This window comes from Bacillus sp. COPE52 (genome assembly GCF_003355115.1).
In the GTDB taxonomy this organism is placed as follows: domain Bacteria; phylum Bacillota; class Bacilli; order Bacillales; family Bacillaceae_G; genus Bacillus_A; species Bacillus_A toyonensis.
In genome coordinates this window covers 1,387,816-1,445,486 of the sequence record NZ_CP031292.1, presented here as the reverse complement: position 1 = coordinate 1,445,486, position 57,671 = coordinate 1,387,816, and the positions used below count along the sequence as shown (strand labels likewise).

Annotated in this window: 68 protein-coding genes, 1 pseudogene, 3 riboswitches and 2 other annotated features (2 of these 74 only partly in view); of the genes and pseudogenes, 14 read left to right on the top strand and 55 right to left on the bottom strand. The window is 36.0% G+C overall.

What is annotated here, in order from left to right; genetic code table 11:
• The 9 genes from DPQ31_RS07315 to gltP all read right to left on the bottom strand — a co-directional run.
• Positions 1–71, bottom strand: partial view of a DUF3922 domain-containing protein gene (locus DPQ31_RS07315; RefSeq protein WP_131202359.1) — the 5' portion only. The gene continues 268 nt to the left of window position 1, outside the view; 71 of the gene's 339 nt are visible here — the first part of the coding sequence; its start codon is at positions 69–71; its stop codon lies beyond the left edge, outside the window.
• Between the two features lie 228 nt (positions 72–299).
• Complete coding sequence (locus tag DPQ31_RS07310; RefSeq protein WP_000598709.1) at positions 300–932, bottom strand: response regulator; 633 nt, start codon at positions 930–932, stop codon at positions 300–302.
• Complete coding sequence (locus DPQ31_RS07305) at positions 929–1,984, bottom strand: sensor histidine kinase (protein ID WP_000744314.1); 1,056 nt, start codon at positions 1,982–1,984, stop codon at positions 929–931. The genes DPQ31_RS07310 and DPQ31_RS07305 overlap by 4 nt, the downstream gene beginning before the upstream one ends.
• Entirely contained in the window at positions 1,984–2,724 is a 741-nt protein-coding gene (liaF, locus tag DPQ31_RS07300; RefSeq protein ID WP_000745642.1) for a cell wall-active antibiotics response protein LiaF, read from the bottom strand. Before liaF ends, DPQ31_RS07305 begins: the two co-directional genes overlap by 1 nt.
• A gap of 106 nt (positions 2,725–2,830) precedes the next feature.
• Positions 2,831–3,493 carry a PspA/IM30 family protein gene (locus DPQ31_RS07295; RefSeq protein WP_098710930.1) on the bottom strand — a complete coding sequence of 221 codons (663 nt, stop codon included), beginning with the start codon at positions 3,491–3,493 and terminating at the stop codon, positions 2,831–2,833.
• A gap of 58 nt (positions 3,494–3,551) precedes the next feature.
• Positions 3,552–3,908 (bottom strand): lmo0954 family membrane protein, encoded by a 357-nt coding sequence (locus DPQ31_RS07290; RefSeq protein WP_000808637.1) that lies wholly within the window; start codon positions 3,906–3,908, stop codon positions 3,552–3,554.
• 231 nt (positions 3,909–4,139) lie between these two features.
• Positions 4,140–5,456 (bottom strand): Na+/H+ antiporter NhaC family protein, encoded by a 1,317-nt coding sequence (locus DPQ31_RS07285; RefSeq protein WP_000665472.1) that lies wholly within the window; start codon positions 5,454–5,456, stop codon positions 4,140–4,142.
• A gap of 95 nt (positions 5,457–5,551) precedes the next feature.
• Positions 5,552–5,657, bottom strand: a riboswitch (SAM riboswitch).
• Between the two features lie 120 nt (positions 5,658–5,777).
• Positions 5,778–6,296 carry a ribonuclease FAU-1 family protein gene (locus DPQ31_RS07280; RefSeq protein ID WP_000824636.1) on the bottom strand — a complete coding sequence of 173 codons (519 nt, stop codon included), beginning with the start codon at positions 6,294–6,296 and terminating at the stop codon, positions 5,778–5,780.
• 70 nt (positions 6,297–6,366) lie between these two features.
• Positions 6,367–7,641: a glutamate/aspartate:proton symporter GltP gene (gene gltP / locus DPQ31_RS07275; RefSeq protein WP_000821124.1), complete on the bottom strand. Its 1,275-nt coding sequence runs from the start codon at positions 7,639–7,641 to the stop codon at positions 6,367–6,369.
• A gap of 492 nt (positions 7,642–8,133) precedes the next feature.
• Between gltP and DPQ31_RS07270 the strand changes: the two genes are divergently transcribed.
• Together DPQ31_RS07270 and DPQ31_RS07265 are read left to right on the top strand one after the other, a co-directional pair.
• Entirely contained in the window at positions 8,134–9,402 is a 1,269-nt protein-coding gene (locus DPQ31_RS07270) for a murein hydrolase activator EnvC family protein (protein WP_208731726.1), read from the top strand.
• 100 nt (positions 9,403–9,502) lie between these two features.
• Positions 9,503–9,664 (top strand): hypothetical protein, encoded by a 162-nt coding sequence (locus tag DPQ31_RS07265; RefSeq protein ID WP_000380942.1) that lies wholly within the window; start codon positions 9,503–9,505, stop codon positions 9,662–9,664.
• 30 nt (positions 9,665–9,694) lie between these two features.
• Here the strand turns inward: DPQ31_RS07265 and DPQ31_RS07260 are convergent, their stop codons facing one another.
• The 12 genes from DPQ31_RS07260 to DPQ31_RS07205 all read right to left on the bottom strand — a co-directional run bounded on the left by DPQ31_RS07260 (position 9,695) and on the right by DPQ31_RS07205 (position 20,849).
• Positions 9,695–11,050, bottom strand: coding sequence for a sodium-dependent transporter (locus DPQ31_RS07260; RefSeq protein ID WP_000665454.1), 1,356 nt, complete (start codon positions 11,048–11,050; stop codon positions 9,695–9,697).
• A gap of 111 nt (positions 11,051–11,161) precedes the next feature.
• Positions 11,162–11,410 (bottom strand) — a binding site (T-box leader).
• A gap of 61 nt (positions 11,411–11,471) precedes the next feature.
• The gene (locus DPQ31_RS07255) at positions 11,472–12,089 is read right to left on the bottom strand and encodes an NAD(P)-binding protein (RefSeq protein WP_000283323.1); all 618 of its coding nucleotides are present in this window, start codon (positions 12,087–12,089) and stop codon (positions 11,472–11,474) included.
• A complete protein-coding gene (locus DPQ31_RS07250) occupies positions 12,064–12,816 on the bottom strand; it encodes a sirohydrochlorin chelatase (protein ID WP_097959616.1) in 753 nt (250 codons plus the stop codon). Before DPQ31_RS07250 ends, DPQ31_RS07255 begins: the two co-directional genes overlap by 26 nt.
• Before the next feature lies 1 nt (position 12,817).
• Complete coding sequence (gene cobA, locus DPQ31_RS07245) at positions 12,818–13,594, bottom strand: uroporphyrinogen-III C-methyltransferase (protein WP_097959615.1); 777 nt, start codon at positions 13,592–13,594, stop codon at positions 12,818–12,820.
• 86 nt (positions 13,595–13,680) lie between these two features.
• Positions 13,681–13,881 (bottom strand): DUF3906 family protein, encoded by a 201-nt coding sequence (locus DPQ31_RS07240; RefSeq protein WP_000366906.1) that lies wholly within the window; start codon positions 13,879–13,881, stop codon positions 13,681–13,683.
• A 10-nt stretch (positions 13,882–13,891) separates the two neighbouring features.
• A complete protein-coding gene (locus DPQ31_RS07235) occupies positions 13,892–15,514 on the bottom strand; it encodes a nitrite/sulfite reductase (protein WP_208731725.1) in 1,623 nt (540 codons plus the stop codon).
• A gap of 92 nt (positions 15,515–15,606) precedes the next feature.
• Positions 15,607–16,218: an adenylyl-sulfate kinase gene (gene cysC / locus DPQ31_RS07230; RefSeq protein ID WP_000380522.1), complete on the bottom strand. Its 612-nt coding sequence runs from the start codon at positions 16,216–16,218 to the stop codon at positions 15,607–15,609.
• 12 nt (positions 16,219–16,230) lie between these two features.
• Positions 16,231–17,367, bottom strand: coding sequence for a sulfate adenylyltransferase (sat, locus tag DPQ31_RS07225; protein WP_098138225.1), 1,137 nt, complete (start codon positions 17,365–17,367; stop codon positions 16,231–16,233).
• Positions 17,368–17,405: 38 nt separating this feature from the next.
• Positions 17,406–18,110, bottom strand: a complete 705-nt coding sequence (locus DPQ31_RS07220) for a phosphoadenylyl-sulfate reductase (protein WP_000959007.1) — start codon at positions 18,108–18,110, stop codon at positions 17,406–17,408.
• An 86-nt stretch (positions 18,111–18,196) separates the two neighbouring features.
• On the bottom strand, positions 18,197–18,340 hold the full coding sequence (locus DPQ31_RS07215) for a YezD family protein (RefSeq protein ID WP_000116159.1): 144 nt from the start codon (positions 18,338–18,340) through the stop codon (positions 18,197–18,199).
• A gap of 73 nt (positions 18,341–18,413) precedes the next feature.
• A riboswitch (SAM riboswitch) is annotated at positions 18,414–18,522 on the bottom strand.
• Between the two features lie 163 nt (positions 18,523–18,685).
• Positions 18,686–20,002 (bottom strand): diaminopimelate decarboxylase, encoded by a 1,317-nt coding sequence (gene lysA, locus DPQ31_RS07210; protein ID WP_000280670.1) that lies wholly within the window; start codon positions 20,000–20,002, stop codon positions 18,686–18,688.
• Positions 20,003–20,182: 180 nt separating this feature from the next.
• Positions 20,183–20,364, bottom strand: a riboswitch (Lysine riboswitch).
• 89 nt (positions 20,365–20,453) lie between these two features.
• Positions 20,454–20,849, bottom strand: coding sequence for a DUF3888 domain-containing protein (locus tag DPQ31_RS07205; RefSeq protein ID WP_208731724.1), 396 nt, complete (start codon positions 20,847–20,849; stop codon positions 20,454–20,456).
• Positions 20,850–21,111: 262 nt separating this feature from the next.
• On the opposite strand from DPQ31_RS07205, the gene DPQ31_RS07200 reads away from it, so the two are divergent.
• Positions 21,112–22,998, top strand: a complete 1,887-nt coding sequence (locus tag DPQ31_RS07200; RefSeq protein ID WP_208731723.1) for an LTA synthase family protein — start codon at positions 21,112–21,114, stop codon at positions 22,996–22,998.
• Between the two features lie 181 nt (positions 22,999–23,179).
• The gene (gene pssA / locus DPQ31_RS07195; RefSeq protein ID WP_000285424.1) at positions 23,180–23,881 is read left to right on the top strand and encodes a CDP-diacylglycerol--serine O-phosphatidyltransferase; all 702 of its coding nucleotides are present in this window, start codon (positions 23,180–23,182) and stop codon (positions 23,879–23,881) included.
• 98 nt (positions 23,882–23,979) lie between these two features.
• Here pssA and DPQ31_RS07190 read toward each other — a convergent pair whose 3' ends face one another.
• The 21 genes and pseudogenes from DPQ31_RS07190 to DPQ31_RS29655 all read right to left on the bottom strand — a co-directional run bounded on the left by DPQ31_RS07190 (position 23,980) and on the right by DPQ31_RS29655 (position 42,568).
• On the bottom strand, positions 23,980–24,951 hold the full coding sequence (locus tag DPQ31_RS07190; protein ID WP_208731722.1) for a 2-hydroxyacid dehydrogenase family protein: 972 nt from the start codon (positions 24,949–24,951) through the stop codon (positions 23,980–23,982).
• 144 nt (positions 24,952–25,095) lie between these two features.
• Positions 25,096–25,263, bottom strand: a complete 168-nt coding sequence (locus DPQ31_RS07185) for a YozQ family protein (protein ID WP_001118878.1) — start codon at positions 25,261–25,263, stop codon at positions 25,096–25,098.
• A gap of 67 nt (positions 25,264–25,330) precedes the next feature.
• The gene (locus tag DPQ31_RS07180) at positions 25,331–26,350 is read right to left on the bottom strand and encodes a histidinol phosphate phosphatase domain-containing protein (RefSeq protein ID WP_000861850.1); all 1,020 of its coding nucleotides are present in this window, start codon (positions 26,348–26,350) and stop codon (positions 25,331–25,333) included.
• Positions 26,351–26,362: 12 nt separating this feature from the next.
• Positions 26,363–26,686 carry a phosphoribosyl-ATP diphosphatase gene (gene hisE / locus DPQ31_RS07175; RefSeq protein ID WP_000390406.1) on the bottom strand — a complete coding sequence of 108 codons (324 nt, stop codon included), beginning with the start codon at positions 26,684–26,686 and terminating at the stop codon, positions 26,363–26,365.
• Between the two features lie 10 nt (positions 26,687–26,696).
• The gene (gene hisI / locus DPQ31_RS07170; protein WP_000803971.1) at positions 26,697–27,002 is read right to left on the bottom strand and encodes a phosphoribosyl-AMP cyclohydrolase; all 306 of its coding nucleotides are present in this window, start codon (positions 27,000–27,002) and stop codon (positions 26,697–26,699) included.
• On the bottom strand, positions 26,999–27,757 hold the full coding sequence (gene hisF, locus DPQ31_RS07165; RefSeq protein ID WP_208731721.1) for an imidazole glycerol phosphate synthase subunit HisF: 759 nt from the start codon (positions 27,755–27,757) through the stop codon (positions 26,999–27,001). Before hisF ends, hisI begins: the two co-directional genes overlap by 4 nt.
• Positions 27,751–28,470, bottom strand: a complete 720-nt coding sequence (gene hisA / locus DPQ31_RS07160; RefSeq protein WP_000402303.1) for a 1-(5-phosphoribosyl)-5-[(5-phosphoribosylamino)methylideneamino]imidazole-4-carboxamide isomerase — start codon at positions 28,468–28,470, stop codon at positions 27,751–27,753. The genes hisF and hisA overlap by 7 nt, the downstream gene beginning before the upstream one ends.
• Positions 28,443–29,072, bottom strand: a complete 630-nt coding sequence (hisH, locus tag DPQ31_RS07155) for an imidazole glycerol phosphate synthase subunit HisH (RefSeq protein ID WP_000560641.1) — start codon at positions 29,070–29,072, stop codon at positions 28,443–28,445. The genes hisA and hisH overlap by 28 nt, the downstream gene beginning before the upstream one ends.
• On the bottom strand, positions 29,073–29,657 hold the full coding sequence (hisB, locus tag DPQ31_RS07150) for an imidazoleglycerol-phosphate dehydratase HisB (protein ID WP_001249957.1): 585 nt from the start codon (positions 29,655–29,657) through the stop codon (positions 29,073–29,075). It abuts the gene before it with no gap.
• The gene (gene hisD / locus DPQ31_RS07145) at positions 29,657–30,946 is read right to left on the bottom strand and encodes a histidinol dehydrogenase (protein WP_000402921.1); all 1,290 of its coding nucleotides are present in this window, start codon (positions 30,944–30,946) and stop codon (positions 29,657–29,659) included. The genes hisB and hisD overlap by 1 nt, the downstream gene beginning before the upstream one ends.
• An 11-nt stretch (positions 30,947–30,957) precedes the next feature.
• The gene (hisG, locus tag DPQ31_RS07140) at positions 30,958–31,593 is read right to left on the bottom strand and encodes an ATP phosphoribosyltransferase (RefSeq protein ID WP_001244463.1); all 636 of its coding nucleotides are present in this window, start codon (positions 31,591–31,593) and stop codon (positions 30,958–30,960) included.
• Complete coding sequence (locus tag DPQ31_RS07135; RefSeq protein ID WP_000170288.1) at positions 31,569–32,831, bottom strand: ATP phosphoribosyltransferase regulatory subunit; 1,263 nt, start codon at positions 32,829–32,831, stop codon at positions 31,569–31,571. The genes hisG and DPQ31_RS07135 overlap by 25 nt, the downstream gene beginning before the upstream one ends.
• A gap of 308 nt (positions 32,832–33,139) precedes the next feature.
• Entirely contained in the window at positions 33,140–33,721 is a 582-nt protein-coding gene (gene leuD / locus DPQ31_RS07130; protein WP_000433199.1) for a 3-isopropylmalate dehydratase small subunit, read from the bottom strand.
• Positions 33,699–35,093, bottom strand: coding sequence for a 3-isopropylmalate dehydratase large subunit (gene leuC / locus DPQ31_RS07125; protein ID WP_000520121.1), 1,395 nt, complete (start codon positions 35,091–35,093; stop codon positions 33,699–33,701). Before leuC ends, leuD begins: the two co-directional genes overlap by 23 nt.
• The gene (leuB, locus tag DPQ31_RS07120) at positions 35,093–36,157 is read right to left on the bottom strand and encodes a 3-isopropylmalate dehydrogenase (protein ID WP_000415349.1); all 1,065 of its coding nucleotides are present in this window, start codon (positions 36,155–36,157) and stop codon (positions 35,093–35,095) included. Before leuB ends, leuC begins: the two co-directional genes overlap by 1 nt.
• A gap of 75 nt (positions 36,158–36,232) precedes the next feature.
• Complete coding sequence (leuA, locus tag DPQ31_RS07115) at positions 36,233–37,753, bottom strand: 2-isopropylmalate synthase (RefSeq protein WP_199632474.1); 1,521 nt, start codon at positions 37,751–37,753, stop codon at positions 36,233–36,235.
• Between the two features lies 1 nt (position 37,754).
• Positions 37,755–38,765: a ketol-acid reductoisomerase gene (gene ilvC / locus DPQ31_RS07110; protein WP_087949116.1), complete on the bottom strand. Its 1,011-nt coding sequence runs from the start codon at positions 38,763–38,765 to the stop codon at positions 37,755–37,757.
• Between the two features lie 26 nt (positions 38,766–38,791).
• The gene (ilvN, locus tag DPQ31_RS07105) at positions 38,792–39,301 is read right to left on the bottom strand and encodes an acetolactate synthase small subunit (protein ID WP_000822948.1); all 510 of its coding nucleotides are present in this window, start codon (positions 39,299–39,301) and stop codon (positions 38,792–38,794) included.
• Positions 39,298–40,998 (bottom strand): acetolactate synthase large subunit, encoded by a 1,701-nt coding sequence (ilvB, locus tag DPQ31_RS07100; protein WP_016108064.1) that lies wholly within the window; start codon positions 40,996–40,998, stop codon positions 39,298–39,300. Before ilvB ends, ilvN begins: the two co-directional genes overlap by 4 nt.
• Positions 40,999–41,071: 73 nt before the next feature.
• Positions 41,072–41,299, bottom strand: a binding site (T-box leader).
• 16 nt (positions 41,300–41,315) lie between these two features.
• A complete protein-coding gene (gene ilvE / locus DPQ31_RS07095) occupies positions 41,316–42,212 on the bottom strand; it encodes a branched-chain-amino-acid transaminase (RefSeq protein WP_001005499.1) in 897 nt (298 codons plus the stop codon).
• 158 nt (positions 42,213–42,370) lie between these two features.
• Positions 42,371–42,568: pseudogene (locus DPQ31_RS29655) on the bottom strand (hypothetical protein).
• A gap of 59 nt (positions 42,569–42,627) precedes the next feature.
• Between DPQ31_RS29655 and DPQ31_RS07085 the strand changes: the two are divergent.
• Both DPQ31_RS07085 and DPQ31_RS07080 read left to right on the top strand, forming a co-directional pair.
• Entirely contained in the window at positions 42,628–42,867 is a 240-nt protein-coding gene (locus DPQ31_RS07085) for a DUF3911 family protein (RefSeq protein ID WP_000752506.1), read from the top strand.
• Positions 42,868–42,953: 86 nt separating this feature from the next.
• The gene (locus tag DPQ31_RS07080) at positions 42,954–43,193 is read left to right on the top strand and encodes a YkuS family protein (RefSeq protein ID WP_140154051.1); all 240 of its coding nucleotides are present in this window, start codon (positions 42,954–42,956) and stop codon (positions 43,191–43,193) included.
• Between the two features lie 381 nt (positions 43,194–43,574).
• Here the strand turns inward: DPQ31_RS07080 and DPQ31_RS07075 are convergent, their stop codons facing one another.
• Together DPQ31_RS07075 and ytfJ are read right to left on the bottom strand one after the other, a co-directional pair.
• The gene (locus tag DPQ31_RS07075) at positions 43,575–43,664 is read right to left on the bottom strand and encodes a hypothetical protein (protein ID WP_000608227.1); all 90 of its coding nucleotides are present in this window, start codon (positions 43,662–43,664) and stop codon (positions 43,575–43,577) included.
• 111 nt (positions 43,665–43,775) lie between these two features.
• Positions 43,776–44,243 (bottom strand): GerW family sporulation protein, encoded by a 468-nt coding sequence (gene ytfJ, locus DPQ31_RS07070; protein ID WP_002038268.1) that lies wholly within the window; start codon positions 44,241–44,243, stop codon positions 43,776–43,778.
• A 109-nt stretch (positions 44,244–44,352) separates the two neighbouring features.
• Between ytfJ and DPQ31_RS07065 the strand changes: the two genes are divergently transcribed.
• Positions 44,353–44,745, top strand: a complete 393-nt coding sequence (locus tag DPQ31_RS07065) for a hypothetical protein (protein ID WP_002038267.1) — start codon at positions 44,353–44,355, stop codon at positions 44,743–44,745.
• A gap of 34 nt (positions 44,746–44,779) precedes the next feature.
• On the opposite strand, the gene DPQ31_RS07060 is transcribed toward DPQ31_RS07065, so the two are convergent.
• A complete protein-coding gene (locus DPQ31_RS07060) occupies positions 44,780–46,123 on the bottom strand; it encodes a TrkH family potassium uptake protein (protein WP_000869131.1) in 1,344 nt (447 codons plus the stop codon).
• Positions 46,124–47,126: 1,003 nt separating this feature from the next.
• Between DPQ31_RS07060 and DPQ31_RS07055 the strand changes: the two genes are divergently transcribed.
• Positions 47,127–48,362 carry a dicarboxylate/amino acid:cation symporter gene (locus DPQ31_RS07055; RefSeq protein WP_097959602.1) on the top strand — a complete coding sequence of 412 codons (1,236 nt, stop codon included), beginning with the start codon at positions 47,127–47,129 and terminating at the stop codon, positions 48,360–48,362.
• A 22-nt stretch (positions 48,363–48,384) separates the two neighbouring features.
• On the opposite strand, the gene DPQ31_RS07050 is transcribed toward DPQ31_RS07055, so the two are convergent.
• On the bottom strand, positions 48,385–48,540 hold the full coding sequence (locus DPQ31_RS07050) for a hypothetical protein (RefSeq protein WP_000184925.1): 156 nt from the start codon (positions 48,538–48,540) through the stop codon (positions 48,385–48,387).
• A 152-nt stretch (positions 48,541–48,692) separates the two neighbouring features.
• A complete protein-coding gene (locus DPQ31_RS07045) occupies positions 48,693–49,112 on the bottom strand; it encodes a MarR family winged helix-turn-helix transcriptional regulator (RefSeq protein WP_000081437.1) in 420 nt (139 codons plus the stop codon).
• Between the two features lie 162 nt (positions 49,113–49,274).
• On the opposite strand from DPQ31_RS07045, the gene DPQ31_RS07040 reads away from it, so the two are divergent.
• Both DPQ31_RS07040 and DPQ31_RS07035 read left to right on the top strand, forming a co-directional pair.
• Positions 49,275–49,706: a regulatory YrvL family protein gene (locus DPQ31_RS07040; RefSeq protein ID WP_199631454.1), complete on the top strand. Its 432-nt coding sequence runs from the start codon at positions 49,275–49,277 to the stop codon at positions 49,704–49,706.
• A 33-nt stretch (positions 49,707–49,739) separates the two neighbouring features.
• Positions 49,740–50,327, top strand: a complete 588-nt coding sequence (locus DPQ31_RS07035) for a thioredoxin family protein (RefSeq protein ID WP_073990710.1) — start codon at positions 49,740–49,742, stop codon at positions 50,325–50,327.
• Positions 50,328–50,363: 36 nt separating this feature from the next.
• On the opposite strand, the gene DPQ31_RS07030 is transcribed toward DPQ31_RS07035, so the two are convergent.
• Together DPQ31_RS07030 and uppP are read right to left on the bottom strand one after the other, a co-directional pair.
• Positions 50,364–50,828, bottom strand: a complete 465-nt coding sequence (locus DPQ31_RS07030; RefSeq protein ID WP_208731720.1) for an SRPBCC family protein — start codon at positions 50,826–50,828, stop codon at positions 50,364–50,366.
• Between the two features lie 192 nt (positions 50,829–51,020).
• Positions 51,021–51,815, bottom strand: a complete 795-nt coding sequence (gene uppP / locus DPQ31_RS07025; RefSeq protein ID WP_000796244.1) for a bacitracin resistance undecaprenyl-diphosphatase — start codon at positions 51,813–51,815, stop codon at positions 51,021–51,023.
• A 180-nt stretch (positions 51,816–51,995) separates the two neighbouring features.
• Between uppP and DPQ31_RS07020 the strand changes: the two genes are divergently transcribed.
• From DPQ31_RS07020 to DPQ31_RS07010, 3 genes are all read left to right on the top strand, one after another.
• Positions 51,996–53,354 (top strand): MATE family efflux transporter, encoded by a 1,359-nt coding sequence (locus DPQ31_RS07020; protein WP_097959598.1) that lies wholly within the window; start codon positions 51,996–51,998, stop codon positions 53,352–53,354.
• A 76-nt stretch (positions 53,355–53,430) separates the two neighbouring features.
• Positions 53,431–53,604, top strand: a complete 174-nt coding sequence (locus DPQ31_RS07015) for a hypothetical protein (RefSeq protein ID WP_000343554.1) — start codon at positions 53,431–53,433, stop codon at positions 53,602–53,604.
• A gap of 18 nt (positions 53,605–53,622) precedes the next feature.
• Positions 53,623–53,772, top strand: a complete 150-nt coding sequence (locus DPQ31_RS07010) for a hypothetical protein (RefSeq protein ID WP_000743729.1) — start codon at positions 53,623–53,625, stop codon at positions 53,770–53,772.
• An 82-nt stretch (positions 53,773–53,854) separates the two neighbouring features.
• Here the strand turns inward: DPQ31_RS07010 and DPQ31_RS07005 are convergent, their stop codons facing one another.
• Positions 53,855–54,364 carry a biotin transporter BioY gene (locus DPQ31_RS07005; RefSeq protein ID WP_142307102.1) on the bottom strand — a complete coding sequence of 170 codons (510 nt, stop codon included), beginning with the start codon at positions 54,362–54,364 and terminating at the stop codon, positions 53,855–53,857.
• 99 nt (positions 54,365–54,463) lie between these two features.
• On the opposite strand from DPQ31_RS07005, the gene DPQ31_RS07000 reads away from it, so the two are divergent.
• On the top strand, positions 54,464–55,372 hold the full coding sequence (locus DPQ31_RS07000; protein WP_208731719.1) for an aminoglycoside phosphotransferase family protein: 909 nt from the start codon (positions 54,464–54,466) through the stop codon (positions 55,370–55,372).
• Here DPQ31_RS07000 and DPQ31_RS06995 read toward each other — a convergent pair.
• The 5 genes from DPQ31_RS06995 to DPQ31_RS06975 all read right to left on the bottom strand — a co-directional run.
• Positions 55,369–55,530, bottom strand: coding sequence for a hypothetical protein (locus DPQ31_RS06995; RefSeq protein WP_000651091.1), 162 nt, complete (start codon positions 55,528–55,530; stop codon positions 55,369–55,371). The two genes, DPQ31_RS07000 and DPQ31_RS06995, sit on opposite strands and share 4 nt — an antisense overlap.
• A 149-nt stretch (positions 55,531–55,679) precedes the next feature.
• Complete coding sequence (locus DPQ31_RS06990) at positions 55,680–56,453, bottom strand: hypothetical protein (protein WP_097959596.1); 774 nt, start codon at positions 56,451–56,453, stop codon at positions 55,680–55,682.
• Positions 56,454–56,477: 24 nt separating this feature from the next.
• Positions 56,478–56,924 carry a flavodoxin gene (locus DPQ31_RS06985; protein ID WP_000041161.1) on the bottom strand — a complete coding sequence of 149 codons (447 nt, stop codon included), beginning with the start codon at positions 56,922–56,924 and terminating at the stop codon, positions 56,478–56,480.
• Positions 56,917–57,087 (bottom strand): hypothetical protein, encoded by a 171-nt coding sequence (locus tag DPQ31_RS06980; RefSeq protein ID WP_179861550.1) that lies wholly within the window; start codon positions 57,085–57,087, stop codon positions 56,917–56,919. Before DPQ31_RS06980 ends, DPQ31_RS06985 begins: the two co-directional genes overlap by 8 nt.
• A gap of 234 nt (positions 57,088–57,321) precedes the next feature.
• Positions 57,322–57,671, bottom strand: the 3' end of a protein-coding gene (locus DPQ31_RS06975; protein WP_001082805.1) for a M20 metallopeptidase family protein. The gene runs 820 nt beyond the window's last position; the window shows 350 of its 1,170 coding nt (coding positions 821–1,170); its start codon lies beyond the right edge, outside the window; its stop codon occupies positions 57,322–57,324.

The window sequence follows — 57,671 nt, the reverse complement described above, 5'->3', positions numbered from 1 at the left end:
ATTCTCCCCTCTGTATGTACTGTTAACAACTTGATGATAACGCTTACATTATTTATCGTCAATAAAAAGATGCAACGATTTTACTGCCAAATCCAAATTGATGCAAGCTAATAATCAGCGAGGAATCTCCCCCGCTGATTAAAATTTCACTTTCCCCCGCATTAACGGGCAGTAAGACTCCCCCCTCAAAATTCAGCGAATACGAGGAAGGTAAGCGGGAGATAACTGCCCGTAAAAGCCCGATTGGTGAAGGCCAATAATCAGTAGGAATAACCCCCACTGATTAAAGTTTCACTTTATCATTTCGTTAATTGATGTCTAAATGCATAAATAACCGCCTGTGTACGATCACTTACATTTAGCTTATTTAATATGTTACTCACATGTGTCTTTACTGTTTTGAGGGCAATAAATAACTCATCTGCAATCTCTTGATTACTTTTCCCCTCTGCAATTAATAACAAAATTTCAGACTCTCTTTCTGTTAACTCCTCATGTAAAGGTTGTTCTTTTTTCTGGCGCATACGAGACATCATTTTGCCAGTAACTTTCGGCTCTAATACCGTTTCTCCATCATAAGTAGCTCTTACAGCGTCTGCAATATCACTTGCTCGGGATGTTTTTAATAAATAACTTGTCGCTCCTGCCTCGATAACAGGATATAGCTTTTCATCATCTAAAAAGCTCGTTACAACTACAATTTTCGCTTCTGGCCATTCTTGAATAATAGCACGTGTCGCTTCAACCCCGTCCATTTCATCCATAACAAGATCCATTAAAATAATATCTGGTCTTAATTGCAACGCTAGCTCTGAACCTTTTCTTCCATTTTCAGCTTCACCAACTACTTCAATATCTGGCTGCGTTGATAAATATGCTGATACTCCCATTCGAACCATTTCATGATCATCAACTAGTAATACTTTTATCATGATTCTCCCCCTTTCTCAATCATAATTGGCACTTTCACTTCAATTTGCGTACCTTTTGCCGGAAAGCTAAGTACTTTTAATGTTCCACCAATTTCATGAACACGCTCTTGCATTGATCGTAAACCGTATGAACCCGCTTTATTCACTCCCACTTCAAAGCCAACACCGTCATCAATAATTTTTAAAATCGCATATTGATCTATTTTACGAAGACGTACTTCCGTTTTCTTTGCCTTCGCATGTCGTAACGTGTTTGATAGAGCTTCTTGTACAATACGGAATAAATGATCTTCTACACCTTTTTTTAATTCAATTGGCTCAATTAACCATTCAATTTTCATATGTTGCTTTCTAGACAGTTCTGTTAATAATTCTTCTATACCCTCTGTTAACTTCTTACCTTCTAACTGTACTGGGCGTAGATGTAAGAGCAATGCTCTCATTTCTGATTGTGCATTTACGACCATATTTTCAACAAGTTGTAATTGTTTTTTTGTCGTGTCTGGAATTTCAGCTACTTGTTCATTAATGGCTGACATCATCATCGACATTGCAAAAAGCTGCTGACTTACTGAATCATGCAGTTCCCTTGCTAATCTATGCCTTTCTTGAGAAATCGCCTCTTGCCTCATCTCTTCATTCCAATGGGCTCGTTCATTCGTTACTTTTTGAAATAATCCCGCTTGCTCCTCTAATCGACGAGCAAGGCCGATTACTTTTCGTTCCACTTCATGGAATTCATCATCCGCAGTAAATGAAACATCGTTCGGAAAATTCCCTCGTTCTACTTCAAATAGAAACGTATTTAATCCTTGTATACGCTGCTCAATATAATAGCCGATTGCATATCCTATAATCCCCCCGATAAGGAGACTTGTGCTCATAATAAACAAGCCAATTGGAACAGAAGCGATGGATTCTTCCCATAATAAATCATAAACTTGTTGCTCGCTTTTCCATACGTACACAATTGTACAAATAAGTGCGATACTCACTGAGGATAACATCGAATAACGAATATACATCCACGAAATATTTTTTTGTTTTTTCATTATACTTTCCTCACTTCCGTATCACCTACTACAAGTGAAGAAATGATTTTTATACGACGAGGAGCTTCTTTATACTGTTCTGTTCTAAATGTAACATTACGATTAAAACCTGTTTCTTCATGCCCTGGCAGGAGTACTCGCCCAACAATTACAGAATGATTTAAAGACAATTCAATATCATACGGTACATATAAACGAATGTTACCAACGACACCTCGAATAACAATTACCGTTTCCCCCTCCGGAATCATAGCAGTTGTTAAATCAATCTCGACATCACAAGCACCATATTGGACATTAATATCTTCAAGTTCATAAATATGATCCATCATTCGTACATTACCTACGAACATATTTTTTATATACGGTTCTGTACGATATATTTGTTTTTCTTCATCTATATATCCCTTTTCTTTAATTTCAACTTTCATTACTTTTTGCTGATGTCCTTGTTGAATCAGTTGATAACCAATTAAAGCTAAACAAGCAAATACGACAAGTACAAACGCTGCTGATGAAAATAAGAAGAATAAGAATACTATACCACCGACAAATAAAAATACATTCCCTCTTACGTAACGATTCTTCTTTCGATAATGTCTTCCAAACATAAGCATAATAAATGCAAAAATTAGACCACCTGGTTCAAAATGTCCAAGTATCATATCAAGAAATAGACCGAATCCAAATATGATGAGGAGCATCCCCATTAATTGTGTTTTTGAAAAGCGCTTCTTCATTTCAGCTCCCCCCTCCTTGTCACATATACATAGAAGAAAAGGCATTGCTTTCCAACACCTTTTCTCCTATCACTATATCATAAGCCTGTTTTATAATATACTACAATTATTTTGTTACTTCTTTCGTTAACGATACTTCATTTTTCTCTTTCATTTCACGCTCAAGCTTTGCAATTTTCATATCAAATGTATCACGCTCATGCTCTTCATTTATACGAAGCTCTATGTCACGAATGTGATCTTCAATTTCTTCGAATCGTAAGAACGGATTATTTTCATCCATTTTATGAATAGCAGTATTCATACGGCGGTTTGCATGCGCCATATTTTCACGAGCCATTAATTCCATACGCTTTGCGTTCATTTCTTTTAATTTATTTTTCATTTCTGAAAGACGACGCTCTAACTCATCAATTTGCTCTACAACACCAGCATACATTTCTTCTAAGCGAGTTACTTGCCCTTCATAATACGCCACTTCTTCTAATGCACGTTCATGCAGTTGTAATTCGCCTGCTTCTTGAGCAATGATAGCTTGCTTTGATCTTTTGTTAACAAAATAGCGTGCTTGCTCAAGCTCACGAGCGAAGTTAGATTTTAATGTTTTATGACGCTGAATTAACTTCTCAATTTTTGTTATTTCACGCTCACTATCGCGTAAATATTGGTTTAACATTACAATTGGATTTTTTCTTTCTTTCTCATCTAACACATTATGAAAATCAGCTAAAATTGCATCGCGTACACGTCCGAATAAAGATTGTTTCATTATAAATCTTCCTCTCTTCTACTTTATTTATAATTTATTGTTTTATTGGTTTATTGTTTTAGTTTTTCATTAATTTGTTCCACTCATCTTCAAAGTTGCTATATGGTTTAGAACTTTCTGAAGCTGAATCAACAACTACATCTTTTTCTTTTTTCCATTCACGGTATCCGTAGTACAAAACTACCAATGCAGCGATACCAATTAATGCTGGTGAATGAGAAAGTGCAATGGATAAACCGATTAAACCAACAATGCCCCAAGCTAGCTTTCCAAAAAATGATTTAGCTCGCACAAATGATTTATAGCTCCAGTACACAACTCCTGCTCCGATTGCGAATCCTACAATACCAGCAAGACTACCAAGAGCAATTAAAGCCAAAATACCGGCCGCGATAAACGCTAGAAATTGTTTCATCTTGTGCTTGCCTCCCTTCGATTTGATACTCTTATCTTAACTATTTTTTCATTTTTCCATAACGAGCTTAAGAACCGTTTTCAACTCAGACTTAAGACCGAGATACATTCAGCCTTCTGTAAAAAACATAAGGTAGAATAGGATGATTCACTCTTTTACCACACATAAAAAAACCGTGCAGAGAATATTCTCTGCACGGTTTCAATTACTAAAGTTATCATTCATATTAAATTATGCTGTTTTATGATACTCTTTTTTCTCCGCCACTTTCGAAAACTTCGGAAATCCAATCAAAATCGAAACAATTCCACATACCCCAACTAAAATTGGATAAAATGCATACGGTAACAGTTCAATCGGAGATAAAGCAGCAAACCCTGCCGCAGTTAACATTTGAGCACCATACGGAATTAATCCTTGCACACAACATGAGAAAAGGTCTAATACACTTGCTGATTTACGGGGATCAATTTCATATTGATCTGCAATGTTTTTCGCAAGCGGGCCTGTAAAGATAATTGAAATCGTATTATTCGCTGTACACATATTCGTCATACTCACTAAACCAGCAATACCGAACTCTGCGCCTTTTTTCGAACGAATATTACGCGTTAAAAGATTCATTAAATATTGAATCCCACCATTATATTGAATTAGTTCAACCATACCTCCGATTAAAATAGCAAGTAATACTAACTCCATCATACCGCCCATTCCAGTCGTTACACTTTTAAAGAAACTCTCCAACGTGTAACTTCCATCTATAAGACCGATAGCGCCAGATAATACAGTTCCACCAGTTAACACAATAAGTACATTCCAGCCAAGTAGCGCGGTAATAAGTACTCCTGCATACGGTAAAATCTTTATCCAATCAAAACTATGAGCTTTAACCTGCGTATCACTTCCTGAAGTAATTATTACTAATAGTACAATTGTAATAATAGCAGCTGGCAATACAATTAAAAAGTTCGTTTTAAACTTATCTTTCATTTCTGTTCCTTGCGAACGAACAGCTGCGATTGTTGTATCTGAAATAAATGATAAATTATCACCAAACATCGCTCCACCAACAACAGTAGCCATCGTAAGTGCAATTGAGATATCTGTTTGTCCACTAATACCTACAGCAATCGGTGCTAACGCTGCAATTGTTCCCATTGAAGTTCCCATCGCTAATGAAATAAATGCACCTATAACAAAAATTCCAGCTACGATAAATCCTGGTGGCAAAATAGTTAACGCTAAATTAACAGTTGAGTCTACTCCGCCCATTCCTTTTGCTGTTTCAGAAAATGCACCTGCAAGTACAAAAATTAATACCATAATCATAATATCCGGATTTCCTGCACCTTTAGCGAATCTTTCTACTTTCACATTAAAACTTTCTTTACGATTCATCACCAAAGCAATTCCTACAGCAATTGAAATCGCTACAAGTATCGGCAATTTATAGAAATCACCCGTAATAATTCCAGAACCAATAAATAGCGCTAAAAATATCCCAAGTGGTAATAAAGCTAAACCATTTCCTCTCGTTTCTTTCAAAGTACCATCTCTCCCTAGTTTCAACCTTTTTTCTAATGAATAACAAAAGACCTCTTCCAACGAGAAGAGGTCTTATACATCTATAAGGAACGCTCTTCTCATCTTTCAAGCACATGCTTGCTGGATTTGGCACAGCACTCTAAAATCGAGTCCGCTGCCGAGGCATCGTAGGGCCAGTCCCTCCGCCTCTCTTTATAAGAAGGTTTCATATTTATTTTTTAATAATAATTTCTTCCCTAACTTTACTCGCTTACAAAACAAAAGTCAATTATTTTTTGTATAGATTTTTTTGGTAATTATACAAAAATATGAATACACCAATCATTTTAACTTTTCGATTTCTTTATCTAATATTGAAATCCAATAAAATTCACTATTGTTTATCGCTTCCATGATCCATTTCGTTGTTTGCCAGGCTAATTCATATTCTTCCTTTGTAACATCACTATTTTTATAAGCGTCCTCTAACTCATCTTCATCCAATACATACATCTTACCATTCGGCAATAGCACTACATCTAAATATAAATCATCAAAATACGGTAAACCCCGGTCGTCTATTTCGTATTCTTTCGTCACATCAATATAATATTGTACTAAATTCCCCTTATTATCTAACATAGCTGTAATCGCAAAGTTTTTCCCTTTTATGAAATACTGAATCCACGTATACTCATTACCTGCGATACAAATTTCTTTACCATCATATTCTTTATAACTAGGTTCTCTCACCTTTTTTATGTCCAGTATTCCTAGCATGCCCTCTTCTACCTGCTTAACCATATAATCCTTCTCTATTAGTCGCTTCCACGAAGAACCGTCACCATATTTACGTTTCATTACGCCCGCTCCTCTTCTATATATAGAAAAGCTCCCACATATATTATGTGAGAGCTTGTTCATATTATAATTAAGCTGCTTGACCCTTTTCAGATATCTCTTTTAAATAGGCTTGTCCTTTTTCAGCGTCATATTGACCTTCCCACTTAGACATAACTACAGCTGCTAAAGAGTTACCTACAACGTTAACTGCTGTACGAGCCATATCTAGAATACGGTCAATACCTGCAATAAAGGCTAAACCTTCTGCTGGAATACCTACTGTACCAAGCGTTGCTAATAATACAACGAATGATACGCCCGGTACACCTGCGATACCTTTTGATGTAACCATTAATACAAGTAATAATGTAATTTGTTGAGAAATAGATAAATCAATACCGTACATTTGTGCTAAGAAAATAGCCGCAATTGCTTGATATAAAGTTGATCCATCTAAGTTAAATGAATAACCTGTCGGAATAACGAAAGATGTAATTGCTTTCGGACAACCGAACTTTTCCATTTTCTCCATGATTTTCGGTAAAACTGTTTCTGAACTTGCTGTAGAATACGCTAAGATCAGCTCGTCTTTTAAAATCTTAAAGAATTGGAAAATGTTAATTCCAAATATTTTCGCTGTAAGTCCTAAGACAACTACAACGAAGAAGATCATCGCTCCGTATACTACAATTAGTAATTTCCCTAACGGAATTAATGAAGCTAAACCGAATGTAGAAACTGTAACACCAATTAATGCGAATACACCAAATGGTGCAAACTTCATAACTTGGTTCGTTACGTAAAACATTGCGTCTGCTACACCTTGGAAAAATTGTAGAACTGGTTTACCACGTTCACCAATTGCTGCTACACCTAAACCAAATAATACAGAGAAGAAAATAATAGCAAGCATATCACCATCAGCTAATGATTTCATAATGTTCGTCGGAACAATATTTACAAACGTATCCGCAAACGAATGACTTTGTACTTGCTCTGTCGTATGTGTATATTTAGAAATATCTGTTTTTGTTAACTTATCCATATCAACGCCTTTTCCAGGTTGGAAAATGTTCGCTATTAATAGACCCACTACAATTGCAAGTGTTGTAATAATTTCAAAGTAAATAATTGTTTTTCCGCCTAGTCGACCTAACTTCTTAACATCGCCAACACCAGCAACCCCAACAACAATACTTGCTACAACAATCGGTACAACGATCATTTTAATTAATCGGATGAAAACATCACCAATTGGTTGTAAGTACTTCGCAACTGCTGGATTATCAAAGAAAATCGCACCAACTGCAATACCTAACGCAAGACCTATTAATATTTGCCATGCAAGTCCTATTCTTTTCATATTTGTTGTAACCCCCTCTTCGATGTATCACTCTATCCCTCATTCTATCTCTATAAAACTAAGAAATTAAGAGTATTATATATTATTCGACAATTCACTACATTTTGTCCCTGTTAAAAATCATAAATCAAAAAATTAAATCTGACAACAAAATAACTTTTCCCGAACGCAAATAATTTTCTTGACAAAAATAAAACCCATGTCAGAAAACCTAACATGAGAACGATTCCTTACTAGTGTTTAATTGACTCCCTACATAATTTTTCGCTATATACAACAATTCTGTTTATTCCTTTATTTTATAAAAATACCTAAATATACCTTTATTTCGTATGTAATAAAATATAACTTTCATGACAATTACTGTTGAAAAATGATAAATTCCGACAAAACTTAGCAATTTTATAAAATTTTCTTTACATTATGATTACAACGATAGACACACTTCTTCTTATGATATATAACATTCATAGGGAAAGGAGCCAGACAACCATGAAAAAGAAATTTGCAGCGTTTAGTGTTTTAGCAGCAGGAACGATTTTTGCTTCCCCATTACTTTCACCCGTATACGCTGAAACAAATCAAGATAAATTATCTAATATACAATCAGAATTAGACGGCAAACAAAATGACTTACAAAATAAATCAGCTGAGAAAGAACAAATAGAAAAAGAAATTCAAGAATTACAGAAAAAAATCGACGAATTAACTACTTCTATTAATAAAAACGAGGCTGAATTAAACGATACAAAAAAAGAAATTAGCAATACACAACAAGTAATTGCTGACAAAAAGAAACATATAGAACAATTACAAACAAACATAGATACGCGTCAGGAAGTTATTAAACAACGATTACAATCTATGCAAGAAAAACCACGTACAAACATCATTACAGAGGTATTAACAAACTCTGCAAACATTGCTGACCTTATTGATAATATGTACTCCGTCAGTTTAATTTTAAACAATGATACAGATATTGTGAAAAAACAAACAACTGATCAAAATGCTGTGGCGACAGAAAAAGAGGCTGTTGAGAAAAAAGAACAACAACTAAAAGAGGCCGAACAAAAATTAATCCAAAAACAACAAGAGCTACAAACAAACCAGCAACAGCAACAATCATTTATTAATGATCTACATACGAAAGTAGCAAAAGTAGATTCAGAGATTGAAGGACTAGAAGAATCAAAAGGCATTTTAGAAAATCAGCGTCAAGCTGTTCAAAAAGCAATTGAAGAAGAAAAACGTGCAGAAGAGGCTCGTAAAGCCGAGGAAGCCCGCAAGGCAGAAGAAGCTAAACAAGCTACTACATCTGCTCAAAAAGCTCAAGCAGCTTCACCGCCACACGATACAAATACTGGCGGCTTTATTAAACCAGCAGCTGGATCAAAAACTTCTGGGTTTGGTACACGTTCTTTAGATAACCATAAAGGTATCGATATTGCCGCTTCAGGAACGGTTCCAATTATTGCTGCTGCAGATGGTGTAGTTATCCGCTCGGAATTCTCATCTAGTTACGGAAATGTTGTGTACTTATCTCACCGTATAAACGGAAAGACATACACGACAGTATATGCACATATGAGTAGCCGTTCTGTATCAAATGGACAAACTGTAAAACAAGGCACTCAACTTGGATTCATGGGGAATACTGGCCAATCATACGGGCAACATTTACACTTCGAACTTCACCTTGGAGAATGGAATGTCGGCAAGACAAACGCAGTTGATCCATCTTCATATATCGGATTATAAAAAACTCGGTGCATACCGAGTTTTTTCTTTACACTTCACACACTATAGGCATTCTACATAGACTATAACTAAATGCCTATCGTTTACGGGGTGATCAAAGATGGATACACAATTACAACAAAAAATAGAAGAAGCTAGAGAAACGTATATTGGCCGGTTATTTACATTTGGCGGCTCAGCATTGTTTTTAATCGGTTCTTTCATCGCAGTTGTCACAGCTTATAAAGCATATAATCGCTTATTAAATACTTCTACAACATAATAAAAAGACGGAGAAATCTCCGTCTTTTTATTATGCAAACATTTTAAATACACCTATCGCATTTAAAAATACGATAATTACAGTTACTGGAATAACATAACGAAGCAAGAAGAACCAAATGTTAAATAACGTCTTCCCTTTCGTTTCCGTAACTTCTAATTCTTTCATTAATAACTCTTTACTCATTTTATTTGGTACAAATAGCGAAATAGCTAGTACCCCTAGCGGCAGCAAAACATTACTTACCGAGAAGTCGACGAAATCAAAGAATGTTTTCCCAAATATTTTCACATCACTCATAATTCCAAACGATAATGCTGACGGAATTCCAACTGCAAAAATAAGAATACCAATTAATAATGATGCTGAAGGACGCTTCTTTTCATTACCTTTCGCAACAGATGCTACTACAATTTCAAGCATTGAAATAGCTGATGTTAAAGTCGCAAAGAAGAATAAAATTAAAAACATAATAAAGAAAAATTGTCCAAATGGTATTTTTGCAAATACGGCTGGAAGGACGATAAACAGTAATCCCGGTCCTTCCGTCGGTTTAACTCCTAATGCGAAAATCGCTGGGAAAATCGCTAATCCCGCAAGTACTGTAACGAAAACAGTTAAACTTACAATAGATGTTGCTGATTTCGCTAAATGTTCTTCTTTCTTTAAATACGAACTATACGTTACCATTACCGAGGCACCTACTGTTAGTGAGAAGAAAGATTGTCCCATCGCATATAAAATCGTATCTGCTGTAAGCTTTGAAAAGTCAGGTTTTAAGAAGAACTCTACTCCAGCAAAAGCACCATCAAGTGTCAACGCACGAATAATAATCGCGATAAATAAAATAAATAATAATGGCATCATATACTTACTTGCCTTTTCTATACCTTTCTCTACACCTTTACTTACGACAAAAATAGTACAAAGCATAAAGATAAATTGCGCTCCAATCGCACTTACTGGATTTGAAATCGCCTCACCAAACACACTCGCATAATCGACAACACCATTCCAGAAACTACCTGTAACACTGTAGTATAAATACAGTAAAATCCATCCACCTACAACACTATAGAAAGAGAGTACACTAAAACATGTTACAACTCCCATACGACCAATCCAAGGATATACTTTACTATTTGGCACTAATACTTTATACGCTGTAACTGCCTCTTTTTGTGTACTACGACCAATAACAAATTCTGCTAGTAATAGCGGCATCCCAATAAATAAAGTTAATAGTAAGAAGACTAGGAAGAATGCGCCTCCCCCGCCATTACCTGCAACATATGGAAATTTCCATATCGCACCAAGACCTACTGCTGCTCCGGCTGCTGCGAGTACAAAGCCTATTTTCGACGTCCATTGCTGTGTTTCTTTCATCATAAATTCCCCTTTTCTGAATATTTAAACTTTTAACAATTATACACTTTCATTTCATACTCGCACACCTCCTTTAGAAAATAAAAAAGTCCCCTACACGCAAATATGCATGTAGAGGACGATATATGTAATGTAAATACCGTGGTACCACCTCAATTGGACTGATAAATCCCACTTGTTCAAGTACAGGAATAATTCCGATACTCTATCCTTTTAACGGCGGAACCCGGGTTGCCTACTACAATGTTCAACATACCTCTCGCAAGCCCATTCTGTATATTTTATCGTACCGGGCTCACACCTTATCCCAGCTCTCTGAACGCATCAAATATACGTACTCTTCTTGCTCATCGATTTCATCTATTGAAGTTACTTGTGATTATAAATTATATTTTTATACTTGTAAAGCGCTATTTACTTTTTATCTCTTTAGAACTCTCTCCTCTAATTCTTGTAAAAACTGTTCTCTTTTCCCCTCATTTTGCACATATGCTGATTTCAATACTTCTTGTAGTAATATATGCCGTTCTTTCTTTTCTAACTGTAAGTCTTTTAACTTCACCCTTACTTCATATAAAAAATCTAAATATATTTCGTATGTTTCATCGTATTTATTCGCGATATCATCTCGAATTTTTTTTGCGAGTTTTGGACTTGCTCCTCCGGTAGAAACCGCTATATTAAGTAACCCACGATGAATCGCTGCCGGAAAGTGAACATTGCCACTTTCCGGGTTCGTAATAACATTTACCAATTGATTCTTTGCAGCATCTTCAGCAACTTGTTCATTTAATATAGAATCACTACTCGCCGCAACAACTAAAAAAGCATCTTTAATATCACTTTTTTCATACTCTCTTTGATACCAACGAATTTTCTTCTCCTCCACAAGTTTCACTAAATTTACATCTAATTCTGGACTTACTACTACTATATCCGCACCTTGTTTGAGTAAAGGAATTATTTTAAATCCGGCAACTTTTCCTCCACCAATGACAACAACCCGTTTCTTATTAACTTGCACTGTAAGTGGATACATATGAATCTCCCTTCAATAACTCCTTCGTTTTCTGAATTAACATATCTTGAACCACTTCATTTTTTCCTAAATACGGACTTATTTTTATCTCATCCAACTCATATTGACGCACTTCTTTCTCAATATGTTTCATAAGTAAGCCTGTAAATAACAAATAAGGTAATACAATAATACACCCTTCTTTTCGCTCTACAACTTCCTTTAATTTCTCCTCAAATTTCGGCTCCGCAGCTGCTAAAAAACAAACTTCTACTTTAGCAATTTTTTCTTCTGCTTGAAATAAAGTAGCGATCCGATTTATATCTTGTAAAGTTTCAGGATCGCTACTACCCCTTGCAACGAGTAAAAGTGTTACTTCATCTTTATATTCTTCAATACCACTTCCGTTATATACCGACTTTATAAGTGTCTCTGATACACCAAACGGATTACCATACGTCACTTTAATATTAGGGTATTGATTATTTAACTTTTGTAATTCAAAAGGAATATCATTCTTCACATGGCCTGCTGCTAATAAGAAAACAGGAATAGCAATAATCTCTGTCGCACCACGCTTCGCACATGTACGAAATCCTTCTTCAATAGAAGGATTCGCCAGCTCTAAAAAACACACTTCTTGAATAGTCGCTTCTATACGGCTCATACATGTCGTAATAAATTGAATTGCCTCTTCTTTCGCTGCCCTCAAACGACTTCCATGACATATATATAAGATGGCTTTCATTTTATAACACTCCGCTTACTTGATAAGTCTGTTCCGTTTGTTTTTCAAACCAATGAATTTTCTCTCTAAAACGGACAACTTCTCCAATTACAATCATACTCGGATTTTGAATTTGTTCTTTTCTCGCAACATCTACAATTGTCCCTAACGTCCCGACAACTGTACGCTGCATAGACGTCGTTCCCCGTTCAATAATAGCAGCAGGTGTACCTTTATCTTTTCCATGCTTCATAAGTTGTTCGCATATGTAGGACAAATTACTAACTCCCATATATACTGCCAAGGTCTCTACACCTTTCGCTAAATTTTCCCACTTCACTTCCTCTTCAGCACCTTCTTTTCTATGCCCTGTCACAACCGCAAAACTCGCACTTGCATCACGATGCGTCACCGGAATACCGGCATAAGCAGGTGCAGCTATTCCAGCTGAAATACCAGGAACGATTTCAAATGGTACACCCTGCTTTGCTAACGCTTCAGCTTCTTCCCCCCCTCTACCAAATACAAATGGATCACCGCCCTTTAACCTCGTTACAACTTTTCCTTTTTTCGCATATTTAATAAGAAATGTGTTAATTGTCTCTTGCTTCATCGTGTGATAATTCGGGAGTTTCCCGCAATAAATTAAATCCGCTTCAGGCTTTGCATATGAAAGCAATTCTTTATTCACGAGACGGTCATATAAAATAACATCTGCCTTCTCAATACATTTCAATCCTTTAACAGTAATTAAATCCGGATCGCCAGGACCCGCTCCAACTATATACACCTTCCCCATCATCTCTCCTCATTTCTACTATTAAAATGAAACTTCCATCCTTATGCATGAATGGAAGTTAGTATACGTTCGTATTTCAATGTTATTTACTCATGAACAACAAATGCCGCACCTTTTCGAATCTTCTTTTTTTCAAATAAGGAGATTTCCTTTACTTCTGGCAACGGTAAAAAATGCTTTTCAAGCTCAATCTCCGCAAGCTTAAATGCCTGCTCTTCACTTTGAGCAACAACAACAATCGGAACGATATTATTCGCTAACACAGCTTCAAATCGATATAAATCCATATTGCCCCTCCTAAGACGCTATTACTTCTTCTAACACGTTATTTAAAGCTATTTGCAATGTATCTACACCAATACGTCCGACAAAATCATAAAATGTTTCGGCAGGTAACTTATTCTCTTTAAAATAACTTATAAATGATGCGAGTACATCCGGTAAATCCTCGCCATCTATTTTCCCTTTTAACTTTTGATTATAGGCACCGCCATCTAACAACGTTCCACCTACATATATTTCAAATGCTTCAACAATCCCTTTTTCCTTCGTTTTCATTTTTACCCCTTGTAATCCGATGTCAGCAATTTGACGTTGACCACATGAATTTGGGCATCCTACCATATGAATTCGAACTGGAACATCAAGTGCAATTTCTGTATCTAAGTATTCTGCAATTTTCCGTAATCTTTCTTTCGTTTCTACTAGAGCAAGATTGCAATATTCAATACCAGTACATGAAACCGCATGACCAATAAATGATTTCGGACTTGCAGATATCGCTTCAAACAACGGTTCACTTAATAAACCCGTTACATTTTCTGGTGGAACATTCGGAATGATGAAGTTTTGTGAGTTACACGTACGAATTTGTCCATTTCCATACTGCTTTGCAATTCTTGCAATCTCAAACATTTCTTTTGCATGTAAACGACCTACCGGCACATTAAAACCGACATATTTTAATCCATCTTGTTTTTGATCTTGAACACCATAAAAATAGCCTGCATTCCATCCTTTAAGTGCACTTTCTCCTTTACTTTGCAATGGTCCTGTATACTCTATTAGTTTCTCTTTAAATTTCTCTGCTCCCCAGTCTGCAACAAGAAATTTCAAACGAGCTAAATGACGTTTCTCGCGATATCCAAAATCACGGAATATAGTAGCAATCCCAATTGCTACCGCCTTCACTTCTTCTGGTAAAACGAACACATCTAATTCATCAGCTAAATATGGACGGGCTGATAATCCACCGCCTACTTTTATATGAAAACCAACTTTTTTCTCACCATCTATTTCTTTCGTAGCAGGTGTAAATGCAACACAGTTAATCTCTGCGTTTGCCGAGTTATAAACGTTAGAACTAATAGACATTTTAAATTTACGTGGTAAGTTAGAAAACTCTTCATTATGTTGGAAATAGTCATATACCTCCTTCACAATATGCGTTGTATCAAACAGTTCATTCGCATCAATCCCTGCAAGTGGATTACCTGTAATATTACGTGTTATATCACCACACGCCCCTGCTGAAGATAACCCAACTCTTGCTAATCTTTTAAAAATATCTGGCATTTGCTGAATTTCTAACCAGTGAAACTGAATCGCCTGTCTTGTCGTAATATCTATTACATCACGTCCATAATCCTCACCGATAGAAGCAAGCACTTCCGCCTGCGCATTTGTAATAATCCCTGAAGGAATATTTACACGCATCATAAAATAGCCAGCTTCTTTCGGTCTTTGCAAATACAATCCTGCCCATTTAAATGCGTCCCACTCTTCTTTCGGAATAGATTCGAATCCATTTTCCGCATAGTAAGGAATATCATTAAAAATTTCCAAACCATCTTTTGCTAATTTATTTTTCTCAGTCTGATTTAATTTTTCATTATTAGCCCATACTTTTTCATAACTCATTTTTAAATCCCCCTATATAAAGTGAAACTTTAATCAACCCTCACCAATCGGGCATTTACAGCCTGCTCCAGCCGAATTTTGAGGTGGGCGTTTTACTTCCCAGCAAACAACGGGACAAAACTACGCTCTTGTAAGTACTTCACGATTTGTTCTGCACATTCTTCAATAGAATACTTGTGCGTTTCTACAATTAATTCCGCTCGATCTGGTTCCTCATACGGTGAATCAATACCTGTAAAATCTTTAATATCACCTTGTCTCGCTTTTTTGTATAACCCTTTTGGATCACGTTTTTCACACTCTTCAATTGGACATTTTACAAACACTTCTATAAACTCATCTGCCGCTAATAGATCCCTAACTTGTTTTCGATCTACTCGAAATGGTGAAATGAACGCTGTAAGAACAACAGTACCTTGATCTACAAATAGCTTCGCCACTTCGCCAATACGCCTTATATTCTCCATACGATCACTTTCAGAAAAACCTAAGTCTTTATTTAAACCATGGCGAATATTATCCCCATCTAACACATAATTTCCAATATTCTTTTCAAATAGTTTACGAGCAACCGCATTCGCTACTGTAGATTTACCCGAAGCTGATAAACCAGTAAACCAAATTACAAAACTATGATGCCCATTCTTCACTCTTCTCTCATTTTTCGAAACAGAAGCTGTGTGCCAAGTAATATTCGTATCCATCTCGTTCTCTCCCTATTCTGTTACTACTTCTTTTTTCAAACCTTTAATTAACACTTCCACTACTTCTTTACGACTAAATGTACTTGGCGGAATCTCACCATTTCTTAACATTTCTCTTACTTTTGTACCTGATAAAATGACACGGTCCTCTTTTCCATGCGGACACGTTTTCGTTGAAGCCATCGCTTCACATCTCGTACAGTAAAAGCTATGTTCAAAAAATAGCGGCGTAATCCCTAACTCTTCCACTGTAAAGTTCGTAAAGATTTCCTGCGCTTCGTATGTTCCGTAATAGTCTCCTACCCCAGCATGATCACGTCCTACAATAAAGTGGGTACACCCAAAATTCTTTCTTACCAATGCATGAAATATCGCTTCCCTTGGTCCTGCGTAGCGCATCGCTGCAGGAAATACACCTAAAAAGACACGATTTTTCGGATAATAGTTTTGAAGCAACACTTCGTAGCTTTCCATCCTTACATCAGCAGGAATATCATCTGACTTTGTTTCCCCAACGAGCGGATTTAAAAAGAGACCATCTACAATTTCAAGAGCAGATTTTTGAATATACTCATGGGCACGATGTACCGGATTTCTCGTTTGAAATCCAACTACTGTTTTCCAGCCACGTTTTTTAAATTCTTCTCTCGTTTCAATTGGGTCTAAATGATAAGAAGGAAATTGCTTATTTTCCAAGCGTTTTATAAGCGTAATAGCTCCTCCAACATAAACATCTGGTCGTTCATATAATTTTTTCACGCCTGGATGAGCCTCATCCGTCGTTTTATATACAAGTAAAGCTTCTTTTTCTTTATCAGGTGCAAAAATATCTTCTATTTGAATGACACCATATATATTTCTGTCATTAACAAGTTTTACTTCCTCTCCAGCTTTCAGTCCCTCTGCTACTTCTTCTGTTACTGACAATGTAATCGGTATACTCCATACGCTTCCATCTGCTAAACGAAGCGTTTCTACGACCGAATCATAGTCTTTTTTCCCTAAAAAACCAGTAAGCGGACTATATCCCCCTGTCGCTAGCAGTTCTAAATCACTTAATGCAATGTTGTCTAATTCAATTTCTTTTTCAATTTGTGATACGTCGTATGTCTCATCTACACGATTTATTAATTCGTTTCTTGTAGTCATTTTCTATATCCCCTCTTAGCTTTATTTCAAGATACATCTTATTGGTAATGAAGACCGCATTCGGTTTTCATTTTCCCGGTCCACCTACCATCTCTTGAATCACCACCGGCACCTACAGGTAACGTACACTTCTCACACCCGATACTTGGATATCCAATATCATGTAATGGGTTGTATGGCAAGTTATGTTTGTATACATATCGCCATACTTCTTTCCACGTCCAATGAATAAGCGGACAAACTTTAATAGATTGAAAACGATGATCTTGATTTATAAACTTTGTATGCTTACGCGTTTCTGATTGTTCCCTTCTTAAGCCCGATATCCACGCTTTTTCCTCTGTAAGTGATTTTTCTAACGGCAAAATCTTCCTAATCTTACAACAGAGATTCGGATTGCTTTCCCATAGTTTCTCACCGTGCAACTTCGCTTGTTCATCGAGTGTAAGTTCCGGCTGTTTTTCTATAATATTTAATGAAGGAAATCGTTCTCTTACTTTTTGAATTAATTCATACGTTTCTTGAAAATGAACATTTGTATCCAAAAATACAACTTTAGCAGATGGATTTACTTGGTTTATAAGATGCAGTAAAACCATGCCTTCCACTCCGAAGCTACACGCGTATACAATTTCATCTTTATATTCTTTATAAGCCCAACTTAATACGGATAGCGCGCCTTTCGTTTCATCTTCCTCTGAAAATGAAACACGATTTTCTTCCCACGTTTCATACGTCAACATGTTTTTTCCCCCTGTAAAAGCAAAAAGACGGTTTTAATCTATTAAAATAGATTAAAACCGCCTCTAGTTTTTCTAGTCAGCGCTTTTCACTTTAAACGTACTTTTTCACTTTTCTCTAATTGAATTACTTTTCCATCTTGCACCACAATTGTAATTGAACCATATTTCATATCAGCAAGCATCGCTTGAATTTTCTCAGATACTTCATCAAAATGTTCCCGTACGCTCACGCGAACAGCCCCCCTTTTTTATTCATAAAAAAAATCTTTCCCATTTCGAAAAGACTGTTCGGTAATATATTTTACCTTATCTTTCAAAATGGATTCCATTTTGCTGGATTTAGCACCTTGCTTTCTATAAGCAGGTTGCCGAGCTTCTTCGGGCCAGTTCCCTCCGCTTCTCTTGATAAGCTTTGTATTTGTATTTTATCACAATTCTGATTTTTTTCAATCCTAGTTTTCCGATATATTTTAATTATTTTATTTTATCCCGCTATTTGCGGGCAATCCCCCCACTGATTATAGTTTCACTTTATAAAAAAGGAATTGCCCATTCGAACAACTCCTTTTCCTTATTTAAACAAGCTCTTTAATACGTATGCGATCGTTCCCAATGATATTTTCGTACGTTTCACGTTCCACAACAATTTGCGATGTGCCACCTTTCGCAAAAACGACGGCTGGTCTCCGAATTCGATTATAATTATTCGCCATCGAGTACCCATATGCTCCCGTACAAGAAATTGCTAGTAAATCAGAAGAAGCAACTTTCGGTAGATTAATATCCCAAATTAGCATATCTCCACTCTCACAGCATTTCCCAGCAATTGAAACGAGTTCCTCATTCTCATCATTTCCTCGATTCGCTAACATCGCTTCGTAACGAGCGCTATATAAAGCCGGTCTTAAGTTATCTGTCATTCCACCATCGACGGATACATATTTCCGAATGCCAGGAATTTCTTTCACAGATCCAACTGTATAAATTGTCGTTCCCGCATCACCTACAATACTACGACCTGGTTCAACCCATATTTCTGGCAATGGATATTCACATACTGTAAATTGTTCTCTCACTGCACTTGTTACAGCTCGCACATATGTCTCAAGAGTTAATGGTGTATCTGACTCTGTATAGCGTATTCCAAATCCTCCGCCTACATTTAATACTTTTACTACATAGTTCGTTTGCTCTCTCACCTCTTCCAAAAATTTACGAAGAACTTCAATCGCTCGAACAAAACCAGCCGTTTCAAATATTTGTGATCCGATATGTGAATGAATCCCTAACACATTATAATTTGATTTTTGTAAAGCAAGCCCAATTGCCTGCATCGCTTGACCATTTGAAACGCCAAATCCAAATTTTGAATCCTCTTGGCCTGTCGTAATATATTCATGTGTGTGCGCCTCTACTCCAGGCGTTACACGAATTAATATGTTTACAAATTTCCCATGTTGCATTGCTAAATCGTGTAAAACTTCTAATTCCAAGAAATTATCTACTACAAAACAACCGATATTCGCCTGAAGAGCCATCACTATCTCTTCTTCTGTTTTATTGTTTCCATGAAAATGAATACGTGATGCTGGAAATCCTGCTTGGAGCGCAGTATATAATTCCCCACCCGAAACAACATCTAATGACATGTTCTCTTCACGAGCTACTCGGCACATCTCCATGCACAAGAACGCCTTGCTTGCATATGCTACTTGATAAGAGAAACCACTTTCTTTAAAAGCACGATGAAACGCACGACATTTCCCTCGAATAGACTCTTCATCGTATACATAAAGTGGTGTTCCGTATTGTTTTGCTAGCTGCGTCGTATCGCACCCTCCAATTTCTAAGTGTCCTTGCCCATTGATTCGGCTTGTGCCGTGTAAATACATTTGAATTCCTCCCTTATTTCCTCTAAAACTCATAACCCCAATCTTCTATTCATTGCAGCACGCTTTTAGATAGACAAAAAACGCGCGGAACAATGTTCACACGCGTTTCTTATTAGGAAAAATATATATTGAAAAAATAAACAAGTTGTTATCTTCTCAAAATAAGAAACCGCATCAACATCTCCAAATAGCTCTCCATAAAATAAATCTTATGACAGTACTACATTTATTCAATGCAGTCCCAATATATGAATAAGGTGGTTATTCTTATATTTCGGCAATAGTCCCTTTCAACCCATGGTCACAGATTCCACTAAATCTCCCATAGCTTACTCTTTCCTATCGCGGCCTCTACCTTTGAGAGTAGATGAGGTAAGTCTATTTAATTTTCAAACATCTAATTGTTGCTATTAACAATACCAAAGGACCATTTTATTTGTCAAACAATTTTTTATATTGTTTTTTTACAGTTTAATTTCGTATCATTTGGTAAGCGATTTACTATTATCTTCGTTACTTCCCATTCGCCTTCTTCATTATTAAACGTAATAGTTACTTTTTCAAATGGTGGAACAATTTTCCCACCAATCTGTTCGTACTTCGTCACTTCAATAACCGTTTGAAATAAATATGTACCACTATACACTTTTTTTAAACTAATAATTTTAGGACATTGATAAGGTTTCAAACTCCCATATTGTTTTTCAATTGCTTTATTTATTTTTGGAAATAAAACAGAATAAAGTGCATCTTCCATAAGAGGTGCATCATACTGAGCTACTGATACACTCGGTGAAGCAAAGAGTATAAAAATACTGCACATTATAAGATAAAATAATTTTCGCATTATAACCTCCGCACCATTACGCGATACTTTCTATGTTTAATGAATTACAATAATCGCGCATAGAAATTCTATTTTATTGTCTCCTACTTCTCTTTTTCTACTCAATTGTTGCAAAAAAAGCCCACAATCCTCTTTAATTTTCGTATAATGATACTCATAGTATAATAATCATAATAACAAAAGACTGTTCGTATATATAAAGTGAGACGCTAATGAAAACGGCTCGCAAGAACTGTCATGCTTTCTAGGAGAGGAGTATATTATGCTACAACATCTGTTTCCAAAATTACGATTTGCACTCGTTGCAGTCGTTTTATTATGGATTAAAACATATATTGTGTACAAGCTAGCGTTTGATATTAAAATTGATAACTTCTTTGAAGAATTTATGCTGTTTATTAATCCACTAGCTGCGTTACTTTTATTTTTCGGTTTAGCTTTATTTGCATCTAAGCATCGAAATCGAATTATAATTGGAATTAGTTTTATACTGTCATTTATTTTATTTGGAAATGCAATGTTTTATGGGTTTTATAACGATTTCGTTACCTTCCCGGTTTTATTCCAAACAAATAATATGGCTGATTTAGGGACGAGCATAAAAGAGCTCTTTACGTACAAAACATTACTTTTATTTGCAGATGCAATTATTTTAATGTTTATTTCACGTAAATTCCCATCATTTGGTGATAAAACACCACTTTCACGATCTGAGAAGAGAACTTTCTTTAGCGGTGTCACTGCGTTATTAGCACTACAAATTGTTGTTTCAGTTATTTATAAGCCACAAATGTTCTCACGCTCATTTGACCGTCAAACTGTCGTGAAAAATTTAGGGTTATACACATATCATCTATTTGATATTACGCTTCAATCTAAGTCTTCGGCTGAACGTGTATTCGCAAGTGGCGACGGATTCTCTGAAATTAAAAACTATACAGATGCAAAAGATAAGCAAGTTGATAAAAACTTATTTGGAGCTGCAAAAGGTAAAAATGTAATTTTAATTTCAATGGAATCTACACAAAGTTTTGTTATTAATAAAAAAATAAATGGAAAAGAAATTACTCCATTTTTAAATGAATTTATTAAAGATAGTTTTTATTTCGATAACTTCTATCATCAAACGGGACAAGGTAAAACTTCTGATGCTGAATTTATCGTTGAAAATTCACTTTATCCGTTAGACCGTGGTTCTGTATTCTTTACTCATGCAACAAATGAGTATACTGCCACACCAGAACAATTAAAGAAATACGGATATTCTTCTGCTGTCTTCCATTCAAACGATAAAACGTTTTGGAATCGTGACGTAATGTATCCTGCGCTTGGTTATGACCGTTACTTTAATTTAAATGATTACGTAGGTACGGAACAAATGTCTGTTGGTTGGGGATTAAAAGATAAAGAGTTCTTTGAACAATCTATTCCAAAGTTAAAATCTTTACCGCAACCGTTCTATACAAAATTTATCACTTTAACAAACCATTTTCCATTTCTTCTAAATCCAGAAGATCAATATGTTGATGAGTTTAATTCGGACAGTGGTGTTTTAAACCGTTACTTCCCAACTGTTCGTTACACGGATGAAGCTCTTAAATTATTTATTAAACAGTTAAAAGATGAAGGACTGTATGATAATTCAGTTATTGTCATTTATGGTGATCATTACGGTATTTCTGAAAACCATAACGTAGCTATGGCCCAGTTCCTTGGGAAAGACGCTATTACACCGTTTGATTCTATGCAATTACAACGCGTCCCTCTCATTATTCATGTGCCAGGTCAAGAAGGAAAAACGATTTCTAAAGTATCCGGTCAACTTGATATTAAACCAACGCTCCTCCATTTACTTGGGATTAAAACAAATCAATCCGTTGAATTTGGAACGGACTTATTTATTAAAGAAAAAGATCCACTTATGGTAATGCGTGATGGTAGTTTTGTTTCGGAAGATTATGTTTATACAAAAAACATGTGCTATAAACGAAATACAGGTGAAGAAGCTGCTATATCACTATGTCAGCCGTATATTGAAAAAGCAAAAACAGAATTAAAATTATCCGATAAACTCATTTATGGAGATTTATTACGTTTCGATCCTAACAATCGATATAAAACCGGAACGATGACAACAAAATTTGAATAGTGCAAGAAGCAACTTTATAAAAGTTGCTTCTTTTTCTACTTATTTTCCAAATCATTCTCCCATGAAATCTTTCACAAATTGGTAATTTCTTTCGTATGAGGAAGAAATTTATGGTATGATAAAATAAGTAAACTTTCATACACTAATTAAGAATTTATTACAGAAAGCAAGGGATCAGATTTTGTATAGAGCAGCTATTCCAAACTTATTTACGCTCGGAAATTTATATAGCGGATTTTTATCAATCGGCTATGCATCTTTAGGATATTATAAATCAGCTGCTATTTTAGTACTTATCGGGATGATGTTAGATAGTCTTGATGGTCGTGTTGCTCGTTTATTACGTGTTGATTCACAAATGGGAAAAGAGCTTGATTCACTCGCAGATGTTGTAACATTTGGCGCGGCGCCAGCTGTTTTAATGTATTACACATCTTTCTCAAACTACGGAATCATCGGATTATACATAGCGGGATTATTCCCTCTTTTCGGAGCATATCGTTTAGCACGATTTAATGTAACACCATCTTCTACTTCAATGAAATATTTCACTGGAGTACCGATTACAGCAGCGGGAGGGCTTGTTGCTTTCTTAACATTATTTTCACATACCATTCCCAAAATCGTTCTTATTACAGTCTTTGTAACGTTCGCATTTTTAATGGTGAGTCGTATTCGTATCCCAAGTTTAAAAGATGTACCAATTCCAAGATATAGCATCATTATTACATTATTTTTAGTTGGAATCATTATCACAATGTATCAAACTGGGATCGGTAATTTTTCTGTTTTCTTATTCATTGCTATTCCACTATATATTTTGTATATGCTATCTCAATTTATTAGACAAAGACCGTCTAAAAAAGCGAATAAAGAAAAATAAGAAAAACAAAAACCTTCCGTATTCGGAAGGTTTCTTTTTATCCCGCTATTTGCGGACAACCTGATTAATCGGGAGGCCTTACAAATGAAAGTCTCACGTTATTTTGTAACTAATACTTTGGGATTTACAGGTGTTACAGGGTCTTCACCGTTTAATACAGCTAAAATATTTCTTACTGCCATTTCAGCCATCGCATCACGAGTTTCGAATGTTGCATTCCCTACGTGAGGAGCAAGCACCACATTTTTTAATCCTTTTAGTTCTTCCGTAATTTTCGGTTCAAATTCAAATACGTCAAGAGCTGCTCCTTCAATTTCTTTCGTTTTTAATGCATAAGCAAGTGCTAATTCATTCATAATTGGTCCACGCGAAGCATTTATAATATATGCTGTCTTCTTCATCATTTTAAACTGTTCTTCATCGATCATATGATGTAATTTGGGATTATAGGCACAGTTAATTGTAATAAAATCTGCCGTTTGTAACAGCTCTTCTAATGTTACATATGTCGCTTCTAGTTCAACTTCAGCTTCAAGCTTACGATTTGGTCCTGTATATAAAACGTTCATTCCAAATGCTTTCGCACGCTTTGCAACTGCCTTCCCGATTTCGCCAAGACCGATAACTCCAATTGTCTTACCGTGTACTTCGCGGCCCAAGAAAAATAATGGCGCCCATCCGTTAAATCCAGTTGTACGACATAACGTATCTCCTTCAGGAATTCTACGTGCTGCTGCTAAAAGAAGTGCAAATGTTAATTCTGCTGTCGCTTCAGTTGATACTTTCGGTGTATTCGTTACCGTAACCCCTTTTTCTCCTGCATGCAAGTAATCAATATTATCGTAGCCAGCACCATAGTTTGCAACAATCTTTAAATTAGGTGCCGCATCTATAACTTCTTTCGTCACCTTTGTAGAAAGTAAGCTTAACAATGCATCTTTATCTTTTACACGCTCTGTTAATTCATCTAAAGAAATTAACTCTTCTTTATCATACATTTCTACATCATGATCTTTTAATAGTCCTAATCCGATTTCTGGAATTTTCCCTGCTACTAATATTTTTGCCACTACTAACACCTCTTCTATAGAAAATAAGATATCTCTTATATTTCATTGTAAGAAATCCACTTATAAAAACCAAGGAATTTGATTATAGTTTTGAAAATCGACACTTTTCCATGAAAAAAGAGGAGATGCAACTCCCCCCTCTTCTTACGCTTTTTCCTGCGATTCTTTTCCGAGCTTTACATCAATTGTTCCTTCTGCAACTGTATCGCTAATTTGCTCCTCAATAACTGATTGAGATGCAGCATTCGTTTCAGAAGTATAAGCTTGTTGCTGTGCACCTTGTACATTTTGTTTATTTTGTTGTTTCGCCATTTCTTACCCTCCTTTTTTTCTTTCTTATTTTGAACAAAAAGGAAGATTTTCATCAAAAAATCGTGGGTCATTTTATAATTGTTACTTCTTCTTCAAGTAGTCTCATTACTCTTGCTCGTTTCGTAAATGTTGCGATATGAGTAATACCATGATTTCGTAATGTTTGCACATTTTCTTTTACGTATTTCCCTAAATCATTCGGATAATGAGCATCTGAAGAAATAGTAATGGGAACACCATGTTTAGCTAACACTTGTAAATACAGTGGACTCGGGCACATTTCCCGTACAGGATAACGATAGTACAATCCCGCATTTATTTCTGTTGCGGTATTAGTTTCTACTAATGCACGGGCTATTTTCTTATAATAAAAAAGCTGTTCATTCTCATCCAACCTGTAATTAAATACTTTTATGTTATCAAGGTGGGCTATAATATCAAATAATTCGGAACGAACTGCACTCTCAACTGTTTTGAAAAACGTATCATATAGTATATGTAAATCATGCTCTTCAAAATATTCTTTCGTATCTGGATTATCAAACCCCCAGCCGTTTAAAAAATGAACAGACCCAATTACATAATCAAAGTCTCCTAGTGCTAACAATTCTTTTAGCTCTTCTTCACAGCCAATAAAATAATCCGCTTCAATTCCAAGTTTAAGTGTAACGCCTCTTTTACTCCATCGTTCTTTCGCCTCTTCAATCGACTTTGTAAAATCGTATAGTGAAACTACTCTTACTTGGTCTAACCATTCCTTCTGTAAACGCCCAAGCTTCGAATCACTAATATTCACATATTTTTCATAATATACTTTCGACTCATGAAAGCGGTATAAATGATCCACAATCCCAACTTCTTTTATACCTTTTCGCAATGCCTCTTCTAAATATAAATCAATCCATTTCGCTGTAAATGGTCCTTCCTTCACACGTCTTTGCAGGCGTTCTTGCGTCTTCATAAGCCATTCGATAGAATGTCTTTCTTCTTGAAGCGGCTCATAATATTGTAGCGTTTCATTTATTTTGGCAAGCCAACCTATTGAATAAGGCCCTTCTTCTAAATGAAGATGATAATCCACTTTCATACATATTCCCCCTTATAACGTATCTATTTCTTTTCGTTCCCCTACTCTCGAAAGCTTTCCATTTCTTTCTTTCACTTCTTCCATAACATCTTCTAGTGAAATGTTTTTTTCGGCTAATAGAACAAAACAGTGATAAAACACATCAACCATTTCTTTTACTAGTTCTTTTTTATCATTATTTTTAGAAGCAATGATCACTTCAGAGCACTCTTCCCCAATTTTCTTTAAAATTTTATCTTCTCCTTTTGAAAATAAATAATTTGTATATGATTCTGGCAATGGATTTTCCTTTCGGTCTTCAATTGTTTCAAATAATAATTTAAGGACATCTTCCATCTTCATCCCCCTATATAACTTTATAATGAAAACATGTTTTCTCTCCCGTATGACAAGCAGGTCCTACTTGCTTTACAACAACTACAATTGAATCTTGATCACAATCTAAATAAAGGGATCGAACATACTGCATATTGCCCGATGTTTCTCCTTTATTCCATAACGATTGTCTTGAGCGAGAATAAAACCACGTCCTTTTTGTTTCTAACGTCTTTTCATACGCTTCTTCATTCATGTAAGCGAGCATTAAAACTTCTTTCGTATCTTCCTCTATCACCACTGCTGGTAATAACCCTTTTGAGAAGTTAGGCTTCATAGTCGCACCTCAACGTTTGCTTCTCTTAATTTTCTCTTTACATCCTGCACAGTCTCTTCACCATAATGAAAGATTGATGCTGCTAGCGCTGCGTCGACTGTTGTCTTTTTAAATACCTCTATAATGTGATCCGCATGACCACATCCTCCTGATGCAATTACCGGGACGGAAACGCTACTTGAAATTGCTTCTGTTAACTGAAGATCGTATCCATCCTTCGTTCCATCTGCATCCATACTCGTTAGCAAAATTTCTCCTGCCCCTAATTGTACGGCGTGCTTCGCCCATTCGATTGCATCCATTCCTGTATCAACCCTCCCGCCATTTACGTATACATTCCATTTACCTTCTGCTACTTTTCTAGCATCGATTGCTACAACAATACATTGCGAGCCAAAATGTTCTGCACCTTCCTGAATTAGTTTTGGATTCCGTACTGCTGCTGAATTAATTGAAATTTTATCCGCACCGGCTCGTAGCAGATTGTATATATCTTGAATATTAGAAATCCCCCCGCCTACTGTAAGAGGAATAAATATTTTTGAGGCAGTTTTTTCTACAACATCTATCATCGTTTTTCGCCCTTCATGTGTCGCAGTAATATCTAAAAATACAACTTCATCTGCTCCCGCATCATTATATAAAGCCGCTATTTCAACAGGATCACCGACATCTTGTAATCCTATAAAATTTACACCCTTTACGACTCGCCCTTCTTTCACATCTAGACATGGAATAATTCGTTTCGCTAACATAGCTTTGTTACCTCTAGCACTTCTTCTAAATCAATTGTATTCTCGTAAAGAGCCTTACCAATGATAACACCATGTATATTCATATCATTTAACCTTTTCACATCTTGAATAGACGCCACTCCTCCAGAGGCAATGAGACGAATACCCACACTTTTTTGCAATAACCCTAATTGCTCAAAATTTGGTCCTGCAAGTGTCCCATCTCTCGAGATATCTGTAAATACAATCGTTTGAACACCTACACTCTCCATTTGCTTCGCTAAATGAATATAAGAAATTTCAGACACATCAAGCCAACCTCTAGTTGCTACGAAACCATTTTTCGCATCAATTCCAACAATTATTTTCTCTTTATATAGCCGAACTGCTTCCTCTAAAAATGACTTATCATAAAGAGCAGCTGTTCCTAAAATGACTTTTTTTACACCTGCTAACAATAACTTCTCCACTGCTACAAGCGATCGAATTCCTCCTCCAACTTGCACAGGAATACGTACCGCCCTGCATATTCTTTCAATGATAAACAAATTTAAAGACTCTCCAGCAATTGCACCGTCTAAATCAACAATGTGTAATATTTTCGCTCCAAGCTTTTCAAATATGATCGCTTGTGCAACCGGATCTTCATTCATAACCGTTTCTTTACTAAACTCTCCTTGATAAAGTCTGACACATCGCCCTTCTTTTAAATCGATAGCTGGGAAAATTTCCATGCTTCTACCACCCCTTTAAAATTCTTTAAAATTTGTATTCCGACTTCCCCACTTTTTTCAGGGTGAAACTGCGCTCCAAATACATTTCCTTTCGCTACAAAACCAGGTACTTGCACCCCATACTCGCTTGCCCCATACACAATTCCCTTTGGACAATCTGCATAATAAGAGTGGACATAATATACGAAAGAACCGTCTTCTATTCCATTCCAAAGTGGTATTTCTCCTTCTTTCTTCAATTCATTCCATCCCATATGTGGAATTTTATAAGGCACTTTTAATTTCCGAATAACACCTGGCAATAAACTTAATCCGCTACAGTCTTTTAATTCCTCACTTTTTTCAAATAAAAGTTGCATACCTAAACATATACCAAGGAACGGTTTCCCTAAATTTCCAACCTCTTTTAGCACAAATACTAATTTTTTTTCTTCTAGAACGTCCATCGCTTTCGGAAATGCCCCTACTCCTGGTAAAATAACGCCATCACTTCTCAATATTTCCTCTCTATCATCCGTTACGATATACTCTGCTCCAATATATTTTAATGCCTGTTCCACACTACGAATATTTCCCATCCCATAATCTACAATAGCAATCAATTACAACATCCCCTTCGTTGAATTTACACCAGTAATGTTGTCATTTTTTTCGACTGCCTCTCTAAGCGCTCGACCAAATGCCTTAAATAAAGCTTCAATTTTGTGATGTGTATTACTCCCGTATAAAATACGAGCGTGTAACGTAATATTTGCTGCATGAGCAACTGCTCTAAAAAACTCTTCCGTTAATTCTGTGTCAAAATCGCCTAATTTCGGATTTGTTAACTCGCCTTGAAACACAATATAGGAACGTCCACTTATATCAATTGCGACAAAACCTAAAGATTCATCCATCGGTACATATGCGGAACCGTACCTATTAATACTCTCTTTATTTTGCAATGCTTCTTTCAAGCAATTTCCGAGTACAATTCCAACATCTTCAACCGTGTGATGTGCATCGACAAACACGTCACCTTCAGCTTCAATTTGTAAACCAAATCGTCCATGCCTTGCAAATAAAGTTAGCATATGATCAAAAAAACCTACTCCTGTTTGAATAGAAACATTCGTACTTTCATCAAGCTGCAAACTTAATTTAATTTTTGTTTCTGTCGTTTCACGTACTTGACTCGACTGTCGCATTATTCTTCCTCCTCAAATCTCATTTGGACTGCTCTTGCGTGTGCGTATAAACCTTCTTTATTTGCCAGTTCTACAATATGATGTTGTACATTTTTTAACGCTTCCTCTGTATAAGAAAGAAAGCTTGATTTTTTTACGAAATCATCGACTGATAACGGGGAAAAAAATCTTGCTGTTCCACTTGTCGGTAAAACGTGATTCGGTCCTGCCAAATAATCGCCGAGCGGCTCTGGTGCATATGGCCCAAGGAAAATAGAGCCTGCATGTTTCACATAAGCTAGAGCATTCATTGGCTCTTTTATATGTAACTCTAAATGTTCTGGAGCAATTTCATTTGATAACTTTAGTGCCTCATCTAAAGAAGAAACGATAAAAATGGCTCCATTTCTTTTGATTGATTCACGAGCGATTTCACTTCTTGGTAATGTTTCTAACTGTCTTTCTATCTCTCTTCCTACTTCTTTAGCTAGTTCTATATTCGTTGTAATACAAATCGCTGTTGCCCTCTCGTCATGTTCTGCTTGCGATAATAAATCAGCAGCGATATATTTGGCATTGCCTGTTTCATCAGCGATAACTACAATTTCTGATGGCCCAGCAATCATATCGATATTTACTATTCCGTATACTTCTCGCTTCGCTAAAGCGACGTACAAATTTCCCGGTCCAACTATTTTATCCACTTTCGGAATCGATTCCGTCCCATACGCTAAAGCAGCGATTGCCTGGGCACCACCAGCCATATAAACTTCATCTACACCTGCAAGACCTGCGGCAGTTAATATATGCGGGTCAATTCCTTCTTGCCTTGGCGGTGTTACCATTACAATTTTTTTCACACCTGCCAGTTTGGCTGGCAATACATTCATTAATACTGAAGAGGGATACGATGCCTTCCCGCCTGGCACATATACACCTACATTTTCTAACGGTCTAATGAGCTGCCCTCTAATTATCCCATCACTTTCGCAATCAAACATAGATTGCCTCTTTTGCTTTTCATGATATGAGATAATGTTTTTTTTCGCCTCTTGTAGCGCCTCTAAAAAAGAAAGTTCTACAAACGCACTTGCTTGTTTTATTTCTTCTTCACTTACACGAAAATTTTTAACATCCGCACCATCAAGCTTTTTTGTATAGAAAGATAAAGCCTCATCTTTACTTTCTCTTACGTTTTGAACGATTTCCCTTACACTTCTTTGAACAGTTTCTTCTATTATATTAGCGTTTTCTCGCAACACTTTTATTTTGGATAATGCCTCCTTGAAGTCTTCATAAATGATCTCCATTGTAAGCCCTCCTATTTCCCTGATAAAATTTCTTGCTCCATCATGTTTATAATACTGAATATTTCGTCTTTTTTAGTTTTTAAAGCTGCCTTATTTACAATCATTCGAGCGGATATAGAATACATTTCCTCAAATACAATGAGCCCATTCTCTTGTAGTGTTTTTCCTGTTTCAACAATATCAACAATCGCATCTACTAATCCAAGAAGCGGAGCAATTTCTACAGAACCTTCTATTTTTATGATTTCTACATCTTCTCCCTTTTCGTGAAAATAATTGGAAGTGATGTGTGGATATTTCGTAGCAATTCGTTTCTTTCGGTAACTCTTCGGATTATACGTAGGAATAGAAGCGACACAAAATTTACACATACCCACTCCTAAATCCAACATTTCATATATATCTTTCTCGTTTTCCATTAAAATATCTTTTCCAACGATCCCAATATCAGCTACTCCATGTTCTACATAAGTAGCAACATCAACCGCTTTTACTAAAATAAATGAAATATTTGTATTTTTACTTTGAAAGACAAGCTTTCTCCCTTTATCTTTAAGCTCTGAACAATCAATTCCAATTTTCTCAAACAGCGGGATAACATGTTTCTCTAATCTTCCTTTCGTTAACGCAATTTGAATGTTACGCATGAAGTCTCCCCTTCTTTCTGAACGACCCATTTCTCTTTCCATACATATTCCACCAATGATTCATTCCTTGCCTCAACGACCGTTACTATTTTATTGTTTTTTGCAAATTGAAATGTGTCGTTTAAATTAGAGAATAAAGATAACTGGGCATTCTTCCCGTCCTTTCGAAGTAAGTTTCTTAACCTTTCAGCTTCCGCTAATCTATTCAATTCATAATGTATCATCATATCTATTGGCTCTCGTTTATAAGATTCTTGTTGCTCTTGAAGTGCCTTGACTATTTGATTTACTTGCACCGCGAGGCCAACCGCTGACACCATCTCTCCAAAATTCCCAATTAACTCATCGTATCTTCCACCACTAACAATCTCTTCTCCAATTTCATATATATACCCTTTGAAAATAATACCCGTATAATAGTCCAAATGTTGAATCATGCCTAAATCAATGGATATGTAAGGTCCATAGCCTAGCCTTTCAACCGCTTCATATATTTCTTTCACTCTTGCAATGGCCATTTTCATTTCATTACTTGAGGCGAGTTTTTCAGCTTCCTCAATAACCTCTAAATTCCCAAATAACCTTGGTAATTTCTCAAGTAATTTTACTGTTTCATCGCACCGATCTAATTTCTTTTCTCCGATAAAATTTGAGAGAGCAGCATAATTTTTGCTTTCTATATACGTTCTAAGTACTCTCTCTTCTTCATCATGAATAGAGAGCTTTTTTACAATACATTTATATAACTCTACCTGCCCAATTTCGATTGTAAAAGATTGTACCTTCAACCTTTGTAGTGCTTGCATTACACTTATCACACATTCAATTTCAGCTCTTATATTATCAATCCCGATAATTTCAATACCACTTTGTACAATTTCATTATATTTTCCAGACAGAGACTCATTCGCCCGAAATACATTTCCACTATATGTCACCTTAAGAGGCGTATCCCACCTTTGCGTTCCAATTACTCTCGCTAAAGGAATCGTCATATCTGGACGTAACACGATAATCCGTCCCTTTTCATCAAAAAATTTATACATCTTCTCTTCATCTATCGGCCGATTTTGAAAAGCAAACACATCATAAAATTCAATTGTAGGTGTCCTTATTTCCTCATAGCCTCTCTCTAAAAATGTATGTCTTAATTTTTGTTCCACTTCTTCAATTAACGTACATTCTTCAAATAAGTAATCTCTCGTTCCATTCGGATTTGCCCGCTTCCACTTTGTCATCTGAATTCACACGCCCTTCCCTTTCTAATGTATGCCCACTCCATTCACCCAAACCGAAAATAAAAAGAGCCTTGTAGACAAAATACCTACAAGGCTCTTTAGTAGAGTGTAGGTACAACGGGAATAACCCTTGTGCCTACACGTTTTCACGTTAGGTTCAAGGGTTTCATGTATGATGATGTAGTTGTGTAAGCATTTTAATAGATTGTACGATATTCATAATACTTACTCCCTTTCTCCTCTGATTTTTCCATAGTATATAACAGTTAATTCTGAATGTAAATACATTTTTAATATTCCGTTATTTCTTAATATAAAGCTACTTTTCTTTCATACTCTTCAATTTCTTGTTCATATTGCATCGTAATGGCAATTTCATCTAGACCATTTAATAATTTTTCTTTCCACATTTTCTCGATTGTAAAATGAAACCTGTGCGTATTTGTAGTAATGACTTCATTCTCTAAATCGACTTCCATTTGATCTCTCGCATTTATTGTAGCAAGTTGTTCACGCATCTCTTTATCCATTACAATCGGTAACATACCATTTTTCATACAATTCATATAAAAAATATCTGCAAATCCCCCTGCGATAATAACGCGGAAACCATAATCAGCAAGGGCCCACGGAGCATGCTCTCTTGAAGAACCGCATCCAAAATTATCACCTGTAATTAATATACTTGCTCCCTTTCGTTCTTGTGCATTAAGGGGAAAATTAGGATTTTCATGGCGCTCATTATCGTAACGCCACTCATCAAATAAATACTTTCCAAATCCTGTCCTTTCAATTCTCTTTAAGTATTGTTTCGGAATAATTTGATCTGTATCAATGTTATCATTCATAAGTACTGCGGCAGTACCTTTATGAATACGAAATGGCTCCATCGTAACTCTCCTTTCTAATATCAACAAAATGCCCATATAATGCAGCTGCTGCTGCCATAGCTGGACTTACTAAATGTGTTCTTGCCCCTTTCCCTTGCCTTCCTTCAAAATTACGATTTGAAGTAGACGCACAATGTTCTCCTTCAGGTACTTGATCTGGATTCATCCCAAGGCACATTGAACATCCAGGCTCTCTCCATTCAAACCCCGCTTCTTCAAATATGTGATGTAAGCCTTTTTGCATTGCCCGCTCTCTCACACTTTTTGATCCTGGTACAACGAGTGCTCGCACACCTTCTTTTACCTTTTTCCCTTTTACAACAGATGCAGCAATTTCTAAGTCAGATAAACGTGAATTTGTACAAGAACCAATAAAGACATGCTTAACAGGAATTTCAAACGTACTTTGTCCAGGGCTCAATCCCATATATGAAAATGCTCTTTCATCATTTTCGTTATGCTTTTCTGGTAACTTTTCATCAATAGGAACACCCATACTAGGATTTGTTCCCCAAGTTACGTATGGAGCTAGACTCGTAACATCTATTGAAATATGTAAATCATAAATTGCATCTGAATCCGTATAAAGCTCCGAACATTTTTCCGTGAAAGATTCATAGTCTTTTGGTGCATATTTACGCCCTTTTACATAAGAAAATGTTTTTTCATCCGGTGCAATAATGCCTGCTTTCGCTCCTCCTTCAATTGCCATATTACAAAGTGTCATTCTCTCTTCCATTCCCATATCACGAATCGTCTCTCCGTAGAATTCCATTACATACCCAGTCCCAACCGCTACACCGTACTTTGAGAGAAGATGTAAAATAATATCCTTTGCATAAACGCCTTTCGGTAACTTTCCTGTTAATTCAATCCCCATCGCTTTCGGTTTTCGTTGCCACAACGTTTGAGTTGCTAATACATGTTCCACTTCACTCGTACCAATACCAAACGCTAGCGCGCCGAAAGCACCGTGAGTTGCTGTATGGCTATCACCACAAACAATCGTTTTCCCTGGTTGTGTGAGTCCAAGTTCCGGCCCGATAACATGAACGATTCCTTGCTCTTCATCACCAATATCAGCTAATCGCACCTCAAATTGTTTACAATTTTCACGAAGTGTATCCAATTGCTGCTTCGCAATGCGATCGGTAATATTCCAAACATCTTTCGTTGGAATATTATGATCCATCGTTGCAAACGTTAATTCCGGTCTCCGAACAGTTCGATTTGCAAGCCGCAAGCCTTCAAAGGCTTGCGGTGAAGTTACTTCATGAACGAGATGAAGATCAATATATAATAAATCCAATCCATTTTCATTTGTTGTAACTACATGTCTTTCCCAAAGTTTATCTAGCAACCTTTTCCCCATTATCTTCCTCTCCCTACTAGTGCCTGCTCTTCCATTTCTTGAACAACCGCCTTCGTAAATGAAGTTGTCGTCTCATCTCCCCCAATATCAACTGTACATTTTCCAGATTGAAGAACTGCAGAAATTGCCTCTTCAATCGCATATCCTTCTCTCGTTAATCCAAATGATTGCCCAAGCATCATCGCAACCGAACGCATCATCGCAATTGGATTTACTTTATTTTTCCCTGCAATATCCGGTGCTGAACCGTGAATAGGCTCATATAAAGATGGCCCGTTTTCCGCATGACTCGCTGATGGAAGCATTCCTAATGATCCTGCTAATACAGAAGCCTCATCACTTAAAATATCACCAAACAAATTCTCTGTTACGATAACATCAAATCTCTTTGGGTTCCGAATTAACTCCATAGCAGCTGCATCTACTAAAATATGCTCTAACTCAACATGAGGATAACGAAGAGCGACTTCTTCCGTAACAGTTCTCCATAATTTACTAGATTCTAAAACATTCGCCTTATCAATAGACGTTACTTTTTTCGATCTCTTACTCGCTAATTGAAAAGCATAAGAAACGATACGTTCAATTTCATGACGATGATACGTAAGTGTATCCGTTGCGACTTCTTCCGTTCGCTCTTTCGGATAAGAAAAATAAATACCACCTGTTAATTCACGAACGACAACGAAGTCAATTTCATCAGCATTTTTTAATGGGGATAAATGCGAAGTTGAGCTTTCTACCGTTACAGGGCGAACATTCGCAAATACACCAAGTCCTTTTCTTAAAGCTAATAATCCTTTCTCCGGTCTTTCTTTCGCACCATCCCAACGAGGTCCACCAACTGCCCCAAGTAAAACCGCATCACTCGCTAAACAAGCGGCAAGTGTTCGCTGTGGTAATGGTTGCCCCGTTAAATCAATAGCAACACCACCAAAGTGCTCATCTTGCAAATGAAAATGATGCCCATATAGTCTCTCTACCATATGCAATACTTCCTTTGCACTTTCCATAATTTCCGGGCCGACACCATCACCAGCTAAACAAACGATACGTTTTTCCAATTTTAACACTCCTTTTAACTGAATTTTCAGAACTTTTTTGATAGGTGAGGAAAGCTTCACTCACCTATCAAACCCTTATTTTACAAGCGCTATAAACGATTTCAATTTTCCAGCTGCATGAACATATGCTCTCGCCGATGCTTCCAATACGTCTTGCGCAACACCAAAACCTGATACTTGATGCGTTCCTTCTTTTAATTCAACATGAACATGAGCAAGTGCGTCTTGACCTTGTGTAATAGATTGTATGCGATAATCTGCCAATTCACATTCTAATCCTAAAATTCTTTGGATTGCATTGTATATTGCTTCAATACTTCCAGAACCAGTCGCTGCATCTTCGTATATAGTTCCCGCCTCATCTTTCAATACAACTGTCGCACACTGTGTACTATTCGATACGAAGTGTACTTGCAATTGCGTAATGTTATATTGCTGCGCTGCAAAAGCTGCTTCACCAAGCATAAGTGCACGTAGATCTTCTTCCGTAATTTCCTTTTTACGATCAGCTAATTTTTTAAACGCTTCAAACACCACATCGCGTTCTTCGTTTGTAAATTCATAGCCTAGTTCTTTCATTTTTTCTGTAAATGCGTGACGCCCAGAATGTTTGCCAAGTACAAATAGGTTTTGAGATTCTCCTATAAGTGCTGGTTCAATGATTTCATATGTTGTCACTTCTTTTAAAACACCATCTTGATGAATGCCTGATTCGTGAGCGAAAGCATTTGCTCCCACAATCGCTTTATTTTTCGGTACAACCATACCCGTTAACCTACTTACTAATGTACTTGTCGATTTAATCTCTTTTAGCGTCATCGAAGGCTCCGCCTTATAGAAATCTTTTCTAATATGAAGAGCAACTGCGACCTCCTCTAATGCAGCATTCCCTGCTCTTTCTCCAATGCCATTAATCGTTCCTTCTACTTGCAGTGCTCCACCTTCAACCGCAGCTAACGAATTTGCCACCGCCATCCCAAGATCATCGTGACAATGACAAGAAAAAATCGCTTTTTCATATGATGGAACGGATTCTTGTAAGTATCTAAAAAGAGAATAATATTCTTCCGGATTCGTATATCCAACTGTATCCGGAATATTAATTACATTCGCTCCTGCACGAATCGCAACTTCTACTGCTTCAGCTAAAAAATCTCTTGATGTTCTTGTCGCATCTTCTGCAGAAAATTGCACTGTCGGAAATAAAGATCTCCCAAGCGTAACCGAGCGATAAATACTATCTAACACATCTTCTTTTGACATACAAAGTTTATATTTCATATGAATATCACTCGTAGCTAAAAATACATGTAAACGAGGAGATACGGCACCTTTCACAGCTTCATATGCTCTTCGAATATCACTTTCTTTCGCTCTAGCTAAACTCATAACTGTAGCATTTTGAATGGTATTTGCGATGCGCTTTACCGATTGAAAATCGCCTTCGGAAGCTGCTGCAAAGCCAGCTTCCATTACATGAATACCAAGTCTCTCTAATTGCCTTGCAATTTGCAATTTCTCTTGTTCATTTAAATTCACTCCTGGTGATTGTTCGCCATCACGTAGCGTCGTATCCATGAACAAAACCTGCTTCATATTATTTAATCCCTACCTTTACACGCGGTTGTACGAAAGGCATCATTTCACGTAATTTACGTCCAACTACTTCAATTTCATGTTCATTTTCTTTCTCATTTGTCGCATGGAAATTTGGTCTTCCTGCTTTATGCTCTGCAATCCATCCTCTTGCAAAAGTACCATCTTGAATTTCAGCTAGTACTTCACCCATCGCTTTCTTCGTATCTTCCGTAACAACACGTGGTCCTGATACGAAGTCTCCCCACTGCGCTGTATCTGAAACAGAATATCTCATATTTTCAAGACCACCTTCGTACATAAGATCAACAATAAGTTTCAGTTCATGTAAACATTCAAAATATGCAAGTTCAGGCTGGTATCCTGCATCAACTAGCGTTTCAAACCCTGCTTTTACAAGTGCAGTCACTCCACCACAAAGTACTGCTTGCTCGCCAAATAAATCTGTTTCTGTTTCTTCTTTAAACGTCGTTTCTAATACTCCAGCTCTCGTCGCTCCAATTCCATCTGCATAAGAAAGTGCCTTTTCAGTAGCAACTCCTGTTGCATCTTGATATACTGCAAACAGCGCTGGAACCGCACCGCCCTCACTAAACGTACGGCGCACTAAATGTCCTGGACCTTTTGGTGCTACTAGAAATACATCTACATTCGCTGGTGGTTTCACTTGATCAAAGTGAACATTAAATCCATGTGCGAACACGAGAGAGTTTCCGGCCTGTAGATTTGGTGCAATTTCAGCTTCATATACTTCTGGTTGTAGTTCATCAGGTAATAAAATCATTACTACATCCGCCTGTTTTGCTGCTTCTGCTACTGTATATACAGAAAATGCATCTTCTTTCGCTTTATCCCAAGACTTGCCTTTTCTTAAACCTACTACTACATCAAATCCGTTATCACGTAAGTTTTGTGCATGCGCATGACCTTGTGAGCCGTATCCGATGATCGCAACTTTCTTTTCTTTTAATACATTTACCGTTACATCTTTTTCATAATATACTTTTGCCATTTTCATTTCCCCCTATATTTAAATGATTATTGAATTAACATAACTTGCTTATCTTGCTTTTTCATACTACGTGTAAATGCTGTTACACCTGTTCTAGCAATTTCTTTCAAACCGTATGGACGAAGTAATTCAATTAACGCTTCTACCTTCTCCTGCGTACCTGTTACTTGCACAACTATGGAATCCTTCCCAACATCTATTACAGCGGCTCGAAATGGCTCAATTAAACTATATAATTCTGCTCTTGCTACAGACGTTGCGACTTTAATAAGTGCCAATTCTCTAGCAATCATTGCTTCTTCTGTAATATCTGATACTTTCAAAACATCAATTTGTTTATGAAGTTGTTTAATTAACTGCTCCACTTGCTGTTCATTTTCAACGTGTACAACAATCGTCATCCGCGATATGTCCGATGATTCCGTATGACCTACTGAAATACTTTCAATATTAAAATGTCTTCGTGTCATAACACCTGTAATTCGGTTTAACACACCACTTTGATTTCGAACTGTTGCTGTAACAATTCTCTTCACCTTTTTTCCACTCCCTCCATTTGGTGAACACCTTTCCCTGGCGCAACCATCGGCATTACCTTTTCTGATTGAAGTACACGGCAATCAATTACGACTGGCTCTTGTAATTCAATCGCATGCTGTATTTGCTTCTTTGCAAGAAGTGGATCATCTATGCGAATTCCTTTTATGCCATACGCATTCGCAAGAGCGACGAAATCTGGTTGGCACGATAGTAAAGAGTGCGAATATCTTTGATTATAAAATTCATCTTGCCATTGTCTTACCATTCCTAAAGCTTCATTATTTAAAATAAAAACTTTAACAGGCAAAGAATGTTCTTTTAAGACACTTAATTCTTGCAGAGTCATTTGAAACCCAGCGTCACCTACAATTGCAATAACTAGTTCTTCTGGCTTTGCAATTTGTGCACCAATTGCTGCTGGAAATCCGAATCCCATCGTTCCTAATCCTCCAGAAGTTACCCATTTATCTGGATTTTTCAACGGATAATATTGCGCTGCCCACATTTGATGTTGCCCAACGTCTGTTGTTACAATCGCTTCTCCTTTCGTAATTTCATATAGCATATCAATTGCGTATTGAGGTTTAATACTTTCAGGATTTCGTTTGTAAGAGAGTGGATATTTTTCTTTTCTACCCTTTAATAAAATGAGCCATTCATGATGATTTTCTTTCTTCCCTTCTGATTGAAGTAATACTTTCAAAGCTCGCTTAGCACTTGCAACAATAGGAATTTCAGTCGGCACATTTTTTCCGATTTCTGCTGGATCAATATCGATATGTGCAACAGTCGCCTCTTTAGCAAAATAAGCTAAATTCCCAGTAAGACGATCATCAAATCTCGCACCAATATTGATCAGTAAGTCGCATTCATATAGCGCCATATTGGCTGTGTAAGAACCATGCATTCCTCCCATCCCTAGAAATAGTCCATCATCTGGCGGAAAACCACCAAGACCAAGTAACGTATGCACAACAGGAATTTCATATTTACGAGCAAAACTTGTTAATTCTTTCGAAGCTTTCGCATGCAATACACCTGCTCCAGCTAAAATTAACGGTTTTTTTGAAATCTCAATTGCTTGTAATAATTTGTTTATTTGGAGTAGATTCGGTTCATAATTAGGGTTGTACCCTGGTAAATCCATTTGCACGTCACTACATCGTTCCCCTTGTTCTACTACCATATCTTTCGGAAGATCAATTACGACTGGACCTGGTCTTCCTGTTCTAGCGATATGAAATGCTTCTTTAATAATTCGAGGTAAATCCGAGGCCTTTCGCACTTGATAATTATGTTTTGTCACTGGCATCGTAAGCCCCATAATATCCGCTTCTTGGAAAGCATCACTTCCAATTAACGTTGTTGCTACTTGCCCTGTAAATACAACAAGTGGCAATGAATCAATCATCGCATCAGCTAGACCAGTAATAACATTTGTAGCACCAGGCCCGCTTGTTGCAATTACAACCCCTGGATTTCCAGTAATTCTGGCATACCCTTCAGCTGCATGAATGGCCCCTTGCTCATGCCTTGTTAAAATATGCGGAATTTCACAGTCATAAAGCGCATCATAAAGAGGTAAAACGGCACCACCCGGATAACCGAAAATCACTTCTACGCCTTCCTTTTCTAGCGCTTCTAACAATAGCTGTGCACCAGTTGCCAGTTTCTCTTCCGTTTTTGAAGACATTGTTCTTATAAGCCCCCTTTAAAAAAAAATTTATAAATAAAAAAAATCCTACGTCCACACTCCAGCTATGTGCTGAAGGGACGAAAGATTTCGCGGTACCACCCTTCTTCGCAAGAATACTCTTGCCTCAGTGACCCATAAATGAGTCTAGCTAATAACGGAGCTACCGTCTAAGCCTAACCAAATGCTTCAGCTTAGCACTCAAAGGCGATGTTCGTCGACGTGAACCATCGGTTTCCAGCAACCACCGACTCTCTGTGAGGCTTCACAATCAACTACTCCTCCCTATCAACGCTTTCTCATTTCATAAAGAGTTATTATCCAACTTTATTTTCTTCGTAAATTTTCTCTCCATCTTCTACAACTAATTTACGGAATTCTTCTAGTAAACGATTCGTATGTAGTCCCGTTTTTCCTAAACCAATCGTCCTACCATCTACTGTCGTAACAGCAATAACTTCAGCAGCTGTTCCTGTTAAAAATACTTCATCAGCTACATATACATCGTGCCTTGTAAATAACTCTTCTCTTACGTCATACCCAAGTTTTTCGCCGATTTCTAAAATTGCGTTTCGTGTAATACCTTCTAACGCTCCAGCAGAACTTGGTGGTGTAATTAATTTATTTCCTTTTACAATAAATACGTTATCTCCTGAACCTTCAGCTACGTATCCTTGATCATTTAACATAAGTGCTTCTTGTACTCCAGCTAATTTCGCTTCAATACGAACTAAAATATTGTTTAAATAATTTAAAGATTTTACTTGAGGTGATAAAACATCTGGTCGATTTCGGCGCGTTGCAACTGTTACAACTGGAATCCCCTTTTCATAATATTCTTGTGGGAATAAAGATAGTTGTTCTGCAATTACTACTACATTCGGTGTCTTACAAGAATCAGGATCTAACCCAAGATTTCCTGCTCCTCTCGATACAACAAGGCGAATGTATCCATTAGATAATTTATTTTGTCGAATCGTCTCAACAACAATATTCGTTACTTCATCTAACGAATATGGAATTTCTAACATGATGGATTTCGCTGATTCATATAACCGGACAAGATGCTCTCTCAAACGGAAAACATTACCGCTATAAACTCTAATGCCTTCAAACACTCCATCGCCATATAAATAGCCATGATCATATACTGAAACTTTTGCTTCGTCTTTTGGAACAAATTCTCCATTTAAGAAAATCCATTGTTCGTTCACTGGAAAGCGCCTCCTATGTTCTATGAATTTTTTATTGTTTCCTAGTTTACTCTCCTTTCTAAATAAATCAAGTAAATTTTTAGAAAATTTTTAATTTTTAATCGTACGTACATCTTTAATTATATTGATTTAACAACATTGTTAACGTTTACAAAAAGTCAAAAATTTTTTTCGCCAATTTCCACTAAAAAAAATATTTGTTTAAAAGAAGGATTTTCTCTAAGAGGTACGAATCTATTGTATTCAATAAACGGACGTCCGATTTTATAAATTCGGGAATATATAACGACTTTTGCTGAAAAAGGGGGAAAATAAAAAAATTAGTGCTGTGTAAAAATAACATTCATAATTTTTATTTCGAAATCATAATCCTATTTTTAAAAAACAATTTGTCAAAATGAAGGAGGAAATAAATATGGCTTGTGTACAAATTAAAGGAACGAGACAAGAGGTAGTTGAAATGCTACAACTATTTGATCTAATGGATACGAAAGGTTTTTGTAAATTCGATAATTATGTAGAGGTAGAACCGAATAACAAAGAACATAATAATTTTATCGCTTCAATCGATATTCAATCTAATCCTTCTTCCGCACAGGATACATTAAACGATCAATTCGTTAGTCAAATGCTTACTGGTGTTTATAACGACTAAACAAATATATGCTTCCTACCATCTTTTCATAAATATATGCTATAGACTTGAGCATACTAGCAACTAGATGGTAGGAGGTGAGAATTATGGCTAGAATTGGCGTTGAAAACTCATTAACAGATGTTCAACAAGCTCTTCAGCAACAAGGACATGAAGTCGTTACACTTAACTCAGAACATGATGCACAAGGCTGCGATTGTTGTGTTGTAACTGGGCAAGATTCTAATGTGATGGGGATTGCAGATACATCAATAAAAGGATCGATAATTACAGCTCATGGTTTAACAACAGATGAAATTTGTCAGCAAGTTGAGAACCGCATTTAAAAGTCATTTCTCCTTATGGTATAACACACAAAAGAAAGAGGACTCCTTTTAAAAAAGGAGTCCTCTTTTTTATATTCACCTAACGGGAAAGTAACATATACTGGATGAAAGCCCTACCTCTCTCTCATCATTACGGTTCCAATGACCGCTCCTTGATTCACTAGTATACATATATGGCTTACAAATACAATTTATAGGGTTTGTTCACAAAAGTTGTTGATAAAATTACCCGATCTTTCGCAAACTTTTCGTATTGTATTCATAAGAGATATTTACTTTACACTAGCTGTAACCGAGACACGAATTAAAATTCTAACACCAATACGGTAACTTGTCAATATTTTTTACAAATTAAAAACAGACAGTAACGGTTTGTCTGTTTTAGAATGGAGCTTTTTCTTTTATTACATATACAACAAAGCCGCTTACTAACATAAATAAGCCAACTACTAAGTTTTTAATATTAATCATACATTCCTCTCCCTTATTCCACACATCTTATTATATATTTACATTTCAATTATTCCGATCATCCTAAAGCGCACTTTTTCTAATATATCACAATTCCTAAAAATTGCAAGTTCACTTTTGACGACCATTCACAAATTTATCTACAGTACTTGGTACAGTGTTTAAAGCTTTTTCAATTAAATGTGTACTACTGTTAAGATGCAATACTTGTACTCCGTTAGAACCAACTACTAAAAAAGCAACGGGACTAATGGAAACCCCAGCCCCACTTCCGCCTCCAAATGGATGCCCTGGCTTATTCTCTTTATGCTGACCTTGTCCACCATTATGTTTTTCAGTAATGAAATCCCCTTTAAAGTCACTTCCACCAGCTCCAAAACCAAACGCCACTTGAGATACTGTTAATACTACATTTCCGTCAGCTGTCGAAACCGGACTTCCAACAATCGTATTTACATCTACCATCTCTTTTAAATTTGTCATCGCTGTTTTCATTAAATTTTCAATTGGATGTTCCATTATGTACTGCACCCTTTCCTCATTATTCCTTTTTATACTTTCCAAAATAGAGGAAGTCATACTAACTTTTCCTATTTCAAAAAAACAATTTTCTTCTACATGGATATTACTCCCTGCCTATCCTCGGATAAAAAAGAAAAAGAGATACATACTACTATTGAACCTTGTTATGAAAGGAGTCATGACTTTGACTGAGAAATTTGATGATTACAAAAAAAGAGATAGAATAGATAGTGATTATAGTGACTATAAAGAAGAATATGCAGCTGAAGTTGCACCACAGCGCATTGATTATGATTACGATAAGAAAGAAGATAAAGATGATGTAAGATCGTCTGCCGCTGGATCAACTGCCGGTTTTATCGCTCTTGCCTTATCTATATTATCACTCTTCACCTTCCCAACACTATTTGGTCTTGTTTCTGTATTACTAGGAATTTACGCTTATAATCGCGGAGCTACTGTAACTGGTGGTATCGCTGCCATTGTTGGTGGAATTGCTGCACTCATCGCGATTTTATTCCGTGTAGCACTTATCGGTTTATTGTTCTCCCTTTTTTAAAAAGAAAAAGGTATCTCGCTTTATGCGAGATACCTTATCCTGTAAATACATCTTCTGATGGATATTTTATTTTTTGTTTTGCTGGGCGTGCTAAAGAAAACACAAGTGTTAGCGGTCCAATTAATCCACAAAACATAACAAACATAATAATACATTTTCCAAATGCTGATAGCTTCGCAGTAATCCCCATCGTTAATCCAACTGTGCCAAATGCTGAAATTGTCTCAAATAGTAGCTGAATAAAGCTAAAGTCTTCTGTAAGCATTAATACAAATACTGCTGTAAAAATAAGTATTTGACTGGCAACGACAATTGCTAACGCTCTCGTTACTGTCGACATTTTAATTGTACGCTGAAATAAAACAATTTCCTCCTTCTTTCTAAAGAAAGAAAGGACAGATGTAATTAAAATAACAAACGTCGTTAATTTAATACCTCCACCCGTCGATACACTTCCTGCACCGATAAACATTAAAACCATCGTAAATAATATAGATGATTCTTCCATCCCTCCATAGTCAACTGTATTAAAACCAGCTGTACGAGGTGTAATACCTTGAAAGAAAGACGCCCATAACTTTTCATTTAAAGATAAATTACCTAACGTCTTCACATTATTATATTCCAATACAAAAATCACAATCATTGCTATAACATTTAGCGCTACTGTTCCAATAATCATTATTTTTGAGTGAAGTGATAATTTTCGAAAACTACGACTATACCATATATCAATTAATACGGTAAAACCGAGTCCTCCTATTACAATTAAGGAACAAATTCCAATATTAATAATAGGGTCTCCTACATACCTTGTTAAATTATCTGGCCAAAGAGCAAACCCCGCATTATTATAGGAAGCAATTACATGGAAAATACTATAGTATAAACCTTTCCCAAAACCAAACTCTGGAATAAAGCGAAACGATAAAAAGATGACTCCAATGAATTCAATACAAATAGAAAAAATAAAGACACGTTTTACTAATTTTACAAGACCACCTATATTTGTTTGATTAAATGCTTCTCCAATTAATAATCGATGGCGTAAGCCAATTTTTTTACCTAGTACCCAAACAATTAAAATGGCAATTGTCATAAGACCTAAACCACCTGTTTGAATTAGAAACATAATAACAATTTCACCAAACATCGTAAACGTACTTGCAGTATCTACTACTCCTAAACCCGTTACAGTCGCTGCCGACGTTGCTGTAAAAAAAGCATCTACCCAACTAATATGTACTTTCGTTGCGAATGGTAACTTTAATAACAAACCTCCGGCCACAATTAAGCAGAAAAAACCTAATGCTAATATTTGTGGTGGGTTTAATTGTATAAAACGATTATACAAACTTTGTCTTTTTGTTACTTTCATATCACTAACTCCCTTTATTAAGTGAAGCTTCTATCCTCTCATAAATACAGGTTTTTAAGAACCTACAAGTAGCGGGATAAACCTTATATTCTCATAACATAGTTGAGCATAATCCTTTTTTTCATAGATTTCAACTTTTATTTATATTCGAACTTTACTTCATTTTATGACAGAAAAACTTTCTATTATCTTTCTCTTAACTCTACAACTCTTGCAACAATAATTTTATATGTACTATTTTTCAAATCCCCATACCTTTCACTCTATGTTCACATGGGGGTCACATCTATCTTTTATAGTATATGTATCGAAGCTGTTCCTCCCTAATTTAAGACATTCCCCAGTGTCTTTGAATAGCTTCCATCCCTAATTAAATTGACATAAATTGTCCCCTTCCTTTGACCATCTTTTATACGATGGTCTTATTTTTTTGTCTTTCTATCCTTTTTTAAACTCCCTCTCTCTTTCACTCTATGTTCACACGAGGGTCACATCTATCTTTTATAGTATATGTATCGAAGCTGTTCCTCCCTAATTTAAGACATTCCCCAGTGTCTCTGAATAGCTTCCATCCCTAATTAAATTGACATAAATTGTCCCCTTCCTTTGACCATCTTTTATACGATGGTCTTATTTTTTTGTCTTTCTATCTTTTTTAAACTCCCTCTCTCTTTCACTCTATGTTCACACGAGGGTCACATCTATCTTTTATAGTATATGTATCGAAGCTGTTCCTCCCTAATTTAAGACATTCCCCAGTGTCTCTGAATAGCTTCCATCCCTAATTAAATTGACATAAATTGTCCCCTTCCTTTGACCATCCTATGTGATGGTCTATTTTATTTTCTGAAATTTATTCTTTCTATAAACTACAGCAAAATCAGACTATTCATATAAAAACAAATAAAACCTTGCGAAATTTCCAGAAAATATTGTCAAAACAGGGATTTTTTCGGTACAATTCATTTAGAAAGTAATTGTACAAAAACAAGGGGGGATTTTATTGAAGCAAACAAAAGCGATCTTACTTGCATTGTTTCTTGGTCTAATTGTTGGACTCACTTTAAATTTAGCTGCACCATCTATTTTTGAACCTTTAAATCAATATGTGTTTAACCCAATTGGCCAACTGTTTATTCGACTCATTAAAATGCTAGTTGTTCCTGTTGTATTCATTTCCATCGTACTAGGGGCTGCTGGTCTTGGAGATCCGAAACAACTTGGAAGAATCGGTTTAAAATCAATTTCATTCTTTCTCGTCACAACAGCAGTTGCTATCTCTATTGCAGTGACATTTGCACTTATCATCAAACCAGGAACTGGCGGTAACTTTAAAACAGACGGGCTTACGTATGAAGGTGCAAAAACTGAAACATCTTTCGTCGATACATTGCTGAATATTGTGCCAGATAATCCAGCTAAAGCGATGGCTGATGGTAACATGTTACAAATTATTGTCTTTGCTGCATTAATCGGACTCGGTTTAGCTGTTTTAGGAAAACGAGTTCAAGGTATCCATTCATTACTTGAACAGGGCAACGAATTAATGATGTATCTTGTTAATCTCGTTATGAAATTAGCCCCAATTGGAACATTTGGTTTGCTTGCTTCATCCGTTGGTAAAATGGGGCTTGCAGGCGTCGCTGCGATGTTCAAGTATATGATAGTCGTTATGTTAGTACTCATTATTCACGGTGTCTTCATATATGGCGGCTTATTAAAGATATTAGCAAAAGAAAGTATTATTCGTTTCTTTAAACATTTCGGACCAGTAATGGCAATTGGATTTAGTACATCTAGCTCTAATGCATCTCTTCCATTCGCAATGAAAACGGCACAAGAAAAACTTGGAGTTCCAAAAGCGATAAGCTCCTTTGTACAACCACTAGGTGCAACGATTAATATGGATGGCACTGCCATTATGCAAGGTGTGGCAACTGTATTTATCGCTCAAGTGTACGGAGTTGAACTTACATTAGCACAATTAGCCATGGTCGTATTAACTGCTGTACTAGCTAGTATCGGCACTGCTGGTGTACCAGGTGTTGGACTTATAATGCTTACAATGGTTTTAAATCAAGTAAACCTACCAGTAGAAGGTATTGCTTTAATTATCGGTATTGATCGCATCCTAGATATGTCTAGAACAGCTGTAAATATTTCCGGTGATGCAATTTGCGCAATGATTGTCGCAAAATCAGAAGAAAAATATAATACAGATCAATCGGCAGCATCTTAAATCAAAAAAGGAGTGAAATGATTCACTCCTTTTTTGATTTACTTCCTTTTTTTGAACGATATTCTTTCCCTTTATTATCGTTACCAGTTTCAAATTCAGTACTAAATTCCTGATTAAACTTTCCTGATTTTGGTGAACCTTGATTCGCGCTTCCTTTACTACCATTACGATTCGTCATATTTCTCCCTCCTTCCATTATTAGTAGTATGGCGCTCTATCTTTTTTCATACACATTTTATTTTTATAAGCTATTACACAAGAAAGAAGACCTTCCACATATAAGGAAGGTCTTCTTTTTCACTAGGTAAACGTTTTCTCGTTTGTAGTTAATTAAATAAGTTTTTGGGAGATAGAAATCATTACATTCATTTCATCTTCTGAAAGTGCGGAAAATCTTTCTTGTAAGTATCGTTTTTTCGCCTCTTCCATTTTCGCAACTAAATCTTTCCCTTGTTCTGTAATCTCTAAATATACAACTCGGCGATCTGATGTAGAACGTGAACGGGTTACGAAACCTTTATTAATTAATTTTTCTGTAACAGCTGTAATATGACTATTCGACACATTTAACTCATTAGCGACACGTGATACCATTTCTTTATTTGTACGATTCAATATTCTAAGGACGATGAACTCATTCCACGGTATGTAACCACCAAATATTTTTCCAATGTCATTACGCAACGTGCGAAACATCGCAAAAACATTTGTCGATAGTTCTTCCATTAATTGTTCTCTATTTTGAGACAACTTTGACAGCCCCTTTTATTTCATTTAGTTAAATAAAAACCTTATTAATAATTTTACATGAAATCTTACTTTTTGTCACCTTATTTTCCCATAATTCGTAGTTTTTTAATATGCATTTCGTGATACAATAAACTTGATTTTCCAGAAAAAGGAGTTTAAGTAATGAGTGAGGAAGACAAATTTTCTAATCTCAGTCTAAAAGATAGGGCTATCGTTATTAGTTTTGTTGTTTTTATTCTCATCACATTTTTTACATTTATATTTTTTGTATATGTAGGAATCTTTCAAATTACGGGTATAGAATACTCTTCACGAACAGCTATACTACTCTTTTTTTTACTTATTCTTTTATTAGATGGTATTACATATTTTATATTCATTTTCTTTAAATCGCTCCTACAGCCAATGATGACAAGTATGCCAAATTGGCTCTCAATTGCTCTTCTCTCCATTATTGAAATTACACTAGATTGGTTCGTCATTCATACTGCCGACGACTGGATAGAGAGCGTACAAATGTCCAACATAGCTGAACTATGTGTCGCACTATTCCTTTACACACTAAATATATTATTTAGTGATAAGAAAGAGTAAGAATACAAGCTTTTCTATATAAAAATTGGTACAATAAAAGCAAATCATACTAAAGAGGTGTTAATTATGAACTTACAACAATGGGCTGATAAAGGTATGTCCTTTGATACATATGTAAATGAAATGAAAGTAAACCAATATGAGCTATTACATATTTACAATAACTTTTTAATTCCAAATGAATTACTCCCAGTTTTAGAAGAACGCCAAAATGATGGCTGGCGTGTTATCGTATTAACAGCCGACTGGTGCGGAGACGCTCTTTTATGCGTACCTGTTATGAAACGAATTTCTGAAGTTGCAAATATTGATATGAGCTTATTAATTCGTGATGAAAACTTGGAATTAATGGATCAATACTTAACAAATGGAACAGCACGTGCAATTCCAATCTTTATTTTCATTGATAAAGACGGAAATGAACAAGCTGTCTTTGGACCACGCGCTCCAAAAGTACAAGAATTAGTAACTTCAATGCGCGCTACATTGCCTGAAAAAGAAGATCCAACATTCGAAGAAAAACAGAAAGAAATGTATGCTAATTTCCGTGCTACATTAGCTGATGATACTTCTCTTTGGGAACATGTAATGGAAAGTATGATTGAAAAAATAGTAAAATAAAAAAACTGCCGAAATCGGCAGTTTTTTTTTGCAAAATCATAATCTTTTTTTCTGAGAATATGCAACATCTACGCACTCTGCTAAACGCTCCATCTCACCCATATATACCGCACGCGTCATCCATCCAGTCAACTTGTACATAATCTTATATATAAAGTTCTTCGGTTCAAATTCTACGATTAAAGTAAGCGATGTACCTTCTTCATCCTCTTCTAACATATAAGTTGCAGCAGTATAACCTTGTTTCATTTCACATCCAACTGATACGATATACGGTTCATTATACTCTAAAATTTCCGCCTCAAATTCATATATTTTCTTCCCCATTTTTTGCACAGATATATATTTATCACCTTCACGAGGTTTTTCAACATCTATATTTGAAGGATACCTATTTTCTACCATAAAGGTACTCCATTCTAGTATTTTCTCGTCATTATGTACATAATCAAACACAACATCAATTGGTGCGGGAATTACTATCTCTATTGCAAAACTCACTAAACTGCTCCTCTCAAATACCCTATAAATTTTCTCTATATTAATGTAACAAAATCATTATGTCATATTTTACATAGTGAAATACAAGTAAATGAGAGCAAAAACTTTATTTTCTCCTGCTATAAAAGAAATACCCTATAGAGTAGACTTTTTCAAGCGTCTAATCTATAGAGTATTTCTGGTGATTTCTTCTTACATAATGAAGAAGAAATAGAATACCGCAGCTAAAATGAAACGATAGTAAGCAAACGGTGTTAGTTTTACACGTGCTAATAATTTTAAGAATGAAACAATTGCAAGCATCGCAACAACAAATGCTGTAATAAATCCTGTTGCAAATAACGGTATATCAGCTGTACTTAATATATCCCAGCTTTTAATTAAATCTAAACCACTTGCAGCTACCATCATTGGAACTGCTAAAATGAACGTATATTCAGCTGCCGCTGTATGAGACACGCGAGCTAATAAACCACCACTTATTGTTGATCCAGAACGAGAGAACCCTGGCCAAAGCGCTAAACATTGGAACATTCCAATTGTAAATGCTTGTTTATATGTGATTTCATCTAACGTTCTTGCTGTACTTGGTTTTGAAAACTTCTCAGCAACAATCATTAAAATACCACCAGCTATTAAACTAATGACAACTGGTCCTGGACCAAATAAAACTTTTTTAATTGTACTATGGAATAATACGCCAAGTATGCCAGCAGGAATCATCCCAATAATAATATGTAATAAATTCAACGACGGTCCGTCTGTTACTTTACCTATGCCAACTAAAGACCATAAACGCTTCCAAAATATAACAACAACTGCTAAAATCGATCCCAATTGAATAACAACTTCGAAAACTTTCGCTCTCTCGTCGTCAAATCCAAGTAAATGACCTGTTAAAATCATATGTCCTGTTGATGAAACTGGTAAAAATTCTGTTAAACCTTCAACAGCACCCATGATTATTCCAATTAACCAATCAGCCACGAGTAGTGCCTCCTTAATAACGAATATGTAATTTTTTCACACCTTATCATAATACCTTATCCCTTTTCAATGTGCATCCTTTTTTTATTGCTTATATATATACTGGTGCGTATTTCTTTTTTATTTTTTGATTAAATTGTATGATAGGAAGGATTGTTTTTTTATCGGAAAGGGGATTTTATGAAAGAAACTACTTCATTCTCACAAAAGCTAAAACACTTTGTATTACTATTCTTCCCGATTTTCGTAACCCAAATGTCATTATTTGCAATGAGCTTTTTTGATACGACAATGTCCGGACATGCCAGTCCAATTGATTTAGCAGGTGTGGCTATCGGAACGAGTATATGGCTCCCAGTTAGTACAGGATTAACAGGGGTTTTAATGGCTACTACTCCTATTGTTGCCCAACTCATTGGATCCAAGAAAAAAGAGGATGTTCCTCACGTTGTCATACAAGCAGTTTATTTAGCAGTTTGCGCTAGCTTCGTTGTTATCCTTATTGGCTTCTTCGTTGTTCCACCTATTTTAAATGGCATGCGATTAGAAGAACCTGTTGAACGTATTGCAGCACAATTTTTAAGTATTATCGCGATTGGAGTTATCCCATTATTTACTTATACTGTTTTGCGTGGATTTATTGATGCATTAGGAAAAACTCGAACAACGATGATCATTACATTACTATCATTACCGATTAACGTAGTATTAAATTATGTATTAATTTTTGGGAACTTTGGTTTCCCTAAACTCGGTGGTGTCGGTGCAGCAATTGCTTCTGCAGCAACCTATTGGTGCATTTTAATTATTACCGTCATTATTATTCGTACGAAAGAGCCATTCGCATCTTTTAATATTTTTAAACAGTTATATCGTCCTTCTCTTTCGAGTTGGAAATCATTTTTAAAACTTGGCGTCCCTATCGGATTTGCTATCTTTTTTGAAACGAGTATTTTCGCTGCAGTTACACTAATGATGAGTAACTTTAGTACGACAACAATTGCAGCGCATCAAGCAGCTATGAACTTCGCTTCCTTGTTATATATGACTCCTTTAAGTTTAGCAATGGCAATGACGATAGCAGTTGGATTTGAAGTTGGAGCAAAACGATATGATAGCGCAAAACAATATGGGTTTATCGGCATTGGATTAGCCCTTGCTTTCGCTCTTTTCTATTCGATTCTTCTTTATTTCTTTGATGATGGAATTGCATCTATTTATACAACAGATGCAAATGTTCACCATTTAGCAAAAGAGTTCCTTATATTTGCGATTTTATTTCAAATTTCAGATGCAATTGCAACTCCTGTACAAGGAGCACTACGTGGTTACAAAGACGTAAATGTTGCCTTAATTATGACATTAGTCGCTTATTGGGTAATAGGTCTCCCTCTCGGTTACATATTAGCAACATATACCGACTGGGCAGCAAAAGGATATTGGATGGGTCTTATTATCGGTCTAGCATTTGGTGCTAGCTTCCTTCTAATCCGTCTCTTCCAAGTTCAAAGAAAATATACAACACAAAACAGCCGCTAACGCTAGAGCGGCTGTTTTCTTTATGCATATTTTTTCTTGTAACGTATAACATAATGAAAAAGAAAGGTGGATACATATGGACGAAAAAGAAAAAGATCAATCATTCGATGAAGAATTCGCCCCTGAAATCTCACCTGGATACCAGCAAGATATACATAAACCACCTAAATATAAAAACGCTTCGTTTTTAATGGGCATTACCATTTTCGCTGCTGTATTACTCGTACTCATTATTTTCGTCTATTTTTAAGGAAAGGTGACATATTATATGAAGAAACAAGATTCAAATCACTCAAAAAGAACTGTGAAAACGGAAAAAGGATATGCAGGCGATTCTGTTTATACACAGAAACAAGTGGAGCAAGGAAATGTATACATTGCTCAAAAAGAACTTGGTCAACAAAATGAAAATCTTTAACCCCCTCTACTCCTCGAGGGGGCTTTTTATCCCGCTATTTGTGGACAGTAAGAGTGAACACCTTACTGATTAAAGTTTCACTTTATTGTACGTACTGCTTTTGTTCGAGCACCCTAAATATATTATTAACCTTTACAACTTTCACGTCATAATTTACTTTCATTTCACTTCTCTTACCATTTTCAGTACCCGCAACATACGCTACAGCATGATAGAGAAAACTCTCATCCGTCACTTCACGTATCTCCTCATTTGTAAATTTATACTCTAAATCTCGAAAACGATTTGGATAATAATTTTGTATTAATTGTTCATATCCCCTACTTATAAATATCTCTTCGCCTTTTCGCTTCACATCTTCTTTATTATGAAACTCAAACACTGATAATTGTGCTGTCACAAAGTGCTCTCCTACTTGTTTCATTTCTTTATGAGTTAAAGTTTCTATACTTTTATTCTTTAATTCCTTATTTAACTCGTACTGATCTATCGATTTAAAGGTAGCGAAAACTGCCTCTTTATATGACCAAAACAAACCAAAAGCGATACATATAGAAATGATTACTATTCTTTTCTTCACCATACTCCCCATCCCTATTCATAATGTTAGTTACATATTAACATTATGAATGAAAATTCTGATATTATAAAATGGAATATCAGAATTTTAACTTAGAAACGAGGAACGATTATGGACTCTTACAAACAGTATATAAAACAGGCTCTGCCTAATCTTTCTATACATTCATATAAACAAAATGAAGAAGGATGGGATAATATAGCGGTTATAATTAATGACGACCTACTGTTTCGTTTCCCACGAAAACAGGAATATGCTAAACGAATTCCGTTAGAAAAAAAACTATGCACACTTCTCTCTCATTCGCTACAAGAAATTGAGGTTCCAAAGTATCACCTATTATATAAAAAGGATACTGATACTATTCCGCTTTGTAGTTACTATACTCTCATTCATGGTGAACCGTTACAAAAAGAAATAGTTACCACACTAGAGAAAAAAGAATTGAAAGCAATCATTACACAATTAGCTACTTTCCTTGCGGCACTACATAATATTCCTGTAAAACAAATTACAACGTTAGGATATCCAATTGAAAAAACAATTACCTACTGGAAAGAGCTACAAACAAAATTAAATCAGTATCTTACTAACATGTTTACTTCATTACAGAAATCAGCCTTACATCATTTATTCGAAAATTTCTTTGCATGTATAGCTACATCCACTTTTCAAAATACAATTATTCACGCCGATTTTACACATCATCACATTTTATTTAATAAGCAGAACAAGAATATTTCAGGGATTATCGATTTTGGTGATGCTCAAATTGGAGATCCTGCCTTTGATTTTGCCGGGCTCTATTATGATTTCGGACGTGAATTTACAACATCTGTATACGAACAATACAGTACAATTATTTCTCACCACGATCCATTACTCATTCACCGTATCACTAGTTTTTATCAATACAGCCCTTTACTACATAATATTATTTATAACTTTGAAACAAAGAATGCGCTTAAATTCATAGCAGATACAGAACAGCTAAAAGCGATATTACAGGGACGAGATTAAATTCTCTCCCTATATTCTTTCTCCTCATACATCATTAACTTTTTATCCATTTCAACAATAACTTTGTACAATTGAAATGCCTGTAAAATTTGCAGTTGAATTCCAAAAGGAGCATTTTGTTCTTTTAACCATTGAAATACTTTCGTTTCATCTTTCATTGATTATTCCTCCTCTTATAAAGTGAAACTTTAATCAGCGGGGGCATCCCCCACTGATTATTAGCCCGCATTAAAATCTGCTACAAATATACCGTAAATGATGAAAAGCTTTTCATGTCAATAACAAAAAGGATGCAAATTTGCATCCTTTAATGTACGATATTTTCCTTCTGCTTCGCTTCTTCCTTTACTTCTTCCCCCTGGCATTCACTACGAAAAGCACAACTCGTACACTCTGAACGAAAATCACGCTCTGTATAGTGCTCAGGTTGCTGTAACATTTCTTTCATTCTAAATAAATCATCCATTCCAGTTATAATATCTTCCTGTTTCGGAATGTATTCATACTTAGTTCCTTCCATTAAATTAATAATTTCAATTTTCCCTGGAAGAATGCCGAAAGCTTTATAACTGAATACTGTCATTAACTTCTGACAAAGAGCTAGCATTTCCTCATCCGCATCAATAACATATTTTTTAATTACAAATGACTCTGTACTCCACTCACCAACTTCAAATGTCAATGACATGTGGACACCTAACTCTTCCATATATGTTTGAAACTTCTCATACAAAAACAATGGTGGCGTCTGACTATCATCTCTTTCAACAAACTGTAATAAGTGATCAGTTAGCTTTGCTAATACAATATAGTACCCCGTCTTCGAAGCAAACATACTAATCCTTACCTTTTTCCAATACTTTTCTATTAATATTAAAAGCACAATTTTCGTTTGTTGGCTCGCAGGTAGCGTGTAATACTCATTAATAATTTGATTCACAATCATTTGTGCTATTTGTTGCCATTCAAATGAAGAAGGTTCTCTTCTTTTTATATGACGGAAATAAAATTTATGTGGACAACGCATAAAATCATACAAATGATAATCTGTCATCGTTTTTATTGCGATTTTCTCATGCAATTGCTCTTCATCTCCCTTCTGCCATTAAGAAAGGTGTTTTACGAATTCAGCTCCAAACTGTAAACATTTTTCTACATCTTCATCTTCTGGCGTTAATTCTACTTTTAGTCCTTCTAACACAACTGCTGCTCCGCGTTCCTGCAGCTTTTCTATTAAAATATCAACCGCTACTCCGTATTTTGGATAAGCCGAATCACAAGAACCGAATGCTGCTGCTTTTTTACCAGTTAAATCAATAGAATCCATTGCATCATAAAAATCTAAGAAGTCGTCTGGAAGATCCCCGTCTCCCCAAGTATAAGCGCCTAAAATAATACCATCATACTGTTCTAATATAGAAGCTTCTGGTGAATCCATAATATCAATAACTTCAATCTCATTCTCTGTTTCACGAATGGCGCCTGCAATATGATCTGCCATTTCCTCTGTATTTCCACTCATACTTGCATAAATCATTACTAGCTTACTCAACTGAATCTCTCCCTTTACTATGTATCGCTTTTTCTGTTTGCATTTTATTCTTCTCATCTACATATTGAGAACGAATTACATTTCGTTGCCATTCCATATGCTGATCAACATCTTTATTTTTATTTTTTAATCCCCTTCGCAGAAGGTGATATTTTTTTCTCATTAACATGTCGCATCCATTTTATTGATAATAATTATCAATTTCAACTGTAACATTAGATTAATTGAAATTGATTATCAAAGTCAATAACTATTTTTAAAAAAATGATTAAAATGTACAAGCTTGTCCGTTAGCTATTCATATACTATAAATGAGCATAGTTCTTTCTCAGCCCTCTCTGACGGAAAGAAATAAAAGCAACTGCGATAGAGCGCAGTTGCCTTTTTTTATATGCACCTATGATTTTAGTAGTCTTATGGCCGCCTCTAAAAATAATTCCACTCCATAAATTAAAGCTGATTCATCTACATCAAATTTTGGATGATGGTGAGGATAACAAGTATTATCCTCTTGATTCCTCGTCCCCAATTTAATGAAGCAACCCGGTGCTTTTCTTAAATATGCTGAAAAATCTTCTCCCCCCATAGAAGGTTCAAGCTTCACAACACGCTCATTCCCGAACAAATGTAGTGCGCTTTCTTCTACCACTTTTGTAATATATTCATTATTAATAACAGGATCATATCCGTAACGATACGTATATGTGTAATCCCCTCCATGTGCTTTTGTAATTCCTTTCACGATTT

Coding starts and splice junctions, on each gene's coding strand:
- sat (WP_098138225.1), bottom strand. CDS start 17,367: ATGACTACAAGAAACGAATTAATAAATCGTGTAGATGAGACATACGAC.
- DPQ31_RS06995 (WP_000651091.1), bottom strand. CDS start 55,530: ATGAAAGATGAAACGAAAGTATTTCAATGGTTAAAAGAACAAAATGCT.
- DPQ31_RS07050 (WP_000184925.1), bottom strand. CDS start 48,540: ATGACGAATCGTAATGGTAGTAAAGGAAGCGCGAATCAAGGTTCACCA.
- DPQ31_RS07080 (WP_140154051.1), top strand. CDS start 42,954: ATGGCTAGAATTGGCGTTGAAAACTCATTAACAGATGTTCAACAAGCT.
- DPQ31_RS07220 (WP_000959007.1), bottom strand. CDS start 18,110: ATGTTGACGTATGAAACGTGGGAAGAAAATCGTGTTTCATTTTCAGAG.
- DPQ31_RS07250 (WP_097959616.1), bottom strand. CDS start 12,816: ATGAAAGCCATCTTATATATATGTCATGGAAGTCGTTTGAGGGCAGCG.
- DPQ31_RS07290 (WP_000808637.1), bottom strand. CDS start 3,908: ATGAAACAATTTCTAGCGTTTATCGCGGCCGGTATTTTGGCTTTAATT.
- DPQ31_RS07280 (WP_000824636.1), bottom strand. CDS start 6,296: ATGAAACGTAAATATGGTGACGGTTCTTCGTGGAAGCGACTAATAGAG.
- DPQ31_RS07255 (WP_000283323.1), bottom strand. CDS start 12,089: ATGTATCCACTTACAGTGCAAGTTAATAAGAAACGGGTTGTTGTCATT.
- DPQ31_RS07270 (WP_208731726.1), top strand. CDS start 8,134: ATGAAAAAGAAATTTGCAGCGTTTAGTGTTTTAGCAGCAGGAACGATT.
- DPQ31_RS07310 (WP_000598709.1), bottom strand. CDS start 932: ATGATAAAAGTATTACTAGTTGATGATCATGAAATGGTTCGAATGGGA.
- DPQ31_RS07205 (WP_208731724.1), bottom strand. CDS start 20,849: ATGCGAAAATTATTTTATCTTATAATGTGCAGTATTTTTATACTCTTT.
- DPQ31_RS07135 (WP_000170288.1), bottom strand. CDS start 32,831: ATGACAAAGTGGAAGCGGGCAAATCCGAATGGAACGAGAGATTACTTA.
- DPQ31_RS07000 (WP_208731719.1), top strand. CDS start 54,464: ATGGACTCTTACAAACAGTATATAAAACAGGCTCTGCCTAATCTTTCT.
- hisG (WP_001244463.1), bottom strand. CDS start 31,593: ATGCGTAACATTCAAATTGCGTTAACGAAAGGAAGATTAGAGAAACAT.
- hisI (WP_000803971.1), bottom strand. CDS start 27,002: ATGAAGCCTAACTTCTCAAAAGGGTTATTACCAGCAGTGGTGATAGAG.
- leuC (WP_000520121.1), bottom strand. CDS start 35,093: ATGGGGAAAAGGTTGCTAGATAAACTTTGGGAAAGACATGTAGTTACA.
- DPQ31_RS07185 (WP_001118878.1), bottom strand. CDS start 25,263: ATGGCGAAACAACAAAATAAACAAAATGTACAAGGTGCACAGCAACAA.
- DPQ31_RS07260 (WP_000665454.1), bottom strand. CDS start 11,050: ATGAAAGAAACACAGCAATGGACGTCGAAAATAGGCTTTGTACTCGCA.
- hisB (WP_001249957.1), bottom strand. CDS start 29,657: ATGCGACAGTCGAGTCAAGTACGTGAAACGACAGAAACAAAAATTAAA.
- cysC (WP_000380522.1), bottom strand. CDS start 16,218: ATGGATACGAATATTACTTGGCACACAGCTTCTGTTTCGAAAAATGAG.
- leuA (WP_199632474.1), bottom strand. CDS start 37,753: ATGAAGCAGGTTTTGTTCATGGATACGACGCTACGTGATGGCGAACAA.
- DPQ31_RS07060 (WP_000869131.1), bottom strand. CDS start 46,123: ATGAAAGTAACAAAAAGACAAAGTTTGTATAATCGTTTTATACAATTA.
- DPQ31_RS07015 (WP_000343554.1), top strand. CDS start 53,431: ATGGACGAAAAAGAAAAAGATCAATCATTCGATGAAGAATTCGCCCCT.
- DPQ31_RS07010 (WP_000743729.1), top strand. CDS start 53,623: ATGAAGAAACAAGATTCAAATCACTCAAAAAGAACTGTGAAAACGGAA.
- DPQ31_RS07075 (WP_000608227.1), bottom strand. CDS start 43,664: ATGATTAATATTAAAAACTTAGTAGTTGGCTTATTTATGTTAGTAAGC.
- DPQ31_RS07020 (WP_097959598.1), top strand. CDS start 51,996: ATGAAAGAAACTACTTCATTCTCACAAAAGCTAAAACACTTTGTATTA.
- cobA (WP_097959615.1), bottom strand. CDS start 13,594: ATGGGGAAGGTGTATATAGTTGGAGCGGGTCCTGGCGATCCGGATTTA.
- hisF (WP_208731721.1), bottom strand. CDS start 27,757: ATGTTAGCGAAACGAATTATTCCATGTCTAGATGTGAAAGAAGGGCGA.
- ilvB (WP_016108064.1), bottom strand. CDS start 40,998: ATGTCTTCAAAAACGGAAGAGAAACTGGCAACTGGTGCACAGCTATTG.
- DPQ31_RS07065 (WP_002038267.1), top strand. CDS start 44,353: ATGAAAGGAGTCATGACTTTGACTGAGAAATTTGATGATTACAAAAAA.
- hisD (WP_000402921.1), bottom strand. CDS start 30,946: ATGGAGATCATTTATGAAGACTTCAAGGAGGCATTATCCAAAATAAAA.
- DPQ31_RS07040 (WP_199631454.1), top strand. CDS start 49,275: ATGAGTGAGGAAGACAAATTTTCTAATCTCAGTCTAAAAGATAGGGCT.
- DPQ31_RS07265 (WP_000380942.1), top strand. CDS start 9,503: ATGGATACACAATTACAACAAAAAATAGAAGAAGCTAGAGAAACGTAT.
- DPQ31_RS07005 (WP_142307102.1), bottom strand. CDS start 54,364: ATGGGGAGTATGGTGAAGAAAAGAATAGTAATCATTTCTATATGTATC.
- ytfJ (WP_002038268.1), bottom strand. CDS start 44,243: ATGACTTCCTCTATTTTGGAAAGTATAAAAAGGAATAATGAGGAAAGG.
- DPQ31_RS07085 (WP_000752506.1), top strand. CDS start 42,628: ATGGCTTGTGTACAAATTAAAGGAACGAGACAAGAGGTAGTTGAAATG.
- DPQ31_RS07295 (WP_098710930.1), bottom strand. CDS start 3,493: ATGAAACAATCTTTATTCGGACGTGTACGCGATGCAATTTTAGCTGAT.
- hisE (WP_000390406.1), bottom strand. CDS start 26,686: ATGGAAGATGTCCTTAAATTATTATTTGAAACAATTGAAGACCGAAAG.
- DPQ31_RS07240 (WP_000366906.1), bottom strand. CDS start 13,881: ATGGATTTATATCGATTTGAAGCTGTGTTAGCGAATAATATCGTTCCG.
- DPQ31_RS07180 (WP_000861850.1), bottom strand. CDS start 26,350: ATGAAAGTGGATTATCATCTTCATTTAGAAGAAGGGCCTTATTCAATA.
- DPQ31_RS07235 (WP_208731725.1), bottom strand. CDS start 15,514: ATGAGTTATGAAAAAGTATGGGCTAATAATGAAAAATTAAATCAGACT.
- hisA (WP_000402303.1), bottom strand. CDS start 28,470: ATGGAAATTTTCCCAGCTATCGATTTAAAAGAAGGGCGATGTGTCAGA.
- ilvC (WP_087949116.1), bottom strand. CDS start 38,765: ATGGCAAAAGTATATTATGAAAAAGATGTAACGGTAAATGTATTAAAA.
- DPQ31_RS06980 (WP_179861550.1), bottom strand. CDS start 57,087: ATGAGAAAAAAATATCACCTTCTGCGAAGGGGATTAAAAAATAAAAAT.
- leuD (WP_000433199.1), bottom strand. CDS start 33,721: ATGGAGCCATTTCGTATTCATAAAGGTACTGCCGCAGTACTTATGAAT.
- lysA (WP_000280670.1), bottom strand. CDS start 20,002: ATGTATTTACACGGCACAAGCCGAATCAATGGGCAAGGACACTTAGAA.
- DPQ31_RS07305 (WP_000744314.1), bottom strand. CDS start 1,984: ATGAAAAAACAAAAAAATATTTCGTGGATGTATATTCGTTATTCGATG.
- liaF (WP_000745642.1), bottom strand. CDS start 2,724: ATGAAGAAGCGCTTTTCAAAAACACAATTAATGGGGATGCTCCTCATC.
- gltP (WP_000821124.1), bottom strand. CDS start 7,641: ATGAAAAGAATAGGACTTGCATGGCAAATATTAATAGGTCTTGCGTTA.
- DPQ31_RS07200 (WP_208731723.1), top strand. CDS start 21,112: ATGCTACAACATCTGTTTCCAAAATTACGATTTGCACTCGTTGCAGTC.